At 53.8% G+C, this 56537-nt stretch carries 59 protein-coding genes and 2 tRNA genes (1 of these 61 running past the window's edge); 33 read left to right on the top strand and 28 right to left on the bottom strand.

The window, feature by feature from the left end; translation table 11 throughout:
* The 3 genes from dtpA to AC6HVW_RS12040 form a co-directional block, all read left to right on the top strand.
* Positions 1–1210, top strand: the 3' portion of a protein-coding gene (gene dtpA / locus AC6HVW_RS12050) for a dipeptide/tripeptide permease DtpA (RefSeq protein ID WP_071683630.1). 299 nt of this gene lie to the left of the window's left edge; 1210 of the gene's 1509 nt are visible here — the last part of the coding sequence; the start codon falls outside the window, past its left edge; it ends in the stop codon at positions 1208–1210.
* 294 nt (positions 1211–1504) lie between these two features.
* Complete coding sequence (locus AC6HVW_RS12045; protein WP_059200725.1) at positions 1505–1657, top strand: Hok/Gef family protein; 153 nt, start codon at positions 1505–1507, stop codon at positions 1655–1657.
* 389 nt (positions 1658–2046) lie between these two features.
* A complete protein-coding gene (locus AC6HVW_RS12040) occupies positions 2047–2199 on the top strand; it encodes a Hok/Gef family protein (protein ID WP_059200725.1) in 153 nt (50 codons plus the stop codon).
* A gap of 93 nt (positions 2200–2292) precedes the next feature.
* On the opposite strand, the gene AC6HVW_RS12035 is transcribed toward AC6HVW_RS12040, so the two are convergent.
* Positions 2293–2856, bottom strand: a complete 564-nt coding sequence (locus AC6HVW_RS12035) for a helix-turn-helix domain-containing protein (RefSeq protein ID WP_071683632.1) — start codon at positions 2854–2856, stop codon at positions 2293–2295.
* 111 nt (positions 2857–2967) lie between these two features.
* Here AC6HVW_RS12035 and AC6HVW_RS12030 point away from each other — a divergent pair, with 111 nt between their 5' ends.
* The gene (locus tag AC6HVW_RS12030) at positions 2968–4152 is read left to right on the top strand and encodes a benzoate/H(+) symporter BenE family transporter (RefSeq protein ID WP_071683633.1); all 1185 of its coding nucleotides are present in this window, start codon (positions 2968–2970) and stop codon (positions 4150–4152) included.
* Positions 4153–4158: 6 nt separating this feature from the next.
* Here AC6HVW_RS12030 and AC6HVW_RS12025 read toward each other — a convergent pair whose 3' ends face one another.
* Entirely contained in the window at positions 4159–5013 is an 855-nt protein-coding gene (locus AC6HVW_RS12025; RefSeq protein WP_081367113.1) for an aminoglycoside phosphotransferase family protein, read from the bottom strand.
* 123 nt (positions 5014–5136) lie between these two features.
* Between AC6HVW_RS12025 and AC6HVW_RS12020 the strand changes: the two genes are divergently transcribed.
* The gene (locus tag AC6HVW_RS12020; protein WP_071683715.1) at positions 5137–5514 is read left to right on the top strand and encodes a RidA family protein; all 378 of its coding nucleotides are present in this window, start codon (positions 5137–5139) and stop codon (positions 5512–5514) included.
* A gap of 11 nt (positions 5515–5525) precedes the next feature.
* Here the strand turns inward: AC6HVW_RS12020 and AC6HVW_RS12015 are convergent, their stop codons facing one another.
* Both AC6HVW_RS12015 and AC6HVW_RS12010 read right to left on the bottom strand, forming a co-directional pair.
* Complete coding sequence (locus tag AC6HVW_RS12015) at positions 5526–5906, bottom strand: nuclear transport factor 2 family protein (RefSeq protein ID WP_021804535.1); 381 nt, start codon at positions 5904–5906, stop codon at positions 5526–5528.
* 31 nt (positions 5907–5937) lie between these two features.
* Positions 5938–6249: a hypothetical protein gene (locus tag AC6HVW_RS12010; RefSeq protein ID WP_071683635.1), complete on the bottom strand. Its 312-nt coding sequence runs from the start codon at positions 6247–6249 to the stop codon at positions 5938–5940.
* 187 nt (positions 6250–6436) lie between these two features.
* On the opposite strand from AC6HVW_RS12010, the gene AC6HVW_RS12005 reads away from it, so the two are divergent.
* The 5 genes from AC6HVW_RS12005 (at position 6437) to gstA (ending at position 9684) form a co-directional block, all read left to right on the top strand.
* Entirely contained in the window at positions 6437–6706 is a 270-nt protein-coding gene (locus AC6HVW_RS12005; RefSeq protein ID WP_071683636.1) for a hypothetical protein, read from the top strand.
* 38 nt (positions 6707–6744) lie between these two features.
* Positions 6745–7410 (top strand): HD domain-containing protein, encoded by a 666-nt coding sequence (locus tag AC6HVW_RS12000; RefSeq protein ID WP_071683637.1) that lies wholly within the window; start codon positions 6745–6747, stop codon positions 7408–7410.
* Positions 7411–7481: 71 nt separating this feature from the next.
* The gene (locus AC6HVW_RS11995) at positions 7482–7745 is read left to right on the top strand and encodes a YjbD family protein (protein ID WP_021178074.1); all 264 of its coding nucleotides are present in this window, start codon (positions 7482–7484) and stop codon (positions 7743–7745) included.
* Positions 7746–8102: 357 nt separating this feature from the next.
* Positions 8103–8984, top strand: a complete 882-nt coding sequence (gene dapA, locus AC6HVW_RS11990; protein WP_497569442.1) for a 4-hydroxy-tetrahydrodipicolinate synthase — start codon at positions 8103–8105, stop codon at positions 8982–8984.
* 97 nt (positions 8985–9081) lie between these two features.
* Positions 9082–9684, top strand: coding sequence for a glutathione transferase GstA (gene gstA, locus AC6HVW_RS11985; RefSeq protein WP_071683639.1), 603 nt, complete (start codon positions 9082–9084; stop codon positions 9682–9684).
* Positions 9685–9738: 54 nt separating this feature from the next.
* On the opposite strand, the gene tyrS is transcribed toward gstA, so the two are convergent.
* The 4 genes from tyrS to anmK form a co-directional block, all read right to left on the bottom strand.
* Entirely contained in the window at positions 9739–11013 is a 1275-nt protein-coding gene (tyrS, locus tag AC6HVW_RS11980) for a tyrosine--tRNA ligase (protein ID WP_024529915.1), read from the bottom strand.
* Between the two features lie 141 nt (positions 11014–11154).
* Positions 11155–11808 (bottom strand): pyridoxamine 5'-phosphate oxidase, encoded by a 654-nt coding sequence (pdxH, locus tag AC6HVW_RS11975; protein ID WP_021804541.1) that lies wholly within the window; start codon positions 11806–11808, stop codon positions 11155–11157.
* Positions 11809–12037: 229 nt separating this feature from the next.
* Positions 12038–12355 carry an MliC family protein gene (locus AC6HVW_RS11970; RefSeq protein ID WP_071683640.1) on the bottom strand — a complete coding sequence of 106 codons (318 nt, stop codon included), beginning with the start codon at positions 12353–12355 and terminating at the stop codon, positions 12038–12040.
* A 44-nt stretch (positions 12356–12399) separates the two neighbouring features.
* Positions 12400–13521 carry an anhydro-N-acetylmuramic acid kinase gene (gene anmK, locus AC6HVW_RS11965; RefSeq protein ID WP_071683641.1) on the bottom strand — a complete coding sequence of 374 codons (1122 nt, stop codon included), beginning with the start codon at positions 13519–13521 and terminating at the stop codon, positions 12400–12402.
* 367 nt (positions 13522–13888) lie between these two features.
* Here anmK and AC6HVW_RS11960 point away from each other — a divergent pair, with 367 nt between their 5' ends.
* Positions 13889–14353, top strand: a complete 465-nt coding sequence (locus AC6HVW_RS11960; RefSeq protein WP_021178081.1) for an outer membrane lipoprotein — start codon at positions 13889–13891, stop codon at positions 14351–14353.
* An 88-nt stretch (positions 14354–14441) separates the two neighbouring features.
* Here AC6HVW_RS11960 and slyA read toward each other — a convergent pair whose 3' ends face one another.
* The gene (gene slyA / locus AC6HVW_RS11955; protein ID WP_021178082.1) at positions 14442–14876 is read right to left on the bottom strand and encodes a transcriptional regulator SlyA; all 435 of its coding nucleotides are present in this window, start codon (positions 14874–14876) and stop codon (positions 14442–14444) included.
* A gap of 180 nt (positions 14877–15056) precedes the next feature.
* Here slyA and AC6HVW_RS11950 point away from each other — a divergent pair, with 180 nt between their 5' ends.
* From AC6HVW_RS11950 to AC6HVW_RS11940, 3 genes are read left to right on the top strand one after another with little or no spacing between them, the layout of a single operon-like run.
* Complete coding sequence (locus AC6HVW_RS11950) at positions 15057–15293, top strand: DUF1656 domain-containing protein (RefSeq protein ID WP_024486868.1); 237 nt, start codon at positions 15057–15059, stop codon at positions 15291–15293.
* A 3-nt stretch (positions 15294–15296) separates the two neighbouring features.
* Positions 15297–16160 carry an efflux RND transporter periplasmic adaptor subunit gene (locus tag AC6HVW_RS11945; RefSeq protein WP_071683642.1) on the top strand — a complete coding sequence of 288 codons (864 nt, stop codon included), beginning with the start codon at positions 15297–15299 and terminating at the stop codon, positions 16158–16160.
* Positions 16161–16163: 3 nt separating this feature from the next.
* On the top strand, positions 16164–18191 hold the full coding sequence (locus AC6HVW_RS11940) for an FUSC family protein (protein WP_071683643.1): 2028 nt from the start codon (positions 16164–16166) through the stop codon (positions 18189–18191).
* 14 nt (positions 18192–18205) lie between these two features.
* Here the strand turns inward: AC6HVW_RS11940 and sodC are convergent, their stop codons facing one another.
* From sodC to AC6HVW_RS11920, 4 genes are all read right to left on the bottom strand, one after another.
* A complete protein-coding gene (gene sodC / locus AC6HVW_RS11935) occupies positions 18206–18730 on the bottom strand; it encodes a superoxide dismutase family protein (protein WP_021804545.1) in 525 nt (174 codons plus the stop codon).
* A 290-nt stretch (positions 18731–19020) separates the two neighbouring features.
* Entirely contained in the window at positions 19021–19917 is an 897-nt protein-coding gene (locus AC6HVW_RS11930) for an aldo/keto reductase (RefSeq protein ID WP_071683644.1), read from the bottom strand.
* Between the two features lie 108 nt (positions 19918–20025).
* Positions 20026–20265: a DUF1289 domain-containing protein gene (locus tag AC6HVW_RS11925; protein WP_021804547.1), complete on the bottom strand. Its 240-nt coding sequence runs from the start codon at positions 20263–20265 to the stop codon at positions 20026–20028.
* Between the two features lie 21 nt (positions 20266–20286).
* Entirely contained in the window at positions 20287–21216 is a 930-nt protein-coding gene (locus tag AC6HVW_RS11920; protein ID WP_473192056.1) for a LysR substrate-binding domain-containing protein, read from the bottom strand.
* Positions 21217–21354: 138 nt separating this feature from the next.
* Here AC6HVW_RS11920 and AC6HVW_RS11915 point away from each other — a divergent pair, with 138 nt between their 5' ends.
* From AC6HVW_RS11915 to rnt, 6 genes are all read left to right on the top strand, one after another.
* Positions 21355–21996, top strand: coding sequence for an NAD(P)-dependent oxidoreductase (locus AC6HVW_RS11915; protein WP_071683645.1), 642 nt, complete (start codon positions 21355–21357; stop codon positions 21994–21996).
* 121 nt (positions 21997–22117) lie between these two features.
* Positions 22118–23749, top strand: coding sequence for a phosphoethanolamine transferase EptA (eptA, locus tag AC6HVW_RS11910; protein ID WP_071683646.1), 1632 nt, complete (start codon positions 22118–22120; stop codon positions 23747–23749).
* A 161-nt stretch (positions 23750–23910) separates the two neighbouring features.
* Positions 23911–24516: a TetR/AcrR family transcriptional regulator gene (locus AC6HVW_RS11905; protein WP_037413224.1), complete on the top strand. Its 606-nt coding sequence runs from the start codon at positions 23911–23913 to the stop codon at positions 24514–24516.
* Positions 24517–24597: 81 nt separating this feature from the next.
* Complete coding sequence (locus AC6HVW_RS11900; RefSeq protein WP_021178092.1) at positions 24598–25695, top strand: alkene reductase; 1098 nt, start codon at positions 24598–24600, stop codon at positions 25693–25695.
* 310 nt (positions 25696–26005) lie between these two features.
* Complete coding sequence (gene gloA / locus AC6HVW_RS11895) at positions 26006–26413, top strand: lactoylglutathione lyase (RefSeq protein WP_071683647.1); 408 nt, start codon at positions 26006–26008, stop codon at positions 26411–26413.
* Positions 26414–26482: 69 nt separating this feature from the next.
* On the top strand, positions 26483–27163 hold the full coding sequence (gene rnt / locus AC6HVW_RS11890) for a ribonuclease T (protein ID WP_021178094.1): 681 nt from the start codon (positions 26483–26485) through the stop codon (positions 27161–27163).
* 84 nt (positions 27164–27247) lie between these two features.
* Here the strand turns inward: rnt and AC6HVW_RS11885 are convergent, their stop codons facing one another.
* Positions 27248–27595, bottom strand: coding sequence for a Grx4 family monothiol glutaredoxin (locus tag AC6HVW_RS11885; protein ID WP_172413932.1), 348 nt, complete (start codon positions 27593–27595; stop codon positions 27248–27250).
* Positions 27596–28004: 409 nt separating this feature from the next.
* On the opposite strand from AC6HVW_RS11885, the gene AC6HVW_RS11880 reads away from it, so the two are divergent.
* Together AC6HVW_RS11880 and sodB are read left to right on the top strand one after the other, a co-directional pair.
* Entirely contained in the window at positions 28005–28820 is an 816-nt protein-coding gene (locus tag AC6HVW_RS11880; protein WP_071683648.1) for a C40 family peptidase, read from the top strand.
* Between the two features lie 214 nt (positions 28821–29034).
* A complete protein-coding gene (sodB, locus tag AC6HVW_RS11875; RefSeq protein ID WP_021178097.1) occupies positions 29035–29613 on the top strand; it encodes a superoxide dismutase [Fe] in 579 nt (192 codons plus the stop codon).
* Positions 29614–29674: 61 nt separating this feature from the next.
* On the opposite strand, the gene cydH is transcribed toward sodB, so the two are convergent.
* Entirely contained in the window at positions 29675–29764 is a 90-nt protein-coding gene (gene cydH, locus AC6HVW_RS11870) for a cytochrome bd-I oxidase subunit CydH (RefSeq protein WP_158006235.1), read from the bottom strand.
* Positions 29765–30088: 324 nt separating this feature from the next.
* Between cydH and purR the strand changes: the two genes are divergently transcribed.
* Complete coding sequence (gene purR, locus AC6HVW_RS11865) at positions 30089–31114, top strand: HTH-type transcriptional repressor PurR (RefSeq protein WP_021804552.1); 1026 nt, start codon at positions 30089–30091, stop codon at positions 31112–31114.
* A gap of 32 nt (positions 31115–31146) precedes the next feature.
* Here the strand turns inward: purR and punR are convergent, their stop codons facing one another.
* A complete protein-coding gene (punR, locus tag AC6HVW_RS11860) occupies positions 31147–32067 on the bottom strand; it encodes a DNA-binding transcriptional activator PunR (protein ID WP_071683650.1) in 921 nt (306 codons plus the stop codon).
* Positions 32068–32192: 125 nt separating this feature from the next.
* Here punR and punC point away from each other — a divergent pair, with 125 nt between their 5' ends.
* Together punC and cfa are read left to right on the top strand one after the other, a co-directional pair.
* Complete coding sequence (punC, locus tag AC6HVW_RS11855) at positions 32193–33398, top strand: purine nucleoside transporter PunC (RefSeq protein ID WP_071683651.1); 1206 nt, start codon at positions 32193–32195, stop codon at positions 33396–33398.
* A gap of 340 nt (positions 33399–33738) precedes the next feature.
* Entirely contained in the window at positions 33739–34890 is a 1152-nt protein-coding gene (gene cfa / locus AC6HVW_RS11850) for a cyclopropane fatty acyl phospholipid synthase (protein ID WP_071683652.1), read from the top strand.
* 40 nt (positions 34891–34930) lie between these two features.
* Here cfa and AC6HVW_RS11845 read toward each other — a convergent pair whose 3' ends face one another.
* Together AC6HVW_RS11845 and AC6HVW_RS11840 are read right to left on the bottom strand one after the other, a co-directional pair.
* Positions 34931–35224, bottom strand: a complete 294-nt coding sequence (locus tag AC6HVW_RS11845) for an I78 family peptidase inhibitor (RefSeq protein ID WP_037374799.1) — start codon at positions 35222–35224, stop codon at positions 34931–34933.
* A 36-nt stretch (positions 35225–35260) separates the two neighbouring features.
* A complete protein-coding gene (locus AC6HVW_RS11840; protein WP_037374801.1) occupies positions 35261–35911 on the bottom strand; it encodes a riboflavin synthase in 651 nt (216 codons plus the stop codon).
* 333 nt (positions 35912–36244) lie between these two features.
* Here AC6HVW_RS11840 and AC6HVW_RS11835 point away from each other — a divergent pair, with 333 nt between their 5' ends.
* From AC6HVW_RS11835 to AC6HVW_RS11810, 6 genes are all read left to right on the top strand, one after another.
* Positions 36245–37621, top strand: a complete 1377-nt coding sequence (locus tag AC6HVW_RS11835; protein WP_071683653.1) for an MATE family efflux transporter — start codon at positions 36245–36247, stop codon at positions 37619–37621.
* 192 nt (positions 37622–37813) lie between these two features.
* A tRNA-Val gene (locus AC6HVW_RS11830) sits at positions 37814–37890 on the top strand.
* A gap of 21 nt (positions 37891–37911) precedes the next feature.
* Positions 37912–37988: transfer RNA gene (locus AC6HVW_RS11825), tRNA-Val, on the top strand.
* Between the two features lie 122 nt (positions 37989–38110).
* On the top strand, positions 38111–38416 hold the full coding sequence (locus AC6HVW_RS11820) for a cupin domain-containing protein (protein WP_071683654.1): 306 nt from the start codon (positions 38111–38113) through the stop codon (positions 38414–38416).
* Positions 38417–38845: 429 nt separating this feature from the next.
* Complete coding sequence (pykF, locus tag AC6HVW_RS11815; RefSeq protein WP_071683655.1) at positions 38846–40258, top strand: pyruvate kinase PykF; 1413 nt, start codon at positions 38846–38848, stop codon at positions 40256–40258.
* Positions 40259–40565: 307 nt separating this feature from the next.
* Positions 40566–40802 (top strand): major outer membrane lipoprotein, encoded by a 237-nt coding sequence (locus tag AC6HVW_RS11810; protein WP_005165631.1) that lies wholly within the window; start codon positions 40566–40568, stop codon positions 40800–40802.
* A gap of 149 nt (positions 40803–40951) precedes the next feature.
* On the opposite strand, the gene AC6HVW_RS11805 is transcribed toward AC6HVW_RS11810, so the two are convergent.
* From AC6HVW_RS11805 to sufA, 7 genes are all read right to left on the bottom strand, one after another.
* Positions 40952–41971, bottom strand: a complete 1020-nt coding sequence (locus AC6HVW_RS11805; RefSeq protein ID WP_071683656.1) for a L,D-transpeptidase family protein — start codon at positions 41969–41971, stop codon at positions 40952–40954.
* 281 nt (positions 41972–42252) lie between these two features.
* Positions 42253–42669, bottom strand: coding sequence for a cysteine desulfuration protein SufE (gene sufE / locus AC6HVW_RS11800; RefSeq protein ID WP_071683657.1), 417 nt, complete (start codon positions 42667–42669; stop codon positions 42253–42255).
* A gap of 17 nt (positions 42670–42686) precedes the next feature.
* Positions 42687–43907 carry a cysteine desulfurase SufS gene (gene sufS / locus AC6HVW_RS11795; RefSeq protein ID WP_071683658.1) on the bottom strand — a complete coding sequence of 407 codons (1221 nt, stop codon included), beginning with the start codon at positions 43905–43907 and terminating at the stop codon, positions 42687–42689.
* Positions 43904–45190: a Fe-S cluster assembly protein SufD gene (gene sufD, locus AC6HVW_RS11790; protein WP_497569441.1), complete on the bottom strand. Its 1287-nt coding sequence runs from the start codon at positions 45188–45190 to the stop codon at positions 43904–43906. Before sufD ends, sufS begins: the two co-directional genes overlap by 4 nt.
* Positions 45165–45911 carry a Fe-S cluster assembly ATPase SufC gene (sufC, locus tag AC6HVW_RS11785; protein ID WP_021804565.1) on the bottom strand — a complete coding sequence of 249 codons (747 nt, stop codon included), beginning with the start codon at positions 45909–45911 and terminating at the stop codon, positions 45165–45167. The genes sufD and sufC overlap by 26 nt, the downstream gene beginning before the upstream one ends.
* A gap of 43 nt (positions 45912–45954) precedes the next feature.
* Positions 45955–47454 (bottom strand): Fe-S cluster assembly protein SufB, encoded by a 1500-nt coding sequence (gene sufB / locus AC6HVW_RS11780; RefSeq protein ID WP_037374809.1) that lies wholly within the window; start codon positions 47452–47454, stop codon positions 45955–45957.
* Positions 47455–47468: 14 nt separating this feature from the next.
* Positions 47469–47840 (bottom strand): Fe-S cluster assembly scaffold SufA, encoded by a 372-nt coding sequence (gene sufA / locus AC6HVW_RS11775; protein ID WP_021178114.1) that lies wholly within the window; start codon positions 47838–47840, stop codon positions 47469–47471.
* 475 nt (positions 47841–48315) lie between these two features.
* Here sufA and AC6HVW_RS11770 point away from each other — a divergent pair, with 475 nt between their 5' ends.
* Positions 48316–48720: a hypothetical protein gene (locus AC6HVW_RS11770; RefSeq protein ID WP_071683660.1), complete on the top strand. Its 405-nt coding sequence runs from the start codon at positions 48316–48318 to the stop codon at positions 48718–48720.
* Between the two features lie 36 nt (positions 48721–48756).
* Here the strand turns inward: AC6HVW_RS11770 and menI are convergent, their stop codons facing one another.
* Entirely contained in the window at positions 48757–49173 is a 417-nt protein-coding gene (menI, locus tag AC6HVW_RS11765; RefSeq protein WP_021178115.1) for a 1,4-dihydroxy-2-naphthoyl-CoA hydrolase, read from the bottom strand.
* Positions 49170–52226, bottom strand: a complete 3057-nt coding sequence (gene ydiJ, locus AC6HVW_RS11760) for a D-2-hydroxyglutarate dehydrogenase YdiJ (RefSeq protein WP_071683661.1) — start codon at positions 52224–52226, stop codon at positions 49170–49172. Before ydiJ ends, menI begins: the two co-directional genes overlap by 4 nt.
* 340 nt (positions 52227–52566) lie before the next feature.
* Between ydiJ and ydiK the strand changes: the two genes are divergently transcribed.
* Positions 52567–53667 carry an AI-2E family transporter YdiK gene (gene ydiK / locus AC6HVW_RS11755; RefSeq protein WP_071683662.1) on the top strand — a complete coding sequence of 367 codons (1101 nt, stop codon included), beginning with the start codon at positions 52567–52569 and terminating at the stop codon, positions 53665–53667.
* A 419-nt stretch (positions 53668–54086) separates the two neighbouring features.
* Here ydiK and ppsA read toward each other — a convergent pair whose 3' ends face one another.
* Entirely contained in the window at positions 54087–56465 is a 2379-nt protein-coding gene (gene ppsA, locus AC6HVW_RS11750) for a phosphoenolpyruvate synthase (RefSeq protein WP_021804570.1), read from the bottom strand.
* Positions 56466–56537: the final 72 nt, after the last annotated feature.

Here is a 56537-nt window from a genome sequence, read left to right as displayed (position 1 = left end):
CGGTTACGCCATGGTGGCCTATTCTGGTCATGATATCTTCTGGGTTTATCTGGGGATGGCCACCATCGCCGTGGGTAGCGGTCTGTTTAAAGCCAACCCTTCTTCCCTGCTGTCTACCTGCTATGAGAAAGACGATCCGCGTTTGGACGGTGCATTTACCATGTACTATATGTCCGTCAACATCGGCTCATTCTTCTCCATGCTGGCAACCCCGTGGCTTGCGGCCAAGTATGGCTGGAGCGTCGCCTTCTCACTGAGTGTGGTGGGGATGTTGATCACCCTGGTCAACTTTATGATGTGCCACGGCTGGGTTAAACAATACGGTTCAAAACCTGACTTTAAGCCCCTGCAGGTTAAAAAACTGCTGATGGTGATCGTTGGTGTGGTAGCACTGATCGCGGTTTCCAGCTGGTTGCTGCACAACCAGATTATCGCGCGCTGGGCACTGGCTATCATCTCTGTGGGTATCGTCATCGTGTTCGCCAAGGAAACCTTCGCCTTGCACGGCGCAGCACGTCGTAAAATGATCGTGGCCTTCCTGCTGATGCTCGAAGCGGTGGTGTTCTTCGTGTTGTACAGCCAGATGCCAACCTCACTGAACTTCTTTGCTATCCACAACGTTGAGCACAATATTCTGGGGATCGCGTTTGAACCGGAGCAGTATCAGGCACTGAACCCGTTCTGGATCATGATGGCCAGCCCTATTCTCGCTGCGCTGTATAACAAGATGGGCGATCGTCTGCCGATGCCGCACAAGTTTGCCTTCGGCATGATCCTGTGTTCCGGGGCGTTCCTGGTGCTGCCGTGGGGCGCAAGCTTCGCCAACGACCAGGGCATCGTGTCCGTTAACTGGCTAATCTTGAGCTATGCGTTGCAGAGTATCGGTGAGCTGATGATCTCTGGTCTGGGTCTGGCCATGGTCGCCCAGTTGGTGCCACAGCGCCTGATGGGCTTTATCATGGGCTCATGGTTCCTGACCACCGCCGCCGCCGCTCTGATCGCCGGTAAGGTCGCAGGTCTGACCGCTGTCCCAAGCGACATCAACGATGCGCATGCTTCTTTGGCTATCTATAGCCACGTGTTTATGCAGATTGGTATCGCCACGGCGGTGATCGCCGTACTGATGATGCTGACCGCACCGAAGCTATACCGCATGACGCTGGATACCGCAGAAGATACGGCAGCAAAAGCGAAAGCTGCAACTCTCTAATCTCTGCTGTAACCTGACCTCAAAAAACGCCGGAGCCTAGCTTCGGCGTTTTTTTATGTTGCATAGAAAAATTGCGAAACGGTTCGCTATCTGAACAATCGAGTGCATTCAACAACGTGGCTATTGAGTAGACTGCAGGTGGGTGCTCTGGATCTTTCCGTCTGGAGCATTTGGTAAAGGATGGAAAGAGAAAAGCCCCGGACCGATTTACATCAATCCGAGGCCGATCTCACTCCTAAGCAAGGTGAGGTTAGCCTCTTAAAATCCCAAAATCAAGGGACAAGGAGGTTAAGAATGCCGCAAAAACTGCTGGTTTTATGCCTGATCGTTATCTGTGTGACGCTGATCGCATTCACCTGGATAACACGTGATTCGCTGTGTGAGTTACGCGTCAGGCAAGGAACAACGGAAATTGCTGCCATTCTGTCTTGCCTGAAACAGCGGTAAGGCGATCCCACGGATGGGGTTCGCCCCGTCCGTAACTTGCTGGGAGACGTTCCGTGAGCACCCTTTTTTGACCTTTCAACACGCCAAATCATCCCATACGCTTTTCCATATCACCTCCCCCGATCCCAGCATCAGCATCCGGCTTTGCAGTACGTGCATAGAAAAATTGCGAAACGCCTCCCTATCTAAACAATCGAGTGCATTCAACAGCATGGGTATTAAGTAGACTGCAGGTGGGTGCTCTGGATCTTTCCGTCTGGAGCATTTGGTAAAGGATGGAAAGAGAAAAGCCCCGGACCGATTTACATCAATCCGAGGCCGATCTCACTCCCTAACAAGGTGAGATTATCCTCTAAAATTCCCGAAATCAAGGGACAAGGAGGTTAAGAATGCCGCAAAAACTGCTGGTTTTATGCCTGATCGTTATCTGTGTGACGCTGATCGCATTCACCTGGATAACACGTGATTCGCTGTGTGAGTTACGTGTCAGGCAAGGAACAACGGAAATTGCCGCCATTCTGTCTTGCCTGAAACAGCGGTAAGGCGATCCCACGGATGGGGTTCGCCCCGTCCGTAACTTGCTGGGAGACGTTCCGTGAGCACCCTTTTTTGCACGTCAAAATTCACGGCTACGATTAAATCCGTGGGTAATGGATCAAGTCGTGAATGCGTACCGGCTCTGCGCTGGCATTATGATACGCATGTGGGCAATCCGCCTGAAAACGCATGGCTTCGCCGCTGGCAAGGCTGTACCACTCGCCATTAATCGCCAGTTCCAGTTGGCCACTAATGACAATGACATGTTCAATCACGCCCGGCTCATGAGCCGAGGATTCACTGAGCGCGCCAGGGGCTAAATCGATGACAAACATATCAAAACCCAATTGGTGGTCGAACGGGAAAAGCGGCACCACTCGCATGTCGGCATTGTCTTGATTGAAGATTGGCAACTCGCCATAACGATGCAGCATAGCCGCCGGTTGCAACGGCGCCGTTTCCAGAAAGGCAGAGAAAGCCACGTTAAACCCGGTAGCAATTTTCCATAAGGTCGCCACCGTTGGGCTGGACTCACCCCGTTCGATCTGCCCCAGCATCGCCTTGCTGACGCCCGTGTTTTCGGCAGCCTGATTAAGGCTCCAACCGCGTTGCGTACGTAATGACTTCAGCGTTTGCGCCAAATGGCTGGCAAGATCCTGCATAGCGGTTCTCCTGATAAACCTGCGGCGATTATAGCCCCTTGTGCGCTATAACGCACGATGCTATGCTCCATCAATTCGTACGTTATAACGCACACTGACTCGGGAGCGGTTATGCGTCCTGCACTCTCATTACGCGACATATCCTTTTCTGCCATCGTTGCCGGTTTTGTGGCCGTACTGGTCGGCTATACCAGTTCTGCGGCGATTATCTTTCAGGCCGCTGCCGCCGCGGGGGCCAGCCCGATACAAATTGGCGGTTGGCTGAGCATGCTTGGTCTAGGTATGGGTATCACTTCGTTGGGGCTCTCGCTCTATTACCGTACGCCAATCCTAACCGCCTGGTCGACGCCTGGTGCCGCATTGCTGGTCACCAGCTTGCCTGGAACCCCGCTCAATGAGGCCATCGGGGTATTTATTTTTGCCAGCGGGTTGATCCTGCTGTGTGGTGTCACCGGCCTGTTTGCCAGGTTGATGAATCATATCCCGCAGGCCATATCGGCAGCGATGCTGGCCGGAATATTGCTCCGCTTCGGGTTGGACGCCTTTGCTTCCTTGCAGATCAATTTTTCACTCAGCGCCGGCATGTGCCTGGTGTATCTGTTCACCCGCCGCTATCTGCCGCGTTACGGGATCGTTCTGACGTTGCTGGCCGGGCTGATCATCGCGGCGTTACAGGGTAACATTCATTTCACCCAACAAACGCTGTCCTTCGCCAAGCCGGAATTTATCGCTCCGCACTTCACGCTGTCGACGTTGCTGGGCATAGGTATTCCTTTCTTTGTCGTGACGATGGCCTCGCAGAACGCGCCAGGCATCGCCACTCTCAAGGCCGGCGGATATGACGTTCCCACTTCCCCCTTAATGAGTTGGACTGCCCTGACGGCTCTGGTGCTGGCCCCCTTTGGCGGCTTCACGGTGTGTATTGCCGCCATCACCGCCGCCATCTGTATGGGGCCGGACGTACATCCCGATCCCAAGCGCCGTTATATGGCTGCCGTGGCCGCCGGCGGCTTTTATCTGCTAGCTGGGGTGTTCGGCGGTACCATTGGCATGCTGTTCAGCGCGCTGCCGGTAACCTTGATCCATGCCATCGCCGGGCTGGCGTTATTAGGCACCATTGCCGGTAGTTTGCAACGCGCGCTCCAGGATGATAAACAGCGGGACGCTGCGGTGATCACTTTTCTGATCACCGCTTCCGGGCTGACGTTGTTAAACGTGGGGGCTGCCTTCTGGGGACTGATTGGCGGTGTACTGGCTTACGCTATTTTCTCATTACCACGGCGCAAAATGCCTTGAATCCCGCTATTGGCTCTCAACGATTGGCAGGATAAATCCGCTATCACCCTGCGGCAGCGCGATACCCAAGGCACGCGTTGCCAGTTCTGCTACACGAAAATCGATATCCGCTGGCTCACCATCTTCCAAAAACCAGGCCGCGGAAAGCCCCGCCCAGGCCAGGATCCACTGCAGCAGACGGTAACGTTCCAAACCAGCCAAGGAGCAAACCTGTTCAACGCGACGATGGAAGATATCGGGATCGGTGGCGACACCGTAATTGGGGTTGCAGAAGATATTGGCGTAATCAAATCCACGCTCGCCATACAGACGCTTGGGATCGATCACTAGCCAGCCGCGTTCGGCAAAATCCAGCACGTTGTCATGGTGAATATCCCCATGCAACACCCCTTGATCCCTTGGGCTGGTCAACAGTTCTGCCGCAGCGGTAGCACTCAGACGCAACATACCTCCATGAGCCTGCGCTGCGGGCCATAAGGCGTTAAACCACTGATGCAAGGGGATCAGTTCGGGATAAGGCTCATCTCGCGGCGCATGCAATTGGGCAATAACCTGGCACAGAATAGCGGTTGCCCGTTGGTCTTCACCGTTGCGTACCAGTTGTGCCAATGACAAAGGCCCCATAGCCCTTTCCAGCAAAATGCCGTCATCATGCCAGGCCAGCACCCGCGCAGCACCTTCTCCACGCCACCAGCACATCAGCAGGCCGCCAAATTTTTCTTCCTGTTCGCGGGCAATTTTCAGCATTGCGGGCATCATTTGATAGCGTACCGGCATCAACAGGCTGCTGTGAGTTTCAAACGCTGGCCCGTCTGGCTCAAGTTGCCAACGTTGCAGATAAGGAATAAATGCCTGGTTGATCACCCTTATGCACCCTTATTGCGTGAACGACTGCCTGGGATGATAGTATTATCAGGCAGCATCCTGCAAAACTTTCGGCTGCACGCGCTGATGAGTGCGTGCTCTTGGTCATCTCGTGGGGTCATCATGTCATTAAAACGTACCAACTATGCAAAATTACCTAAGCCGGGGGGGCCCTATGTGCACGCGGTACGCCACGCCGATACGCTGTACGTCTCTGGCCTGACCGCCTTTGCCACCGAAGCCCAGGGGCAAGCGGTACAAGACCAGGCTCGCGCCATACTGGAACAACTTGCGGCCGTGGCTGCCAGCGAGGGCACCAATCTTAAATCACTGATCAAGATCACCGTTTTTCTGACCGAAATAGCCGACCTGGCCACCATCCGTGACGTCCTGTTCGACTATCTGGACGGGGCGCTCCCTGCCAGTTCTCTGGTTGCCGTCAGCGCCCTGTTTTCGCCCGATCTCAACGTCGAGATCGAAGCCATTTTGGCACTGTAAATCAGGGGGCGCTATAACGCGCCCTCATCCAGTTCACAAGGCCCAATTTTGAACCAGGCCTTGGCAATCTTCCCTTGCTCAATCTCATAGATGGCAATAACGTCCATCTTCCCGCGTCCCTGTGGAAAATTGCGCGTGACCACCTCTTGGTCTATCACCAAATTCTCCACCACCATACGTTTGATACGCTCACCGTAAAGGCTAGGCTCTTGGAAGCGGGCAAGATGACGCTCACGAATTTCACCTTTACCACGGGCAAGCAGCGTATCCGGATGCTGATAATACAGCGCATCGTCGGCCCAGCAGGCCATAAAGGCGTCGATATCACGGGCATTGTAGGCATCAAGCTGCTGTTGCACGATCTCTTCTGGGCGTACTGTTTTGCTGTTCATCGTAATCCCCTGCATAACGTTGAATCCGAGGTTAAAGCTCGACGATTTCATCCACCTGATGGTGAAACACGTAAGGATCGGAGATCAGCGCGAAGGCTTCATCATCCGGATAAGTGACTGCAACTTGATAGGCTTCACCGGCAAAGCATTTGATGGCCTCCAGCGAGGTCCAATAAGTTGCCAGAAAGAAATGCGCATAGTCTCCCTGCACCTCTTGCCTGACAAAAGCCCCACGGTTGCCCGCAATCTCTTTAGCATGCTTGACGCCAGTGACATGCAAATGATCGGCAAATCCTTGCCGATGTTGTAGCGGCACGCAGCCGTGCCAGGTTCTAACAATCATCGCCACCCACTGAATATAAAACCGGAAATAGTGAATAAATAACCTATCATGTTTTTAGCCGATTTCAATCCGTCAACGCATGATTTTTAAACCGATGCAGAAAGTGACATGACAGCCCTTATCCGCTATGACGCTGTCGGGAATAATCTGCTAATTTAGCAACTGGACTGATTGATGATGAGTGACTATGCAGCAAAAGCCGGTTTTGCACGAAGCCAGACAGTTGAAACGCCTTAACGCCGCAACGCGGCGGCAGTCGCACATGTATAAGTGGATTGCCCTGGTGGCGTCGCTGGATGCATTGTTGGTGTTTTATTATGACCGGGATATGCGTAATGTTTCATTCTCAACCCTGGTGGCCCTGGTTTGCGGCTATCTGTGGATCCGCGATCGCAATAAAGCGCGCGGCTATCGGCGTGAGTACGACGACAAATACGGCAACTCTCGCCACGAGTAATCCCTCCTCACTTCCAGCCTATTGATAAGGATCGATTTGTGCATTCTCCAACTGTCTCCCCAGAGCTGCTACAACCCTTCTCTCCGTTTCAGGCATTAGCCCAAGAGTTACTGCCGCTGACGCTAGAGGGCGATGATGGCTCGCATGATGTGGCCCACCTGCACCGCGTTTGGAAAAATAGTCGCCAAATCAGTCAGGATGAAGGAGGAGACCAGCAAATTCTGTGTGCCGCCGTGTTACTGCATGACTGCGTTGCGGTAGAGAAAAACTCTCCTCAGCGCCATCTGGCCTCACGCATGGCAGCAGAAAAAGCCAGCATCGCGCTGGCAAGCCTTGGTTGGTCTGTTGACGATATCAACAAGACTGCGCACGCGATCGAAGCCCACAGCTTTTCTGCCGCTATTCCCCCACAAACGCTGGAGGCCAAAATCCTGCAGGATGCCGACAGACTGGATGCTATTGGCATGATCGGCGTTGCCCGTTGTTTCTACATCGGTGGCCGCATGCGTAGCGCCCTATACGATGCCGCCGACCCGCTGGCGCAACAGCGCCAGTATGATGACAAGCGATTCACTCTGGATCACTTCGAAACCAAGCTGTTCAAACTACAAGAAGGGTTTCAGACTGCGGCAGGCCGAAGGATGGCGGCATTACGCACGGAACGCATGCGTCGCTTTCTCAGCGAACTGCTGGAAGAAGTTTGATAACTACAGAGCAATATCTTTGCCATAAATGCTGTACACTGAAAGTCAACTTCACAACACAGGTTGCCAAAATGAAGAGACTAACGCTGAAAGAAATGACAGAAAGCGAACAACGTGAAGTAAAGACCGATCTGGACAGAGCAAGCAAAAACCTCGAGCGCCAGTTAACCAACTCCGAACATAATAAAATTAAAGACGAAGCCATCGATCGCATTATGGCCGCACGTGAAAAGATTGCCAAAGCGACCCGCGCAGAACGCAAAGCCAACCGGGCACAGCCAACAGGTGCCACCTTCAGTTGGACTGCCTCCATCAGCACGCGCCCACATCGTTGATCACAGACCCCGTTTCGGCGGGGTCTCTGTTTGATAAGCCAGATTCATCTACGCCCTGCCATTATTAATATCCCTATTATCATCTGGTTATCCATTGACAGTTAACCGTGACCTGTCCACTATCGGGTGACATTCACAGGTTATGAGATCGCCATGTCCCCTTTCATCCAACAGGCCACACCGCAGCAAACCGCGTTGACCGTGGGTGAAGCTTTGGCGTTTACTTCGAAGAAACAGCCGCTCATTTGACCGGGGCGCGCTGTCCCGTCAGATGAGCTGACTGGATGGTGTGCAACGCGATACCCCTCTCTGGTTTTTTCATCTGACTCCTAGTCGGTCACGCAGCAGGAGTTTTACATGGCTTCATTTTCCGGTATTTGGGTAGCACTGGTTACCCCATTCAATCATGACGACGTTGATTTCCCGGCAGTCAAAAGGCTGGCTCAGCATCTGATCGCCAAAGGCGTCGCTGGCGTGGTGGTCTGCGGCTCGACCGGCGAAGCCGCGGCCCTGAGCAAAGAAGAACAGTTGGCGGTGCTGGATGCCGTTTTCGAAGTGGTTCCAGCCCGCCAGGTGATCATGGGCCTTTCCGGTAATAACATGGCTAGCACCTTGCAGATGCAGCAGGCCATCAACCAGCGCGATATCGCCGGTGTGCTGATCCCCGCGCCATACTATATTCGCCCTTCGCAGGCGGGCCTGGTGGAGTATTTTACCCGCCTTGCCGATGCCTCTCGCGTGCCGGTGATTTTGTATAATGTGCCTTATCGCACCGGAGCAACCTTTGAGCTGGCAACGCTACGGCAACTCGCCCGTCACCCGCAAATCAAGGCGATCAAAGATTGTGGCGGCTGCCCTGAGGCCACCATGGCGCTGATCCACGACGGCGAGATCGACGTGCTGACCGGCGAAGACCATCTGATCCTGACCACGCTATGTCTGGGGGGCAGTGGCGCAATTTCCGCTGCGGCACACCTGCACCCGGAACGCTTTGTAGCTCTGGTGGAACAAGTCGCGCAAGGGGATCTGACCGCCGCACGCAACAATTTCTATACCCTGCTGCCGATGATCCAACAGATGTTCAGCTACCCTAACCCAGGCCCGGTTAAAGCGGCGCTGTCGCAGCAGGGGCTGATAAAAAACGAGCTTCGTTCCCCAATGCAAACCGCGCCACAGGCATTGCAGCAGCAGATCGCCGATTTACTGGCGCAGTTGCAACCTCTCGCCCTGGCGGAGTAATAAAATATTGTTCGCAAAACCGCTGTAATTTTTCCGGCCTAGGACTAGGATGGGAAGTTAAACCTGCCTGTCCTTCATCACCATCAAGGAGTTTTCGATGAAATTGTTCTATAAAGCTGGCGCCTGTTCCCTGTCCCCTCACATCGTATTACGTGAGGCCGGGTTGGATTTCACCGCAGAGAAAGTCGATTTAGCTCACAAGAAAACCGAAAGTGGTGCCGACTATCTGGCGATCAACCCGAAGGGGCAAGTCCCGGCGTTGGTACTTGACGATGGCAGCCTGCTGACCGAGGGCGTGGCGATTGTGCAATACCTGGCGGATCGCGTACCGGATCGTAACCTGATCCCGGCCGCTGGCACGCTTTCTCGCTATCATGCGATCGAATGGCTGAACTACGTGGCCACCGAGTTGCACAAAGGCTTCAGCCCGCTGTTTAACCCGAAGACGCCGGACGAATACAAAGCGATTGTCCGCGATAAACTGGCTAGCCAGTTCAGCTACCTGGATTCAGTGCTGGAGAAGCAGCATTACCTGTTGGGCCAGCGCTTCAGCGTGGCGGATGCGTATCTGTTCACCGTGTTGCGTTGGGCGAAGGCATTACAGTTTGATCTCACTAAGCACGCGCACCTGACGGCTTATTTCGATCGCGTAGCGGCTCGCCCAGCGGTGGCAGCTACGTTGAGTGCCGAGGGTCTATAAAGACTGAGTAAAAGAAAGGGGCCACATTGGGCCCCTTGTCAGTATCAAAACAGATTATTTCCAGTCAACCAGGCAGTAATGCTTTTTGCCGCGACGCAGAAGCGTGTAACGGCCAAACAGGCGATCGCTGTCGGTAAACAAATATTCCGGGTTGGACTGCTTCTCACCGTTGATGGTCACCGCGTTGGAACCGATCATGGTGCGAGCCTGCCCGCGAGAAGGAACCAGCTCTGCATTCACCAACGCCTGTTGCAGATCCGCATCGTTCTCCAGCTTGATGGTTGGCATGCCATCCTGCGCCAACTGCGCAAAGTCCGCCTCGGTCATTTCGTGCAGAGCACCAGAGAACAGGCTCTGGGTGATACGTTTCGCCGCGGCCAACCCCTCAGCGCCATGCACCATACCGGTCACTTCTTCTGCCAGCACATACTGAGCGCGCGGTGCTTTACCGCTGTTCTTGTCTTCTTCTTCCAGCGCATTAATCTCTTCAATGCTCAGGAAGGTGAAGAACTTCAGGAAGCGATAAACGTCCGCATCCGCGGTGTTGATCCAGAACTGGTAGAATTTGTACGGGCTGGTTTTTTCCGGAGCCAGCCATACTGCGCCGCCTTCGGTTTTGCCAAACTTGGTACCGTCTGACTTGGTGATCAACGGCACCGTCAGGCCGAACACCTGTTTCTGGTGCATGCGGCGAGTCAGGTCGATACCCGAGGTGATGTTGCCCCACTGGTCGGAACCACCGATCTGCAGCTCCACCTGATGGCGGTTATACAGCTCGGAGAAATCGAACCCCTGCAGCAGATTGTAGGAAAACTCGGTGAAGGAGATCCCGGAGTCATCACGGTTCAGGCGCTGCTTGACCGCTTCCTTATTGATCATCTGGTTTACAGAGAAGTGTTTACCGATGTCACGCAGGAAGGTCAGCACGTTCATGCCGCCAAACCAATCGTAGTTGTTGGCCGCAATGGCGCTGTTGCTGCCACAGTCGAAATCGAGGAACGGAGAAACCTGCTTGCGGATTTTCTCGACCCATTCGTTGACCGTTTCCGTGGTGTTGAGTTTGCGTTCGGCGGCTTTAAAGCTTGGGTCGCCGATCATACCGGTCGCGCCACCTACCAACGCTACCGGCGTATGGCCGGCCAGTTGGAAACGCTTCAGGCACAGCAGAGGCACCAGATGGCCCAAATGCAAGCTGTCAGCGGTCGGATCGAAGCCGCAATACAGTGCAATTGGCCCTTGCGCCAGTCGCTCTGCTAACGCTTCCTCGTCCGTCACTTGAGCCACCAGGCCCCGCTCTTGCAGTTGTTGAATCAGGTTGATGCTAGCCATCAATTTCTCCATGTATAAACGAATGCACCTTTGCCGGTACACGGCCTTCGCCCATTGGCGAAAATCACAAAATTCGGGGTAGCGCATAGAATAAAGCGCCAGCGGCATCAGTGCCAGCGCTTAAGGGGGATTTTCCGTCTATCAGGGTGCCAGTCGGTCAATTTTCCAGTCATTTCCCTCGCGTTGATACAGGAAACGGTCATGCAAGCGGTGCGCGCCCCCTTGCCAGAATTCAACGGAGTCGAATCTGACGCGGAAACCGCCCCAGAAACTGGGCAATGGCACTTCTCCTTGCTGGAACTTTTGCTTCAGCTCAAGGAACTTGCTTTCGAGGATGCCACGGGCAGAAATGCGCGTTGACTGTTGCGATACCCAAGCGCCGATCTGGCTGTCTTTGGGCCGACTGTTGAAATACTTCATCACTTCCAGCGTCGATAGCCGCTCAGCCTTGCCGAGGAAGATCACCTGGCGATCCAGCATATGCCACGGGAACAGCAGGCTGATATGCGGGTTTTGCGCCAGCTGCTGCGCTTTGCGGCTGCCCAGGTTGGTATAAAACACCAGACCCTGGTCATCGAAGTGCTTGAGCAACACGATACGTTGGAAAGGCTGTCCCTGCTCGTCCACGGTAGCGACGCACATGGCGGTAGGATCCGCCAGACGCGCCTCACAGGCCTGTTTGAGCCAGCGTTCGAACAAATCCAGGGGGTTGGCGGTCAGATCGTTACGGCGCAGCCCACCACGGGTATATTCACGGCGCAGATCCGCCACATCAAACTCATTATTATCAGTCATCTGGATTAGCAACCAAGCGGTAAATTCGTTGTCATATTCTGCGCCTGTAGCAGCAGGATCTCAATCATTCTGCTAGCAAATAGCTGCCCCGATAATGCAACAGATGAGAGTCATGCAGAACGCCGACACGCCGTAAATCCATCCATGGAGGCTCGTATCGCGCATCCTTGCGCTCAACGGTCGGCTAACCTGCACAACTCCCACCTGCCTCAGCTTCAGTGGAGCGGTATCAAGCGTGGTTAGCGTCTTGAGCCAGCACGCAGTCGCTCATGATCACTTTATCATTGCGCTCGACAAAGGCGTTTGGCCCTTTCGACCAGAAGGTGTATTTACCGTCGCTGTATTTGGCACCGGACGCCGCCAGCACCTGTTTCAGCTTCAGCTGTTCGCCGTCCATCAGGAAGCTGACCGTGCTCTCTTCACCATTGAGCTCCACGGTGAGCGGTGTCGTTCCGCATTGATAATGCAGCGTTTCGCTCTTTTGTGGAACCACGTAGCTGCAACCCGCCAACGCGAGAACCCCGGCAACCATCACTATTTTTTTCATCAGGTGCTCCTTAAGATATTAACCCTTTCTTTATCCTAACAGAGCTAGCGGTGGCCCAACGGCAAAACCGGATAAATCCCACCCAGTAGAGTTTCACAACTGGCACCGGTAACCGAAGGCAGATTTCCCGGCAGACCGGAAATGGTCCGGAATGCCAGCCAAGCGAAGGCCAACGCCTCCATGTCATCCCCACTGACGCCAAAGTGATCGGTGGTAACCACCTCGGTCCCCGGCAGTAAAGCGGACATTCGCGACATCAGCAGTGGGTTACGGGCACCACCACCGCAAACCAGCAGCCGCTCACAGCCCCCAGCCAGCATCACCTGCTCGCTAATGGTGGTGGCGGTCAGCTCCACTAGCGTGCTCATCACATCCACCGGTGTTAACCCCGGCAATGTCGCCAGCTGTTTTTCCAGCCAGCTGATATTGAAATATTCACGACCGGTACTTTTCGGTGCCGGTAAGGCGAAATAAGGATCGGCCAACATCTGCTGCAATAGCGGTAAGCAAACGCGCCCTTCCATCGCCCAAAGGCCGTCTTTATCAAAAGGTTTCGAGCGGTGGCGCCATACCCACGCATCCAGCAGCATATTCCCCGGCCCGGTATCAAAACCGCGCACCGGTGCGCCGGGCAGTAGCAGTGACAAATTAGCGATGCCGCCAATATTCAGCACCATGCGGCGCTCGGTTGGGTGAGCTAACAAAGCCTGATGAAACGCGGGAACCAAGGGTGCCCCTTGGCCACCATAGGCCATATCACGGCGGCGAAAATCCCCCACGGTAGTGATATTGGTCAATGCCGCCACCCGGTTATTGTCCCCTAGCTGCATCGAAAAGCGTGTCTCACCCTCCGGTTCATGCCACACCGTTTGGCCATGACAGCCAATGGCGGTGATTTCATGGGCCGGAATACCGGTCTGTTTTAACAACCCCAGCACCGCTTCACCGAACAGCGTGCCCAACTGGGCATCCAACCGTCCTACGGCAGAAAGCGTCGTTTGCTGCCCTTGACACATCCCCAGAATATCTTTTTTCAGTTGGATCGGCATTGGGTGGCTATAGCTTGCCTGTTGCGCCACCATACGTTCATCGATCGCGGCAAGCACCACGTCGATCCCATCCAGACTGGTGCCGGACATAACACCAATATAGCGGCCTGACTTCATCAGCACTATCCTTTACCCTTTCCAGGTTGCAACCGTTTTCACCCTTTAAATAGACCAGAATTGTGCGATTAACGCCATGAATTATGATGTCTTTTTTCAGCCTGTGAGCGAAGTTGTTTATTTTATGTCGAGCATTGGTTACATAACAAGCAATTCAAGGGAGGATAAAGCGCCGGTTATTTGTTTTCTGTTCTGTCACAAAGTTAAACCACCGTTTATTATTGGTTGAACAGAGAAAAGCTAAGCTGTATACAGAAGGCAACACATGGGTGATATCAAACCGATTCAACCATAATTGCTGTAATATTTATAGAACTTGGTTTGGGCCTATCTCCCAGATCTGGATTACCAACTGCAGGAGCTTTATATGATCAAGCGTCTTCTTGTTGTCGCTCTCGCCTCCGTCACACTGGCGGGCTGTGCAAACCAAACCGCGTCCGGTGATGTCTATTCCGCCTCTCAGGCCAAACAGGTACAAACAGTGACCTTTGGGACCTTGGTATCCGTACGCCCGGTGCAAATTCAGGGCGGTGAAGGCTCAAGCATGCTTGGCACTATCGGCGGCGCAGTCCTGGGTGGATTCCTGGGTAATACTATTGGTGGCGGCACTGGCCGTAGCCTGGCAACCGCAGCGGGTGCCGTAGCCGGTGGTGTGGTAGGCGACAGCGTCGGTAGCGCTGCTAGCCGTAGCAACGCCTGGGAGCTGGAAATCAAAACCGATAACAAAGAAAATATCGTGGTGGTACAGAAAGCCGGGTCAACTAAATTCAGCCCAGGTCAGCGCGTTCGTATGGCGCAAAATGGCAGTACCGTTACCGTTTCTCCACTGTAACGTCCTTGCCTGAATGCAAAACCGGAGGCCCCTGGGCCTCCGGTTTCTGTTTGTTGCTGTGCTTAACTGAATAATAAAGACGCTGGATTTATTGTTTTTCTTGCAGTTCGATGATGTTCTGTTCCAGCTTGCTAATCAGACCAACTAAAAGTCTTACTTCTTCTGCCGAGATACCGCTGAGAATTTCGCCTCTGGTCGACGTGATCACACTATCCACTTCACGAATAATCGGCTCTGCCGCCTCGGTCAATTTGATGCGCTTGGCACGTCGATCGTTAGCGCAAGTGTGCCGGGTGATCAACCCTTTTTCTTCCAGCTGATCCAAGGTACGTACCAAGGAAGGCTGCTCAATACCGATCGCTTTTGCCAATTGGATTTGCGACTGTTCAGGCGGTAATCGATTGATATTGTGCAATGTCACCCAATGCGTTTGTGTAAGCTCCAACGGCTTGAGCCGATGATCGATCAGCGCACGCCAAACACGAACTAATCGTGCTAAATCTGAACCTAACGTTGATTCCACTTCCCCCTCCTTATAGTTAGCATGCTAACATTACTCCCCAAAGTGTAGCCCATTTTGGTTAATTAACATTAAAAACACAAATGTATATAATCCAAATCGCAAAAATAGACACATTTTTATCGGTAATTGGTTATCCTCTATGCAATCATCCTTCATATTCACTTCATCGGGATTGCTAACGTGAATACGACCTGGCTCCATACTGCGTCACCACTGCCCGATCTGGTGCTGGGTGCATCGCTTTATTTCCCTCCTCTCTTTAAAGCTTTCTTACTCGGATTAGTCTTCTGGCTGCTGGTGCATCATTTGCTACGCGACTGGATGTACTCCGGTGATATCTGGCACCCTATGCTGATGGATCTGTCCATTTTCGTCATTACCGTCAGCGGTTCCCTGTGGCTCCTAGCGAGTTGGTAGCTCATGAAGCATAAGACATTAAAGTATTTTTCGACGGTTATTGTTTGCGCCATCGCGCTTTGTGCCGGCTGGTGGTTATGGAATTACTACATGCAATCCCCTTGGACACGCGACGGTAAAGTGCGGGCTGAGCTCGTCAACATTACCCCGGAAGTCTCTGGTAGATTAGAGAAGATTCTAGTTCATGATAACCAGTTCGTTACTGCGGGCAGCCTGATTTTCAGTATTGATCCAGTGCCTTATCAAATTGCGTTGGACAATGCCGAGGCGGCGCTGGCCAAAGCACAGGCAGATATGGCCAAGGCCGATCATGAAGCGTCCCGTCGCCGTAGCCTGCCCCGTAACGTCATATCCTCTGAAGATCTGGATGAGTCAAACCTGGCCGCCGCCTCCATGAAAGCCTCGTATAAGGCGGCTCAGGCCAATCTGGAACAGGCCAAATGGAACCTCAGTAAGACGCGGCTCTATGCCCCAACCGACGGTTACATCACCAACTTACAGGCCCGCGTCGGCAACTACGCCACCGCAGGAACGCCGTTGGTGGCGCTGGTAGACACCCATTCCTTCTATGTACTCGGTTATTTCGAAGAGACCAAGCTCAGGCATATCAGGGAGGGCCGCAAGGCGGATATCGTGTTGTATAACGGCAATATTCGGCTGCAAGGGGTGGTCGAAAGCATTGGCCGGGCCATTTACGACCAAAGCGCTGACAGCAGCAGTGATTTGTTGATGGATGTGAAACCCAATGTACCTTGGGTGCGCCTGGCACAACGGGTGCCGGTACGTATCAAGCTGATCGATATTCCGGCCGACCTGACTCTGGTAGCCGGTACCACCTGCACCATTTCAATTCATCAGCAGGACTAATGTGTGAACCTACCCTTTCTTGAATGGAAGCGTTCGCCCTGGGGTAAAGCCACCGCAGGGCAGTGGCGCTATGCGTTACGCAACACCCTGGCAATGTGCCTGGCGCTATGGGTCGCCTTCGTTTTACAGCTGGATGAACCCTATTGGGCGCTGACCTCCGCCGCCGTCGTCAGTTTCCCGACGGTTGGCGGCGTGATCAGCAAGAGCATTGGCCGCATTTTTGGCAGCCTGCTTGGTGCCATGGCGTCACTGCTGATTGCCGGTTGTCTGAACGATCCCTGGTTGTTCACCCTGTCGATTGCCAGTTGGTTGGGGCTGTGTACCTACATTTCCAACCACTACCAGAACAATGTCTCCTACGCCTTTGCTCTGGCTGGCTATACCGCCGCTATCATCGTGTTTGGCACGGTTAATATTACCGACACCCAGCAAATTTTTGATATCACCCAGGCACGCGTCTGTGAGGTGATCACCGGTATCCTGTGCGGCGGCCTGATGATGATGATCCTGCCAAGCACCTCGGATGGCGCAACGCTGCTGGTATCACTACGCCGCATGCACTTACGCCTGCTGGAACACGCCGCCATGCTGTGGCAACCGGAAATCAGCCTGCGGATGCGTACCTCCCACGAGGGCGTTATCGGCCAGATCCTCACCATGAACCTGCTGCGTATTCAGGCCTTCTGGAGCCATTACCGTCTGCGTCGGCAAAACAATATCCTCAACTACATGCTGCACCAGCAATTGCGCATCACCAGCGTCATCTCCAGCCTGCGCCGCATGTTGTTAAACTGGCCAGACCGTCCGGAGAATCTGGCGGCGGTGTTAGAGCAGCTGTTGAATGAATTACGCGATCCCACCACGGATAAATATCGGCTGGCGCATATTCTGGTCACCATCGCCCCTAAGGATCCGGCAGATTATCGCCATCGGGCCTTCTTCCTGCGCCTGCGCCACTTTTGCTGGCTCTATCTGCGCTGTACCCGTTGGTTGCAACGGCTGGAAAGCGCTACCCAGGTCAGCGATATCGAACCACCGCGGGTTACCTCACTAGCGCGCCATACCGACAGCGTTGAGGCTGCTTACAATGGGCTACGCACCTTCTTGTGTATCCTGATCGGTTGCGCTTATTGGATAACCACCCAGTGGGACGCCGGTAGCTCTGCGCTGACGCTGATCGCCATCAGTTGCGTGCTCTATTCCTCTACCCCTTCGCCGATCAAATCCATCACCACCTTACTGAAGGCCGTTTCCCTGCTGTTTGCCTTCTGCTTTGTGATGAAGTTTGGCCTGATGATCCAGATCGACGACTTCTGGGTGTTTTGCGCCTTCCTGTTCCCGACCCTGGTCACGATGCAGATGATGAAACTGCAAAATCCACCCTATGCCCCACTCTGGGGTCAATTGATCGTGTTTATGGGATCGTTTCTCGCCGTGACCAACCCGCCGAGCTACGATTATCAGGGGTATATCAATGACAGTCTCGCCAAGATTGCCGGCGTGCTGTTGGCCGGATTGGCGTTCCAAATCCTGCGGCCCAGTTCTGACAAACGTAAAAGCCGACGGATTATTCGCGCATTACGCCGTGATTTTATCGATCAGTTGAGTAAGAAACCGCAGCAAAGCGAAAGCCAGTTTGAGTCGCGTATCTATCACCGCATCAGTCAACTGAATCAAAGCCTGGATCAGGAAGCTCGCACCTGGCTATTACGTTGGGGAGTAGTGCTGCTGAACTGCAGCCACGTGGTCTGGCAACTGCGTGATTGGCAAACCCGATCAGATCCGCTGGCCGCCGTACGTGACGTCTGTATTCATTGTTTGAAGGGAGTCATGACTGAGAAAGGGGTGCAGCATGCGTCGTTGGACGCCACCTTGCAGGAATTGCAGCGTATGAGTAACGCGCTTGCCCAGCATCCAGAACAGGCAGCACGTGATTTGGCGGGCTTGATTTGGCGGCTGTACTGCTCACTGCAGCAGTTACAGCAGGCGATCATTCCACCGGAGGCGGTAACAGCGCCCACGCCAGGCTGACGCGGGCAGCTGATTTATTTGATTACGCCACAGGCGAAGCGATCGCCACCACCACCCAGCGGTTTGGGTTGATCGGAGTGGTTATCCCCCCCGGCGTGTACCATCAGCGCCTTGCCTTCGATTTCGCTGATTTTCTTCAAGCGCGGAGCCAGCACCTGAGTGTCAGCCATACCGTCCGCCGTGACATAGATTGCTGGCAAATCGCCTAAATGCCCGTTGGCATCATAAGGCCCGAGATGCTTGCCGGTTTTCTCAGGATCAAAGTGGCCACCCGCAGCCAGTGCGGCTACCGCCTTGCCCTCTTTCATACCCGGCTCACAGCTGCCTTTCTCATGAACGTGAAAACCGTGCACACCGGCAGGCAAGGCTTTCAGTTGCGGGGTGAACAACAGGCCGTAAGGCGTTTCGCTAATTGTGATTTTACCAATGTCCTGACCAATTCCCTGGCCGGTCACCAGATTCATTTCGACATCAACCGTTGCCGCCTGCGCAACGCCACAGGCCATCAAACCCAATGCCGCACACCAATAACGTTTCATCACTCAATCTCCATGCGATAGTTATAGTCCTTAGGGAGTATATACCGATTAAACCTTGCTACAGGGGAAACCGTCGTTAATCAGCGCTGCCACTGAGCCGGTTATAATATTTTGTGACCTTGCTCCCGTATTCCTTGGTTTTCTGCCCCCCTGCGTCGGCAAGTGTCATTAACATAAAGATACTGGCATTCTTAATGTTTTGGGCTGCAAGCTTACTGATAATATTTAGCCAAGGGGTGCAAGTGAAGTAGCGGCAAAGGCTGGCACGATGCCAGCCTTACCAGCTCAACTTAAGGTACGTCGTAACCCAGTGCCGCTTTACGAATGCGGAACCACTGCTGGCGGCTCAAGGTTAGCTCTTGCGCCTTCAGGGCCGAACGTACGCGTTCGATCTTGCCGGAGCCGATGATTGGCAGCGGTGCCGAAGGCAGACGCATCACCCAGGCATACACCACCTGCTCAATGGTTTCGGCACCAATCTCTTGCGCCACCGTTTGCAGTTCATCGCGTAACGGCTGGAACTCAGCATCGCTGAACAACCGCCCGCCACCCAGACAAGACCAGGCCATCGGTTTGATACGCAACTGCTGGCATTGATCCAAGGTGCCGTCGAGGATCGCAGGCTGATAGATCGGGGAAATTTCGACCTGGTTAGTCACCAGCGAGAACGGCAGACGCGACTGCAATAAGGAAAACTGTGCTGGCGTAAAGTTCGAAACACCGAAATGGCGCACCTTGCCGCTTTTATGCAGCGCCACAAAGGCTTCTGCTACCTCATCGGCCTCCATCAACGGATCGGGGCGATGGATCAACAATAAATCCAGGTAGTCCGTATGCAGGTGCGATAATGACTGCTCTGCGCTATGCACGATATGCTCGCGATCGGTGATGTAATGCCCGATAGGGTTACCCGGCTTGGCGGTGGTCGCGATGCCGCACTTCGACACCAGCTCCATCCCCTGGCGCACTGAGGGCTGTAACTTGATAGCCTCGCCAAAGGCCTGCTCGCAGGCATAGCCACCATATATATCCGCGTGGTCCGCCGTGGTCACCCCCAGCTCAACGTGTTGCTTGATAAACGTCAGCAACTGCTGCGGTGACATGCCCCACTCCATCAAACGCCAGTAGCCGCAAATCATGCGTGAGAACTCTGGCCCAAGGGGTGCCAGCTTAATACGATTCAGCATTGTTAAACCTCATGACAATAGTTAACGCCAGCATACACAAGCACCCAAGCCGCAGGAAACGCAAAAGTGGCCTTTACGTGCGGCAGATCGAGAAAATCAGCATTAAAGTTAAAACAGTGAGGGCTGCTCTGGCGGGATCTCTTCCGGCTGCTTGCCGGTACGCAGTGAGCGCAGGTAACGCTGGCGACACAGGCGCAGAACGTCCTTTTTCTGGACATCGTTCATTTGCATCCAGCCAAAGCGCTCCTCGCGGCTGCGCAGGCAACCACGACAATAGCCGCGCTCATCGGCCTGGCAAATGCCACGGCACGGGCTTGGGATGTCAAAGAACTCGAGTTGCTGCGCCACACGTCCTCCTGCGTTGTCATGCTAATTGAAGACGTCATCGGGGCCATTGGCAAGTGGCTTTTCCCCATGACGGCGAAAATATTCTCGCAAATAGTGCAACGCCTGGCGCGTTTTCTCCGGCAGAACCCGCTCCAGAGTCAACGCATGCAGCCGATATGGCGCTGGCCGCCACTGCGGCAACAGGGCGATTAATTCCCCCCGGCGCAGTTCATCACCAATTTCATACAGCGGTTGGCCGGAAATCCCCAGACCATTGCGGGTAAAGGCCCGGATCACGTTCATACTACCGCTGACAACCTGCCCCGCCGCCAGGCGTAGTTTGAATGTTTCGCCCGCATGGTGATGTAAATCGAGATGCAGCCCGTGACCGCTACCGGTGATCCAGCGGTGTTGCACCAGCTCCTGGGGCGTTTCCGGTACGCCATGCTGGCTAAGATAACGCGGCGCGGCGCAGAGCACCATGGGCCAGGCAGTCAGCGAGTGAGCGATGAGGTTGGTATCTGCCAGTTGTAGATTTACGCGCAGTGAGATATCTACCCGCTGCTCGATCATATCCACCACCTGGTCGTCTGCCAGAATACGCAGCGTCAGCTTTGGGTGCGCCAGCAGCAAGGGAGCCAGAGCCTCTGCCAAGGGGCCGCTACCGATCCCGACGGTGGTGGCAATACGTAGTTCGCCCACCAGCGTATCCCGCAGTTCCGCCAGCCGCTGCTCCGCGCGCTGTGCTTCCTGCAACATGGCTTCGCAACCGGGATAAAAGGCTTCCCCCGCATCGGTCAGTGCCAAGCGGCGAGTCGAGCGGTGCAATAACGGCACCCCCAGCGACTTTTCTAACGACCGCATATGCTGGCTGACCGCAGAGGGCGTCATCTCTAGCCGACGGGCCGCCGCAACAAAAGATCCCTCGGCCACCACGGTGGCGAATACCGCCATTCGATTCAGTTTATCCATGATTATGAAGTTTTACTTAATCAAGAAAGCATAAATATGGCACTAATCAGCCGCATTGTTAAGGCTTATAGTATTTCTACTGCGCCGCCACTGAGTGGTACGGCAACCCGCTAAAAAATATTTCACAGGAGAGACCTCATGAAAGTCGCCATTATTGGAGCAACCGGTTTTGTTGGCCGCCGCGTAGTCGATGAAGCTTTGGCCCGCGGCCTGCAAGTGACCGCCATCGCCCGTCAGAAAAAAGATCTGCCGGATAATGCCAATCTCACCGTCGCCCTGGGTGACGTGGCCGACGGCCCGTGGTTGGCACAACAGTTAGCTGGCCATGATGTCGTGATCAGCGCCTATAACCCAGGTTGGGCGGAAGCGGATCTGTATGAGAAAACCGCTAAAGGTGCCCAACAAATCCTGGCGGCGGTAAAACAATCCGCGGTTAAACGCCTGCTGTATGTTGGCGGTGCCGGTAGCCTGGAAGTCGCTCCGGGAGTTGAGCTGGTTGATACCCCGCAGTTCCCGGAAAATATTCGTCCAGGGGCCCTGGCGGTACGGGATTTACGTAATGCGTTGAAAACAGAAACCCAGTTGGATTGGACCTACCTTTCCCCTGCCGCGTTGCTGGAACCCGGCAAGCGTACCGGCCAGTTCCGTTTGGGCACGACACAATTGTTGATGAAGGGTGACGCGCCGGCCAATATTTCGGTAGAAGACCTCGCGGTTGCCATCATCGATGAGGTTGAAAAACCGCAGTTCATCAAGGCACAGTTTACCGCTGCCTATTAATCGGCCGGGTAGAGAATATTAAGCGGCTGCATCGTTGCAGCCGCTGCTTCGTCTAAGGTTATCTTAAGTTTCATCTGGTAAATTTCGGCGCATTACCTCATGGCAGGATCCAGATTTGGCAATGCGCTTACGTCAATCATTACAATGCAACAGCTTGGGTTTTATCCTGGCTTGTGCCCTTTTCTTCACGGTTTTCCAGAACCTGCTATTTATTCACCAGGCCTGGTCATATATCACCTTTGATAGCGTACATAGCGTCATTTTTGCGGCGACTATGCCAGTGGTTATTTTCTGTGCCCTGAATATTATCTTCAGCGTATTAACCATTCCGTTCCTGCGTAAACCCCTGGTTATTCTGTTACTGCTCGGCAGCGCGGCGGCCAACTATTTTATGTTCAGCTACGGCGTGGTGATTGATGGCAATATGATGCAGAACGCCTTCGAGACCAACCCGCAGGAAGCGACGGCATTGCTCACCCCTCGTATGGGGCTATGGCTACTGTTGCTGGGCATTTTGCCTGCCGTTTTCGTGTGCTTTGTGCGCATCAATAAAACCCGCCCTTGGTGGTACATGATTGGCCTGCGCGCGGCCAATGTGATGCTTTCCGTGGTGGTGATCCTGTTGGTTGCAGCGTTATTCTACAAAGATTACGCCTCGCTCATCCGCAACAATAAAAGCGTGGTGAAAATGCTCACCCCAAGCAATTTTGTGTCTGGCACCATCAAGTACGCTCAACACCGCTATTTCCACCAAAATCTGCCGCTGGTCAAGATTGGTGAAGATGCTCATTTAGGCCCGGTGATTAGCAGCCAGACCAAGAAGACCCTGGTCATACTGGTGGTCGGCGAAACCGCGCGGGCAGAGAATTTTTCGCTAGGTGGTTACTCACGGGAGACCAATCCCCGCTTGAAGCAGGACAATGTGGTTTATTTCAAAAATGCCAGTTCCTGCGGTACCGAAACGGCTATCTCCGTGCCCTGTATGTTCTCCAACATGCCACGCGGCGACTACGACGCCACCTTGGCCGCACACCAGGAAGGCATGCTGGACGTGATGGCTCATGCCGGAGTGAACCTGCTGTGGCGCGAAAATGACGGCGGTTGTAAGGGGGCCTGCGATCGCATTCCACATATCGACATGACCAAGCTGAAGCTTTCGCAGTATTGCGACGGCGATGTCTGCATGGATAATGTGCTGCTGCATAAACTGGACGATTATATCAACGGCCTGAAAGGGAACGGTGTGATCGTACTGCATCAGATGGGAAGCCACGGCCCGGCCTACTACCGCCGCAGTACGCCCGAATTACGTCAGTTCTCACCCACCTGTGACAGCAACCAGATCCAGGACTGTACCCACGAGCAACTGATGAATACCTACGACAATTCGCTACTGTACACCGACGCCATGCTGGACAGCACCATCAAGCTGTTGCAGCAATACAGCGGCAAATTCAATACGGCGATGGTCTATCTTTCCGATCACGGTGAATCGCTCGGGGAGAATGGCATGTACCTGCACGGTACGCCTTATATGTTCGCGCCTTCTCAGCAGACCCACGTGCCTTTCCTGATGTGGATGTCGGCCGATTATGAACGCAATTTCGGCATTAATCGCCAATGCCTGCAATCCTTGGCGGATAACGACAAGGTTTCACAGGATAATCTGTTCCACACCCTGTTGGGCATGTTAAACGTGCAGACACGGCAATATCAGCCCGACCTGGATATTCTGCAGCGCTGCCGCAGCTAGACTGACGCAGCATGCTGCGCACCGGCATGAGGTCTTGTGCAGCAACTCGATAGAATGTAAGTTAGTCGACGTTTTTACCGTCAGAACCGGGGATTTTTTCCCGTTTTTTTTTTATCTACGACTTGACCTAGACCAATCGGTCTATTATTCTCATTTTCATTATGACAAAACAGACGAATTGCAACGGGGATACCCGAGAACATCTGCTCGCTACCGGCGAAACGCTCAGCCTGCGCCTTGGTTTTACCGGCATGGGCCTCAGTGAGTTGCTCGCTACCGCTGGCGTGCCCAAGGGGTCGTTCTATCACTATTTTCGCTCGAAGGAAGCCTTCGGCGAAGCGATGTTGCAACGCTATTTTGCCCATTACGACGCTCAAATGCAGGCTCTGTTTGCCGACAGCCGCAGCGACGCGCGTAATCAGTTATTAAGTTATTACGCCCAGGCCATCAGCTTCCACTGCCGTAGTGAGTGCCATAACGCTTGCCTGGCAGTGAAACTCTCCGCAGAGGTCAGCGATCTTTCTGAGCCTATGCGCCATGCGTTGGAAGCTGGCACCAGCCGCGTAATCGGTCATCTGCAAGACGCGATCGAACGCGGCATCCGTGAAGGCTCACTGGCTGTCACCATGAGCCCAGCGGCCACGGCGGAAACGCTGTATTCGCTGTGGTTGGGCGCATCGTTGCGGGCTAAAATCCGCCACTCGGTCGCCCCACTGACCTGTGCGCTGGAAAGTATCGAATTGCTGTTGCGCCCAGCGCAGCCATAAACTCCCTTTTTTACCCGAAAGACATTGTAGCGATATTGTTTATCATTACTAGTCGACTGGTCTAATACTATAGGATGTACTATGAAGATTGAAAAGTTGTTCTCTCCGCTCAAAGTTGGCCACACCACCTTACCCAACCGTGTGTTCATGGCCCCGCTGACTCGCCTGCGCAGCATCGAGCCAGGTGACATCCCTACGCCGTTGATGGCGGAATATTATGCTCAACGTGCCAGCGCTGGCCTGCTGATCACCGAAGCCACCCAGATTTCTTTCCAGGCGAAAGGGTATGCCGGAGCTCCCGGTCTACATACCCCAGAACAAATCGCCGCGTGGAAAAAAATCACCCAGGCGGTACATGACAAACAGGGGCATATCGCTGTGCAACTTTGGCACGTAGGCCGCATCTCCCACTCAAGCTTGCAGCCGGGCCAGCAGGCTCCCGTCGCGCCTTCAGCGATCAATGCCGAAACCCGCACCACGGTACGTGATGAAACCGGTGCCTGGGTGCGTGTGCCAACTTCTACCCCACGCGCCTTGGAAACCAACGAAATCCCGGGGATCGTCAACGATTTCCGCCAGGCTGCTGCCAACTCGCGTGAAGCCGGATTTGACTATATTGAACTGCACGCCGCGCACGGTTACCTACTGCACCAATTTATGTCTCCGGCGTCCAACCAACGTACTGACCAATACGGTGGCAGCATTGAAAACCGTACCCGTCTGACGCTGGAAGTGGTCGATGCCAGCATTGCTGAAATCGGTGCCGATCGCGTTGGTATCCGTATCTCACCGTTGGGCCCGTTCAATGGCCTGGACAACGGCGAAGATCAGGAGGAAGCGGCGCTGTATCTGATCGAAGAGCTGAACAAGCGCGGTATCGCCTACCTGCATATTTCCGAGCCGGATTGGGCCGGTGGCAAGCCTTACTCCACCGCGTTCCGCGATGCAGTAAGAGCGCACTTCCAAGGCGTGATTATTGGCGCGGGTGCCTATACGGCTGAGAAAGCGGAAGAGCTGATCGCCCAAGGCTTTATTGATGCCGTCGCCTTTGGCCGCAGCTATATTGCCAACCCAGACCTGGTGGAACGCTTTAAACAGCAGGCTCCACTCAACGAGCAGCGTGCGGATTTCTTCTACGGCGGCGGTGCCGAGGGTTATACCGATTACCCGACACTGTAACGCTCAGCTAAACAGGGGCGCTAAATACCGCAACACACTAAGCCTCTGACATGTGGGGTCATACAGGTTAGCCGACCGTTGAGCGCATCGACGCGCGATACGAGCCTCCATGGATGGATCCACGGCGTGTCGGCGTTCTGTATGGCTCCCGCCTGCTGCACTATTATCCGCAGCTATTTTTGTTTGTGACAACGTAACCTACTCTATCACCAACCGCACGCGTTGAATTGCCTTATGCGACAAGGCTATACTGTCTGACGCTGTTCAAGTCACCTGCCGTCAGCCGCGGCATATCCAATCAGAGGAAATTATGCGCTTACTCCATACCATGCTCCGTGTCGGCGATCTGCAACGCTCCATCGACTTCTATACCAAGGTATTAGGCATGCGCTTACTGCGTACCAGCGAAAACACCGAGTACAAATACTCGCTGGCCTTCGTGGGTTATAGCGATGAAAGCGAAGGCTCGGTCATCGAACTGACCTATAACTGGGGCGTCGACAGCTACGACATGGGCTCCGCCTTTGGTCATCTGGCACTGGGCGTCGATGATGTAGCAGCCACCTGCGACACCATCCGTCAGGCCGGTGGCAAAGTCACCCGCGAAGCTGGCCCAGTCAAGGGCGGTACCACCGTGATTGCCTTCGTCGAAGATCCAGACGGCTACAAGATCGAACTGATCGAGAACAAGCATGCAGGTCACGGCCTCGGTAACTGAGGTTTCTCCAGGGCGCGCCATGCGCCCTGCTTTCTATCTCCGCTGCACCAAGACAAGAAATTTGTCATAATGCGCGCTGAATTCGCTAAAGATAAGAAACTGATGGCCGAAAAAAGTGATCTTAACGCCCTGAGTGGCCGTTTCCGTGGGTTTTATCCCGTTGTTATTGATGTGGAAACCGCCGGGTTTCATGCTCAGACCGATGCGCTGCTAGAGATTGCCGCCGTCACGCTGAAAATGGATGAAAATGGTTGGTTGCAGCAAGATGAAACGCTGCATTTTCATGTAGAGCCGTTTGAAGGGGCGAACCTGCAACCAGAAGCGCTGGCCTTCAACGGTATCGACCCACATAACCCACTGCGTGGTGCAGTGAGTGAATATGATGCGCTGCATGCGATTTTCAAAGCCGTGCGTAAAGGCATTAAGGATCAGGGCTGTAACCGGGCGATCATCGTGGCGCATAATGCCAACTTTGATCACAGTTTCCTGATGGCCGCCGCCGAGCGCGCCAGCCTGAAACGCAACCCGTTCCACCCGTTTGCCACCTTTGATACCGCTGCGCTTAGTGGGCTGGTATTAGGACAGACGGTGCTGGCCAAAGCCTGTATCGCCGCCGGTATGCCGTTTGATAGCAGCCAGGCACACTCAGCCCTGTATGATACCCAGCAAACCGCCCAGCTGTTCTGTGAACTGGTCAACCGCTGGAAACGTCTCGGTGGCTGGCCGATTGCCAACGTTGAATCGCAATAGCTTACAGGCAAACTGACAGACATAAAAAATCGGGCGGCACTGTTAAAGGTGCCGCCCGATTTTATTGGGTAAAACCCTGCGCCATTAAGGCTGCTGGTCTTCCTGATCTTTATACTTTTCGGCCGTTTCTTTGATCAACGGCTGCAGTTCACCACGCTGGTACATCTCGATGATGATATCGCAGCCGCCAACCAGTTCACCATCGACCCACAGCTGCGGGAAGGTTGGCCAGTTGGCGTACTTTGGCAGCTCGGCGCGGATGTCCGGGTTTTGCAGAATATCAACATAGGCAAAACGTTCGCCACAGGCTGAAAGCGCCTGCACGGCCTGAGCAGAGAAACCGCAGCTTGGCAATTTCGGTGAGCCTTTCATATACAGCAGGATCGGGTTGGCAGAAATTTGCTGCTGAATTTTTTCAATCGTCGTCATTATTGCTTCCTCAAGCCACATCATGGCTACAACATGCATCACACTGGTATTGTAGCGGCAGGACCGGTGCCAAGAAAACGCCATCTTTTGCAGGGACATTCTCTGATTGCCTCAGCAAAAGCGGCGGTCACACAGAACCGGTTAAAACATGGCCTCAGAATAACATTTTTAATCGGGACGTTTCACTATTATATTTGCGCTGCCCAATGCTGGCGAGCATTAAGCCAACCACATGATCTGTGTCGCTTTTTTAGACGGCAGACGTTTGATTTTGCAACAATAAAAATGCCATTAACGTTTTCTCACAATATGGATTAGTATTTATGAGATCCACGCTGTTTTATAGGGTGAATTTCGGGAATACTGTGACTCATTCGATTTCTGTTTCGGAGCCAAGGTTGGTAACGTCGATATGCGGTTAATTATTACACTTTTTGTGCTGCTATTTACGCAGCTCTTCTTCAATTTGGCGCACGCTGCGCCACAGGCACGTGTTTCTGCCGAGCAGCGCAAGAGTCACGTTAATGAAGCCCGGCCTGACGACCGCAAGAAAAAGAAAGCGGTGAAAGCCAATAAAAAAGTGAAGGCAGCCACCCCTCCGAAAACGCTAAAAACCAAACCAGCAACCTTAAAGACCGCAAAAAAAACCACCCGCGTTAAAACCAAAAGCCAAGCAACCAAAACAGCCAAGCTAAAAGTAACTCCGCCTAAAAAAGGCTATAAAAAAGGTTATGGTCGCCATCGTGAAGAAGGTAAAGCTACGGCAAAATTGGCTGGCCGCGAAAAGCCGTTGAAACTTTCCGCCGCTCACAAAAAACGCTACCAGCACGCCAAGCAAACAGCTATGGCCAAGCTGATGGGGCAAATGGGCAAACCCTACCGCTGGGGTGGGTCTTCACCTGGTACAGGCTTTGACTGCAGCGGCCTGATTTATTACGCGTACAAAGACGTGGTGAAAATCAAAATGCCGCGTACCGCCAACGAAATGTACCACCTGCGTGATGCAGCGCCGATCAAGCGTAATGAGCTGGAGAAAGGCGATCTGGTGTTCTTTCGCATCAACAACCGTGGCACCGCCGATCACGTTGGCGTCTATCTTGGTAACGGTAAGTTCATCCAGTCACCGCGCACCGGTGAAGAAATTCGCATCAGTCAGTTGGATAACGACTATTGGCAAAACCATTACATTGGTGCCCGCCGCGTAGTGACCCCTACCACCATCCGTTAACCTTTCACGGCTGAGCCAACTGCTCGGCCGTGCTCTCTATCACCCGCTGCAACTTTAAACAATCAGTCACTTGGCACACTTTGGATGTTCTTTTCCCTCCGAAAGTTGTTAAGATTAATAACCATAACAAAAGTGGTGCAATTGCGTTTTTCCGCCCTCGGCCCCTTAGGCCTGCAGCGTCGGAGAGGCGTATTGTCTATAAAAGGAGAAAGCAATGTCGTTTGAATTACCTGCATTACCATATGAGAAAAACGCTCTCGAACCGCACATTTCCGCAGAAACGCTGGAATACCACTATGGCAAGCACCATAACACCTACGTGGTTAACCTGAACAATCTGGTGAAAGGCAGCGAGTTCGAAGGCAAATCCCTGGTCGAGATCGTCAAGACCTCCACCGGCGGCGTGTTCAACAACGCCGCTCAGGTCTGGAACCACACCTTCTATTGGCACTGCTTATCACCGCAAGGTGGTGGCGAGCCAACGGGCGCAGTGGCAGAGGCCATCAATAAGTCATTCGGCTCCTTCGCCGCCTTTAAAGAGCAGTTCACCGATGCCGCCGTGAAAAACTTCGGCGCGGGCTGGACCTGGCTGGTGAAAAAAGCGGACGGTAGTCTGGCGATCGTCAGCACCTCAAATGCGGCAACCCCGCTGACCGGCGCAGACGTTCCGTTATTGACCGTTGACGTGTGGGAGCATGCTTACTATATCGACTACCGCAATGCGCGGCCAAAGTACCTGGAAAACTTCTGGGCGTTGGTTAACTGGGCGTTCGTGGCAGAAAACCTGGCTTAACGGCGGGTGACTAGCTAATAAGGCGCGGCATGAAGCTGCGCCTTTGTTTTTCTGCTACGGATCAGTTCAATGCGGCAATAAAACTGAACGCAATAATCATTGCCAAAGCACCCACGGTGGTGAGTAATGACATCTTCAAATTGGTATCCATATACAACTCCCTCTCAGATTGGCTTTTCCAGAGCATAAGCCACACAGTTTATACGTCAAATCATTTTCCCACAGTTCGTGATTAAAATCTTGTTATGCTTTCCCCGCTGATAATTACCGATTAGCTCTTCCACTTTTCTTCAATATGCGACAAAATCCGCAGTTCACAACTGCGTACCGATAAACTGCCCCTCCCTGTTCAAGCGATTTACGACTTCAGCACTAAAAACTCAGTTTTCGCTTATCTGGGGAAGGATCTACGCAGGCAAACGATTAACATCATACTTACATGCTGTAACATGTGGGTTTAGGAGTCATTTTTTACATGGCAACGATTAAAGATGTGGCCAAACGCGCTGGCGTTTCTACCACTACCGTTTCGCACGTTATCAATAAAACGCGTTTCGTCGCCGAAGATACCAAAACGGCCGTTTGGGCCGCCATCAAAGAGCTGCACTATTCACCTAGCGCGGTGGCCCGCAGCCTCAAGGTCAACCACACGAAATCGATCGGTTTGCTCGCCACCTCGAGCGAGGCCCCCTATTTTGCCGAAGTGATCGAAGCTGTGGAAAACAGCTGCTACAGCAAAGGCTATACCCTGATCTTGTGTAACTCGCACAATAATCTGGATAAACAGCAAGCCTATCTGGCAATGCTGGCGCAAAAACGCGTCGATGGCTTGCTGGTGATGTGCTCAGAATATCCAGATCAGCTACTGGGCATGCTGGAAGATTACCGTAATATTCCCATGGTGGTGATGGATTGGGGTACCGCGCGCGGAGACTTCACCGATACCATTATCGACAATGCCTTCGAGGGCGGTTACCTGGCAGGCCGCTACCTGATCGAACGTGGCCACCGTGACATCGGTGCCATTCCTGGTCAACTGGCGCGTAATACCGGTGGAGGTCGCCACCAGGGCTTTCTGAAAGCCATGAAGGAAGCCAACATCGAAGTGCGCGAAGAATGGATCGTGCAGGGGGATTTCGAGCCTGAATCTGGCTACAAAGCCATGCATCAGATCCTGTCGCAAAAGCATCGTCCAACCGCCGTTTTCTGTGGCGGCGATATTATGGCCATGGGGGCGATCTGCGCCGCCGATGAGCTGGGGTTGCGTGTACCGCAGGATATCTCGGTGATTGGCTACGACAACGTGCGTAATGCCCGCTACTTCACCCCGGCGCTGACCACCATTCACCAGCCGAAAGAGCGCCTGGGCGAGATGGCCTTTACCATGCTGTTGGATCGCATTATCAGCAAGCGTGAAGAATCGCAGGTGATTGAAGTACATCCAAAACTGATCGAGCGCCGCTCAGTCGCCGATGGTCCTTTTGTCGATTACCGCCGTTAACTCCTGTTGGGGCGCTGCAATACTGCGCCCGATTAACCACCCGGCTCCTCTTCACTGAGCCATTCCTGATTGAGCGTTTCGCTGTCGCCCAGATAGTCCAACAGCCAGGCCATGGCCGGAGACTGGGCGTTTTGCTGCCAGGTCAGGCAGCAGGCACTGGGCGGGAAAGGCTCATGCAGTGGCAACACTACCAATTCACCACTTTGTACCAACGGCAATACCCGATGCGCGGGTACCATGCCCACACACAGCCCGGCACGCAAACAATCTACCGCAGAAACCCAGTCCGGCACGGTCAATCGCCGCTGGTTATCCAGCGACCAGGTCACCCGCTTGGGTAAATTGCGCGAAGTATCTTCCAACAGCAACGAGGGATAAGGCCGTAGCTGTTCGTCGCGCAGCTTTCCTTGCAAGGCGGCGAGCGGATGTTTAGCATGTACTACACAGAGCCAATTCATAAAGCCCATATCGCGAAAGGCAAAACCGCCGCCCACCGGCACCGCACGCGTTGCACCAATGGCCATCTCAGCGCGGCCATCGACCAGCGCATCCCACACGCCGTTGAATACTTCCGGCTGCACCATCAGTTCTACGTCGGGGAAATGGCGATAAAAATCCAGCACCAGCTGGCGGCTGCGCTGGGGTTTGACGATCAGATCGACCGCAATCCGCAGTTGCCCGCGCCAACCGTTGGCCACCTGCTGACACTGTCGTCGGGTATCGAGCATTTTTTTGATAACAACTCGCGCCTCCTTAATAAACAGCGCCCCCGCCGGCGTGAGTTCCACATCGCGGTGACGGCGTTCAAACAGCGGCACCGCCAACCATTGCTCCAGTTGGCGCACCGTATAGCTCACAGCAGAAGGAACGCGGTGCAGCTCCTGTGCCGCCGCGCTGAAACTGCCGGTCCGCGCTACCGCATCTACCACATCGAGTGAATATTCAGACCACATATGTTTGCCTTCAAATTTTTTAACAGCACCTTGCAAATATTACCGTTTCACAAGCAGAGATCCAGCCGTATACACTTGCCGGCGCTTCAAAACCTGCGACAACATAATTTTAACGAGAAATAGCAATGCGAAATTTTGGATTTATGTTCTACCTGGCCGGCCTGAGTATGTTGGGCTATCTGGCTACCGATATGTACCTGCCCGCCTTTGGGGCAATGCAGCAGGATCTGCAAATCTCCGCTGGGGCAATCAGCGCCAGCCTGAGTATCTTCCTAGCAGGCTTTGCCTTTGCCCAGTTGCTGTGGGGGCCGCTGTCCGACCGTATTGGCCGTAAGCCCGTGTTATTGATTGGCCTAGCGCTGTTCGCCGTCGGCTGTCTCGGTATGCTTTGGGTCGAGAACGTGGCGCAACTATGGTCACTGCGCTTTATTCAAGCCATTGGCGTCTGTTCCGCCGCCGTCACCTGGCAGGCGATCGTGGTCGATCGCTACCGCGATGGCAAAGCCAACCGTGTTTTCGCCTCCATTATGCCGCTGGTCGCCCTCTCTCCGGCGCTGGCCCCACTGCTGGGTGCCTGGTTGCTCAACCATATGGGATGGCGGGCCATCTTCGCCGTGCTGTTGGGGATCACCGCCCTGCTGCTGATCCCCACCTTGCTGCTGAAAGATCGTAGCAGACTGGTACCTTCCGCCGATAAAAAGCCCAGCCTTGGCTTTATGCAGATCTTGAAATCCCCGGTGTTCAGCGGCAACGTGATGGTTTTTGCTGCCTGTTCTGCTGGCTTCTTCGCCTGGCTGACGGGTTCACCCTTTATCCTCGGCGATATGGGGTATAGCCCCAACGATATTGGCCTGAGCTATGTGCCGCAAACGCTGGCCTTCTTATTAGGGGGTTATAGCTGCCGTAGCGCCTTAAATCGCATCTCTGGCAAAACCTTGCTGCCGTGGTTACTGTTAGCTTACGGTGTCAGCATGGTGGCGTTGTATCTGATTGCCACGCTAAGTGAACCAACGTTGACCACTCTGCTGATCCCGTTCTGCTTTATGGCGTTAGTAAACGGTGCCAGCTATCCTATTTTAGTAGCCAATGCGTTGATGCCCTTCCCCAACAACAGTGGCAAAGCTGCTGCGCTGCAAAACACGCTGCAGTTGGGATTATGTTTTATCGCCAGCCTGTTGGTTTCGGCATTTATCGCCCAACCGCTGTTAGCCACGGCTACCGTAATGGTGGCTACCGTATTTTTGGCGGCCTTGGGATATCTGATCCAGCGTGGGAAAGGAACGGATGAAACGCAGGTGACACAGCAGGAGCATGCCGACTCCGTGTCATAATTATCTCTGTAAATAGTCACTTAATGAAAATTCTTGCCGAGCGCGATTTGCAGTTGAGTCTACGCCTCGGCAAGCCTATACTCAAAAACGACCTTTTAGAATAACAGTTATACTAAGTTCTTATTGCAGCAACTGCTGCGTACGTGGATGGCATCACACTTTATTTAAGGTTGCATTTACCCGCGTCCTTTGACGCAGGGAGTCTCTTAAATTTCCTCTGTTCAAGTCGAATTTCAGACACCACGGTGAATTTTTACCGTAGGTATACGTATGTCCCTGTAGAAATTGTCTACGCTAAATTCTGCAGGATCATAAGTCAGAAGAAGGTGATGGAGAAGCTATGAGTTCATCGTGTATAGAAGATCTGAGCATCCAGGACAACCATTGGTATCGTATCGCTCATGAAATGCTTAGCATGGCCGGCATTGAAATCAATGGTTCACGCCCTTTCGATATTCAGATCAATAATCCCAATTTCTTTAAACGCGTACTGCAAGACGGCTCTCTGGGGCTGGGCGAAAGCTATATGGACGGTTGGTGGGAGTGCGAACGGCTGGACATATTTTTTCAGCGGGTTGTCGCAGCTGGCCTGGAAAAGAAACTGCCCCACCACCTGAAGGATATCTTGCGTATTGCCGCCGCCCGCCTGACCAATCTGCAATCCCCAAAACGTGCCTGGATTGTTGGCAAAGAGCATTACGACCTGGGTAACGATTTGTTTACCCAGATGCTGGATCCCTATATGCAATATTCCTGCGGCTATTGGCAACAGGCCACGACGTTGGAAGAGGCACAAGAGGCCAAGCTACGGTTGATTTGCGAAAAACTGCACCTGCAGCCCGGTATGCGGGTATTGGATATCGGCTGTGGCTGGGGCGGTCTGTCTGCTTATGCGGCCAAGCACTACGGCGTTTCCATGGTGGGCGTCACCATCTCCGCCGAACAGCAGAAAATGGCGCAAGAGCGCTGTGCCGGGCTGGACGTGGAAATTCTGCTGCAGGATTACCGCGACCTCTACCAGCAGTTTGACCGCATCGTCTCGGTCGGCATGTTCGAACACGTTGGGCCGAAAAACTACCGAACCTATTTCGAGGTGGTGGAACGTAATTTAAAACCCGATGGCATTTTCCTGTTGCATACCATTGGTTCCAACGAGACCGATATGAACGTTGATCCGTGGATCAATAAATATATCTTCCCCAACGGTTGCCTGCCGTCGGTGAAACATATTGCCGAGGCCAGCGAAGGCCGTTTCGTCATGGAAGATTGGCATAATATCGGCGCAGATTACGATCGCACCCTGATGGCCTGGTATGAACGTTTCAAACAGAGCTGGCCACAGCTGGCATCGCGCTATTCCGAACGTTTTGAAAGGATGTTCAGTTATTACCTTAATGCCTGCGCAGGAGCGTTCCGCGCTCGCGATATTCAACTTTGGCAGGTGGTATTCAGCCCTAAAGGCGTCGAAGGCGGTCTGCGAGTTCCCCGCTAAAATCCTTTACCCCAACCCACAGGGTTGGGGTAAAGGGTTATTAACCGCAATAAACGCGAATGATTTTGTCTTCACTGTCACCCAGGAAGTTCAAGCGCTTTAGATTGAAGTCCATGGTTACCATAGAGTTATAAGGAATAGTTCGTACCTGCTGGGGAATATTGACCCCGTCCAACGCAGACAGCGGTTTACCCACATAATTCTGATACTGCGATGCACCACAGGTATCATCTTCAGCCTCGGCAGACTGTGAGTTCGCCTGTTCTGGGGAGCTTGAACAGGCGGTCAACGCCAACAGCGCCGCTAGCATCATCGTTTTCCCGTAAAACTTCACGTTTGGCTCCTATGTGTGGTTATTGGTGCAGGGTTATCAGACTTTGGGTACAGACGGCTTGGTGACAGCTAACGCAGCCTCACGATTAGCTAGCACACGCTCGACGGTATCCACCACCGCTTGAGTTTGCGGATCGATTTCGATATTGACCTTATCGCCCAGGCGCTTTTTACCCAGCGTGGTGCGCTCAAGGGTTTCCGGGATCAAATGCACACAGAAACGGTTATTGACCACCTCGCCTATGGTCAGGCTGATGCCATCGATGCCGATGAAACCCTTATGCAGCACATATTTCATCAAATCGATATTCGGCATACGCAGCCAGATCTGGCGATTATTTTCCGAGGTATAAATCTTGGTGACTTCCGCCGTACAGATAATATGCCCGGACATCAGGTGTCCGCCGATTTCATCGTTAAACTTGGCGGCTCTTTCCAGATTGACCACATCACCCAGTTTAAGATCGCCAAGATTGGTCAACCGCAGAGTCTCTTTGATCAAATCAAAGCTGACGCGATTGCCTGCGATCTCCGTGACGGTCAGACAGCAGCCGTTGTGGGCTACCGAGGCCCCCAACTCCAGCCCTGGTAACAGCTCATCAGGCATTTCAACAACGTGGGTACGGAAGTTGGGTTTTTCATCAATGGCAACCAGCGGGGCGGTGCCTTGTACGATACCGGTAAACATGTTGGCCTCTTCTTTATGACTATGTTCAACGCGCTGTAAGCAGTTTGCCCCAGTTACGGCAGAAAACCAAACGCACAGCGGCAAAAAAGCAGTGCTTGCCTAGTTTATATCCTGGGATTAGCGTCCTCAGCTAACTGCGCTGTAGTTTCAAGGCGACGAATAGAGACTCTTGGATTTCAAGCTACAGCTTGAAAGACGACGAGTATAACTATTTCTTTACAACCTTTGCTTAACCCCGACTAGCAGGTACAATCTTTTCGGCATATTCCGCAGTTTTTAGTTGTTGCTGATGCAGCGACACCCCTTCCCATAAATAATTAGAAAGGTGTATACGTGCAGAAGTACTTTATTGAGGCGCGTAGTTTATTGGCCCTCGCAATTCCGGTCATCATCGCGCAAATATCCCAAACCGCAATGGGCGTGGTCGATACCATCATGGCTGGCTCTTATAGCGCCACGGATATGGCCGCCGTTGCCGTCGGGACCTCTATCTGGCTGCCGACCATTCTGTTCGGCCACGGTTTACTGCTGGCCTTGACCCCGGTGATCGCCCAGCTCAACGGCGCGGGCCGCCGCGATCGTATCGCGTATCAGGTGCGCCAGGGCTTTTGGCTGGCATCGGGGGTTTCACTCCTCATTATCGCCGTGATTTATAACAGCCAGTTGGTGATCGACATGATGCACAACATCGATCCGCTGCTGGCTGAAAAGGCCGTTGGTTTCCTGCATGCCATTATGTGGGGAGCTCCCGGCTATTTGTTCTTCCAGGTCGTCCGTGGCCAGTGTGAAGGCTTATCCAAAACCAAGCCCGGCATGGTAATCGGTTTTTTGGGTCTGCTGATCAACATCCCGATCAACTACATAATGATTTTCGGCAAGTTTGGCATGCCGGAAATGGGCGGCGTCGGTTGTGGTGTCGCCACCGCCAGCGTGTATTGGATGATGTTCCTGATGATGCGCTGGTATGCCAAACGTGCATCCTCGCTGCGGGATATCAAGCTGGAGGAAGGCGCACGCCGTGGCCCTGACTGGCAGGCGTTAAAACGCCTGATCGGCATCGGTCTGCCGGTTGCCCTGGCCTTGTTCTTTGAGGTGACGCTGTTTGCCGTGGTGGCATTATTGGTTTCACCGCTCGGCATCGTTGCGGTTGCCGGACACCAGATTGCCCTGAACTTCAGCTCACTGATGTTTGTACTGCCACTGTCGCTCGGCGTTGGGGCCACCATTCGCGTTGGGCATCGTCTGGGCGAAGGCTCGGTAGAGGGCGCTCGGATTGCCGCCTATGCGGCAATTGCCGTCGGCATCGCCATGGCCAGTTGCTCGGCGTTGTTCACCGCCGCGTTCCGCGAGTCTATCGCCCTGCTGTATAACGATAACCCTGCGGTCGTGACCATGGCCTCCCATCTGATGCTGCTGGCGGCGATTTACCAGATATCCGATTCCATCCAGGTGATCGGTAGCGGTATTCTGCGGGGCTATAAAGATACCCGGGCGATCTTCTACATCACCTTTGTGGCCTATTGGGTTCTCGGATTGCCAAGCGGCTATCTGCTGGCGCTGACGGACTACATCGTGCCGGCGATGGGGCCAAGCGGATTCTGGTTCGGCTTTATTATCGGCCTGACCTTCGCCGCCATCATGATGGTATTGCGGATGCGTTGGTTACAGCGCCAACCCCCGGCGTTGATTTTGCAGCGTTCCACCCGTTAATAGCGTTCGCCGGTTTGTCCCAGGCAAACCGGCGAGTTCCTCGCCAGCCATTGCAGAAAAAACCGCCTTACTGCACATAAGCTCAGCAATCGCGTGAAATACCAAATAAAATTGCGTTTTTCCCCTTGCCAGCGGCCAGGTTGCTCGTTAATATTCGTCCCCGCTGTCAGCCATGACAGAGAGGAAAAAGATGCGTCTGTAGCTCAGTTGGTTAGAGCACCACCTTGACATGGTGGGGGTCGATGGTTCGAGTCCATTCAGACGCACCAAATTCCTGAAAGTAGCACAGTGCGTCCGTAGCTCAGTTGGTTAGAGCACCACCTTGACATGGTGGGGGTCGATGGTTCGAGTCCATTCGGACGCACCACTTCTTGTTTCGCTTCCCAGTATTATCTCTCGCCTAACGGCAACCCAATTTAACAGTAATACCGGACAGAGCGTCAGCCCGTCGCGTATCATCAGCGCAGTATCCTGATGGAGGTATTTTTGATGTCGGTTTTTAAATCACAGCTGCCGTTCGAACAACTCGACAATGGCCTCGCCCGCCGCCAAGGGCTAATGAGCGATGGGAGCACCGCCTGGGAAGTCAAGTTTGCCGCAGGCACCTTTGACCAACTGCAAAAACGTCCCTACCCCCAACACATCCGCGTCCTTTCTGGGATCTTTGAATTCACCGTCGGCAGTGACGTGCATACTCTGATGGCCCAGGAAACGTTGGCGATCCCTGCCGCTACCGTTTTTGGCTGTTTCTGTCTGGATGACGGAGTCCTGCTGGAAATCCAGCAAAATGTTTGAAAACGTGAACACAGTCACTTTATTTTTTTCGAAAACATAATCCGTTACAGTAATGCTAATTGCGCAACAAACCCGTAGGCAGGCGGCTTATTTGCGCCACATTTGCTGACTTTATGTACAAAACTGCCAACGACTGCGGTTTTTTGTTTTGTTTCCAGCCGCATAGCCTTATAATGCGCAACGTCTTTCAGTTGAATGGTTTCAGCCCTTGATCTGCGAAAACGCAATTACAAAAAATTCTCATCCTCGCTTTTTGCGCAGCCTACCCGCACCTGGGCATCGGCCGAATTTTTCCACCCCATTTCGACCAAGGTCACCTATCCTTAACTATGTTTTGCATTGCCAGGCACAACCCAAATCCCTTACCGATGGCCTAGCCGCTGGTACCGTTAGTTTTATAATCCATCACAACTTGCAGAAAAAATCGTCATGAAAAAGACCAAAATTGTTTGTACTATCGGCCCGAAAACCGAGTCGGAAGAAATGCTGACCAGCCTGCTGAACGCGGGCATGAACGTAATGCGCCTTAACTTCTCCCACGGCGATTATGAAGAACACGGTAACCGCATCAAGAACATGCGTGCGGTAATTGCCAAAACCGGTAAAAACGCCGGTATCCTGCTCGATACCAAAGGCCCGGAAATCCGTACCATGAAGCTGGAAGGCGGCGTTGATGCAACCCTGGTTGCTGGCCAGACCTTCACCTTCACTACTGACCAGAGCGTTATCGGCAACAAAGAGCGCGTTGCGGTGACCTACCCTGGCTTTGCTGCCGACCTGAAGATTGGCAACACCGTACTGGTGGATGATGGCCTGATCGGTATGGAAGTGACTGCGGTTACCGAAAGCGAAGTGATCTGTAAAGTACTGAACAGCGGCGATCTGGGCGAAAACAAAGGCGTTAACCTGCCGGGCGTATCCATTCAGCTGCCAGCGCTGGCCGAAAAAGACAAACGTGACCTGATCTTCGGTTGTGAGCAAGGCGTAGATTTCGTTGCGGCTTCCTTTATCCGTAAGCGTTCCGACGTGCTGGAAATCCGTGAGCACCTGAAAGCCCACGGCGGCGAAAACATTCAGATCATCTCCAAGATCGAAAACCAGGAAGGCCTGAACAACTTCGACGAGATCCTCGAAGCGTCTGACGGCATCATGGTAGCTCGTGGCGATCTGGGTGTTGAAATCCCGGTTGAAGAAGTGATCTTCGCGCAGAAGATGATGATCGAGAAGTGTAACCGCGCACGCAAAGTGGTTATCACCGCGACCCAGATGCTTGATTCAATGATCAAGAACCCGCGCCCTACCCGTGCAGAAGCCGGTGACGTTGCCAACGCCATCCTGGACGGTACCGATGCGGTGATGCTGTCTGGTGAAAGCGCCAAGGGTAAATACCCGCTGGAAGCCGTTACCATCATGGCAACCATCTGCGAACGTACCGATCGCGTGATGCCTAGCCGTATCGACACCCTGAACGACAACCGTAAACTGCGTATCACCGAAGCGGTGTGCCGCGGTGCGGTAGAAACTGCCGAAAAACTGGACGCGCCACTGATCGTGGTTGCTACCAGCGGCGGCAAATCAGCCAAATCCGTGCGTAAATACTTCCCTAACGCCGTGATCCTGGCGCTGACGACCAACGAAGTCACTGCCCGTCAGCTGATCCTGAGCAAAGGTATCACCACTCAGATGGTCAAAGAAATCGCTTCTACCGACGACTTCTACCGCATTGGTAAAGAAGTTGCTTTGGCGAGCGGCCTGGCACAGAAAGGCGACGTCGTGGTGATGGTTTCTGGTGCTCTGGTACCAAGCGGCACTACCAATACTGCCTCGGTTCACGTGCTGTAATAATAAACGTGACAACAAGTCTGTGACCCAAACGCCGCTAAGCGGCGTTTTTTTTATCTGCAATAACGCACTTTCAGAAAAACGCAACCATTAAAGCGGTTTATTTCGCCAATTTCATTTGAGAGTTGTCCCATAGAATCAGGCTGTTTTCCTTCGATTTTTTAACTATTTTGCAAAAGAAGATGCAAGTTTGAGCGAACGATCAAAATAAAGGGCCCTAATACAAAAAATTTATTCTCTTTCGAAAAAAGTTTGTGTAATACTTGTAACGCTACATGGAGATTAACTCAATCTAGAGGGTGTTATAATGAATCGTACTAAACTGGTACTGGGCGCGGTAATCCTGGCTTCTACTATGCTGGCTGGTTGCTCAAGCAACGCTAAAATCGATCAACTGTCTTCTGACGTTCAGACTCTGAACGCTAAAGTTGATCAGCTGAGCAACGACGTGAACGCAATCCGTTCTGACGTTCAAGCAGCTAAAGACGACGCAGCGCGCGCTAACCAGCGTCTGGACAACCAAGCACACGCTTACAAAAAGTAAGTTTGCTTCGGTTATTGAAAACGGTGCACATTGTGCACCGTTTTTTTTTGCCTATAAATAATCCCTGTACATCACCCCATCCAATACCTTAGGCACAAAAAAAAGGGCCAGGCTCAATGCCGGCCCCCATTACTTTCGCCCATCAGGGTTTAGTTCACCGAGCTAATCGGTGCACCAGTCTCACCAGAGGTATCAGCCCCCTCACCAGGGAGTGCTGTAGGCGGTGTAGTGACCTCGGAAGGGTCTTGCCCTACACTGACCAGCACTGGCATGCCAGAACGCCTTACGATGGCGCTGTCGAGCATTGCCTTATCGGTCTGTGGATCGGCAGCAAAGGCTTTCTGATTTTTAGAAAGCGCGATTGGCATGGTCTGCGGATCGTCACTGGCCACTCTGGACAATGGCTGATGCACTTCTACATAGCGTTTGCCGTCTGGCTCAACGGAGACTTTCAGCGGTTCATTGACGATTTGCACTCTGGTGCCTTGTGGCACCTGGTTGAACAGCGCTTCGATATCGTCCGGGCGCAGGCGGATACAGCCTGAGCTCACACGCATCCCGATACCAAAGTTGGCATTGGTACCGTGGATCAGGTATTCACCGTGCCCCATGGCCAGACGCATGGCAAACAGCCCCATCGGATTCTCAGGCCCGGCCGGTATTACCGCAGGCAAAGTCACGCCCTGTGACTGGTAGCGCTTGCGGATGTTGGCAGTGGGCGTCCAGGTTGGATTCGGGATCTTCTGGCTGACCGAGGTCACCTTCAGCGGCGTATTCATACCGGTCTGGCCAATACCGATCGGGTAGACGATCACCTTATCTTCCCCTTTCGGGTAATAGTACAAGCGCAGTTCCGCCAGATTGACCACAATTCCTTCACGTGGGGTATCCGGCAGCAGCATCTGTGTCGGGATCGTCAGCGCCGACCCCGGTTTAGGCAAATAGGGATCGGTACCCGGGTTGGCTTCCAGCATGCCCAATAGCCCAATCTTGTAGTCAGCCGCAATGGCTTCCAGCGAACGGCCATCGTTTGGCACGTTGTAAATCGTATTCTCACCAATCAGACGGCTGCCTGGCGGCGGCAATGGGTATTCGTTCGCACTGGCGGCCTGGGTGCCGGTCAGTACGGTGGCGAATAGCACGCCCATTAGAGTCAACGCACGTTTCATTCTGATCCCTATAGTTATTACGGTTCATTGCAAGGCTAGCGGTCACTGGCCAGCAGGTAAATAAGATAAATGCTCGTTCGATATTAGCAAGATCCGATTTAAAGGCAATAAATTGCAAAAAATCAACATGTTATAACGTAATCAAACGCAGGAATTGTCAATGACTCGTCAATGGGTAAGCGGCTGAAATATTTATGATTTATGGAAAAAAGGTGGGATTTGGCAGGAATTGTAAAGGCTCATTGACATAGCGTGCCATCAATAAGCCTTGGGATATCCTGTCAGGCGAGCTGGGCTGCTTTACTGCGAATAGCGCGGATCATCGCCTCCAAACCTTGAGAACGAGAAGGCGTCAGATGTTGGCTCAAGGCCAGTTCGCTGAAGAATGGGCGTATATCCAGATCGAGGATTTGCTGCGGCGTAAGCTCATGATAAACAATAAACACCACCGCCAGCAGCCCCTTGACGATAGCAGCATCGCTATCGCCATGAAACTCAACCTGCCCTTGCGCGTTGTTGCTCATCACGATCCAGACCTGGCTTTGACAACCGGAAATCAGGTTGGCCGCCTGCCGCTCACGTTCATCCAGCGGTGGCAACTGGCTACCTAGTTCGATCACATACAGGTACTTCTCTTCCCAGTTCAGGCAGCGGGAAAAATTACGCACCAATTTATCTTTGTCCGGCAAATGCGCCATGGGGCTCCCTTTAATGATTAGCCTAACAAGCTGTGGATGCGCTGCAAACCGGCGACCAGCCGGTCCACTTCCTGCCGGGTATTGTACAACGCCAGCGAGGCACGGCACATACTTGGTACCTGGTAGAACTCCATCAACGGCATGGCGCAGTGGTGCCCGGTGCGGATCGCAATGCCGTATTGATCCAGGAAACTGCCCACGTCGTAGGCATGATGTTCACCTAGATTAAAGGCAATCACGCCGTCACGCTGCGCAGGGCCATAAATCTTCAGCGTTGGCACCTGCTGCAATCCATCCAATGCGTAGCGCATTAGAGATTGCTCGTGATCGTGGATGTTTTCCAGCCCCAGAGCCTCGACATAGTCGATGGCAGCCCCCAGCCCCATCATACCCGCCGTATTAGGTGAACCGGCCTCAAAACGCCATGGCGGCGCTGCAAAGGTAGTACCTTGCGTCAGGCTGACCCTTTGGATCATCGCGCCGCCGCCTTCCCACGGTGGCATCTGTTCCAGCAACGACTGCTTGCCATACAGAATGCCGATACCGCTAGGCCCGTACAGCTTGTGGCCGGAGAACACATAGAAATCACAGTCTAGCGCCTGGACATCGATACGCTGATGCATTACCGCCTGAGCGCCGTCCACCAGCACTTTCAGCCCAGCAGCTTTGGCCACGGGAACGATCTCATGCAGTGGGTTGACGGTTCCCAACACGTTCGATACCTGGGTGATCGCCAACAGCTTGGTGGAGGCATCGATCAGGCCCGGCAGTTGTGCCAAATCCAAGGTACCGTCTGGCTGCAATGGCCAGACACGCAGCGTGATGCCTCGCTCCTGCGCCAGCATTTGCCACGGCACAATGTTGGCGTGGTGCTCCATCTCGGTGATGATGATGCTGTCGCCCGCCGTCAGCAGATGGCGGCCAAAGCTGTTAGCCACCAGATTGATGCCTTCGGTGGTGCCTTTGACGAACACGATTTCTTCCGCCGAGCCCGCATTGATAAAGCGCGCCACTTTCTCACGCACGCCCTCCATCTGCTGGGTAGCTTCGGCGCTCAACGTATGAATGCCGCGGTGAACCGCGGCATAACCGTGACAGTAGAAATCCAGTTCGCGATCAATCACGCTCTGCGGTTTCTGCGCGCTGGCAGCACTGTCCAGATAAGCCAACGGTTGCCCATTGACCTCCCGAGCCAGCAGGGGAAAATCACTACGTACCCGTTCTAGGGGATAACTCATGCCGCCTCCCGGGGTAAACGATCGGCGATACGAGCCAGCACCAACTCCCGTATGACCGGGTCGGAAATGCCCTCTGTCAGTTCAGCGGCAAAGGCAAAGATGATCACCTGCTGCGCCGCGTGCTTATCAATACCGCGCGATTGCAGATAGAACAGCTGTTCTTCATCGATCCGGCCCACGGTGGCACCGTGGCTGCATTTGACATCATCGGCGTAGATTTCCAGCTGCGGTTTGGTATCGACCTCCGCCACCTTGCCCAACAACAGGTTGTGGTTGTTCATCTGGCCGTCGGTTTTGATCGCGTGTTGCGCGACCTTGATCATGCCGTTAAACACTGCTTTGGCCCGATCGCTGACCACCGTTTTGTGCAGTTGGCGGCTTTCACAGTAGCCTTTGTTGTGTTCCAGATAGGTACGGGTATCGCATACCTCTTTACCTACCGGCAGCACCAGGCTGTTGATGACCAGATTGCTCCCCTCACCGTTTAACTGCGCACTGGTGTGGTGGCGTGTCAGCCCCGCCCCCAACAGGAAGCTATCGCTTTTAACACGCGCATCGCGGCCAACCAGCAGGTCGTTATGGGCAAAGTGGTAACTGGCCTGGCTCTCGAACGCCAGTTTGCAATGATGCAGCTCGGCATTATCACCCACCGTCACGGTCAAGCGCGCACCGGTGAAGTGGGCCGCAGCGCTGACGCTGGCATAGTGTTCGATGACCGAAGCTCGTGCACCACTCGCAATCTCGATATGGTGCCGGTGATGCAGCGTATTCACTTCTCCGGGCTGCTCGCGCCCGGAGCTGAGATGCAACAGATAGAGCGGTTTAACCGGAGCTTTGCCCGCCGCCAGGCTAATCACGCTGGTTTCCTGCGCCAGGCTTTCGGTCAAATGCAGAAAGATTTCTGGCTGGATCGGCTCCGGCAGCGCTATTGGCGCATCATAGGTCACCCTGTTCAACTGGTAGTCACCAAGATCCTCATCGCTCAATTGCGGACATAAGCGCCCATCGACAAACACCAAGCGATACGCATCAATCTTCAACGCTAACTGGTCACGCTGCTCCTCGCTAATCACGTGGTCTACGGGCTCCAGAAACTGCTGCTCCAGCAAACCTTCCAGCGGGGTATATTTCCAGTTTTCCTGCTTGCGAGTCGGCCAGCCTTGGCGCAAAACCTGCTGCCAATGGGCTAACGCATGCGCAGACTGCTCGCCGCCGCGCGCTTCGAACAGGCTGTACATCTGCTGTAGTGCCCGTGAATTACTGTTGGTCGGAAAGCCAGCCATAGCCCTGCTCCTCCAACTGTTTCACCAATGAGAAATCACCAGACTTCACGATGCGCCCCTGGGAAAGCACGTGAACGTAATCCGGTTTGATGTAATCAAGAATGCGCTGATAGTGGGTGACAATAATAAAGGCACGCTTGCCGTCACGCAGCGAATTGACGCCGTTGGCGACGATCTTCAGGGCATCGATATCCAGCCCGGAATCCGTTTCATCCAGAATGCACAGCTCCGGCTCCAGCGCGGCCATTTGCAGAATGTCGTTGCGTTTCTTCTCGCCGCCGGAAAAACCGACGTTGACCGAACGGGTCAACAAATCTGCTGGCATATTCAGCAACTCGATCTTCTGTTCGATAAAGTCGGCGAAGTCGAAGCGATCCAGCGCCTCTTGGCCACGGTAATTACGCACCGCATTCACCGAGGTCTGCAGGAAGAAATGGTTGCTGACGCCGGGGATCTCTACTGGATACTGGAACGCCAGGAATACGCCCTCACCGGCCCGATCCTCAGGAGCCAGCTCCAGCAGATCTTTGCCTTTAAACGTCACTTCCCCTGCGGTGACCTCATACTCTTCCCGGCCAGCCAGCGTGGCGGAAAGCGTGCTTTTGCCGGAGCCGTTGGGCCCCATAATGGCGTGCACTTCGCCCGGTTTGATGTCCAGGCTCAGCCCCTTGAGGATCTCATTACCTTCGGCGCTGACGTGCAAATTCTTGATACTTAACATGCTGTGTCCTCTAATCGCGCTGCTGCGCTATAAATACGGGTGCTTAACCGACGCTGTGTTCCAGGCTGATAGCCAGTAACTTCTGTGCCTCTACGGCAAACTCCAGCGGCAGCTCGGAGAACACGTCCTTGCAGAAACCATTGACGATCATCGAGATGGCATTATCTTCGCTGATGCCCCGTTGCAGGCAGTAGAACAGTTGGTCGTCACCGATTTTCGAGGTGGTAGCCTCATGCTCAAGCTGGGCGCTGTTATTGCGAGTTTCCACATAAGGGAAGGTATGCGCCCCGCTGTTGGGCCCGATCAGCATCGAATCGCACTGGGTAAAGTTACGGGCGTTTTCCGCTCCAGGCAGGATTTTCACCAGCCCACGATAGGTATTTTGGCTGTGTCCGGCGGAGATCCCTTTGGCAATAATGGTCGACTTGGTGTTTTTACCAATGTGGATCATCTTGGTGCCGGTATCCGCCTGTTGGTAGCCGCTGGTCAGCGCCACCGAGAAAAACTCACCGATCGAGTTGTCGCCCTGCAAGATCACGCTTGGGTATTTCCAAGTGATGGCTGAGCCGGTTTCAGACTGTGTCCAGGACATTTTGGACCCTGAGCCTTCACACAGCGCACGCTTGGTGACGAAGTTAAGAATACCGCCTTTGCTTTCGCCGCCGCCGGAGAACCAGTTTTGCACCGTGGAATACTTCACTTCGGCGTCTTTATGCAGGATCACTTCAACCACCGCCGCATGCAGCTGATAGCTGTCGCGTACCGGCGCTGAGCAGCCTTCGATGTAGCTGACATAACTGCCTTCATCGGCAATCAGAATGGTGCGTTCAAACTGGCCGGTTTTCGCGGCGTTAATACGGAAATAGGTGGAAAGCTCCATTGGGCAGCGTACGCCCTTCGGCACGTAAACAAAGGTGCCGTCGGAAGCCACCGCAGCGTTGAGTGCGGCAAAGAAGTTGTCGTTATGCGGCACCACTCGGCCCAGATACTTACGTACCAAGTCTGGATGGTCGTGAATGGCCTCACCGAACGAGCAGAAGATCACCCCGCTCTCCGCCAGCTTTTCACGGTAGGTGGTCGCGACGGAAACCGAGTCGAAAATGGCGTCTACCGCGACTTCGCTACCTTCACGCACCGGTACACCTAGCTGATTAAACGCCAGTTCAACTTCGCTGGTCAGGTAGCCGTTTTCCGAACTGGCACCAGGCTGCTGCTCCGCCCCAGGCTGAGAACCGCAGGAGTCATCACAGCTGCCGCAGGACGGCGCTGAATAGTAGCTGTAATCCTGATAGTTCAGCTTGTCATAGTTGGCTTTCAGCCAGTGTGGCTCTTCCATTTGCAGCCAGGCACGGTAAGCCTCCAGGCGGAATTCCAGCATCCACTCGGGTTCGTTACGCTTGGCCGAGATGGCGCGTACCACCTCTTCGTTGATACCTTTGGCCAACTCATCGGTGGCCAGTTGGGTAAAGAATCCTTCCTTGTAGCGACCTTCGCTGACCCAAGCCGGTACATCTTTCGCTGTTTCTACGTTGCTTCGTGTCATGTTGATTGCATCGCTTAAACGCCAAAGCTCTCACCGCACCCGCAGGCGTTCTGAGCTTTAGGGTTATTAAATTTGAACATCTGATTCAGCCCTTCCCGAACAAAATCTACCGTGGTGCCATCGATAAACGGCATCGCTTTGAGCGGCACGAACAGCTTGGCCCCGTCGCGTTCGAACAACAGATCGTCGCTGGCCGGTTCGCGGGTCAAATCCAGTACGTAGGCAAAGCCCGCACAGCCAGATTGTTTGACGCCGAGTTGCAGCCCTTTCACCTGAGCATCCTGCTGCATGAGTCTGATTATCTGCTTCACCGCGCTGTCGCTCAGCGAAATGCCTTGCCAGACGTTGTCTGCCAAGGAAAAAGTACCAACATCTTCCGTATGCATATGGCCTACCTCACATTCGTGTTTTACTACAGCCGATCTGGCTTACCGCCCATGTTAGTGATAATGATTATCACTTCAACCGTTTGTTTTGCGGGGGTATTTACCAAACGCCCGGATTTACGCTCGGCAACACGATAAATCGATGGCGCATCCAGGCAAAATAGACACGGGGATAATTTTTATCCCTCTGAATTCATTGCAATTCATCATATCTCGTACGGCTTATCCCGCTGCCCCGACAAGGTTATAGCGCCGGATAAGTCGTCTGTTTTAAACATTCATAGAAAATACCTATTTCTGCATTTTGTCTGTCTGAAAAATGCCTTTCCCTGCTTTAAGTCTAGTCGCTCGCGTGTTTTTAGCCCGTGGCGGTCAAAAGACCCACAACAGAAAAAAAACTGAGGGGAGCATTGATCATCGCCACAGCTGCAAATATGATAATGATTATCATTAAGCTTTAATTGGGCGTGGACCTATGGCTATCTCGATGAATGCGTGGCTGCTGGGCAAAATTGATGAATACAAGTTCAACATCCGTGATGCCACGGTGGATTTCTATATGGCGGAAGCGGCGCTACAGCGGCCGGAATGCAACATCAATCATCTGAAGCGTTACAACGGTGTCAGCCTTGGCATGGCGAATTTATGCCTGGAAAATGGCGATGACGAGAGTTATCTGCATGCGCTGAGCAAACTGCATAACCGGCTGATCGTCGAGATCAACAACCCACAGCGCTGTCAGCTGTTCCGCGTGCAGTGCTATCATTTTGCCCGGCATACGCTAACGCTGATTTGCCAGAAATATTCGATGGAAGGCGGCTGGGACAAGGCTACCGCTTTTCAGAAGGATTTTGTGAAACGGGTACCGTTCCAACTGTAACGTTTGCCCCGCAGGCGATAACCTGCGGGGTAGGTATTACTCCAATACTGCCGTGGTCAGCCGCGAGGTACAGCACAGGCGATCGCGATCGTCGAAGATCTCGATCTGCCAGACCTGATTGCGGCGGCCAGCGTGTAACGCACGACAAACCCCGCGCACCTGCCCTTTAAATACCGCGCGCAGGTGGTTGGCGTTAATCTCTAACCCCACCACCTTTTGTTCCCCTTCGGTGCACAGATACCCTGCCATTGAGCCCATCGACTCGGCCAGCACCACCGAAGCCCCACCGTGTAACAGGCCAAACGGCTGGGTAGTGCGGTGATCGACGGGCATCACCGCCTCTAAATAGTCATCTTCCAAGCGGGTAAACTGAATGCCCACATGGGCCACCATGCATCCTTCACCGCTTTGGTTGAGTTGTTCCAGCGTTGTTTCACGTTTCCACAGCTTCACGCAATCATCTCCAGAAGTGCCTGTAATGGATGCCGCACGCCATTGCCTTCAATGCGTTTTACCTGGCTGCGGCAAGAATAACCGGTCGCCAGACAGCGTTGCCTTGGCAAACGCTGTAGCGCCTGATGCCATGATAGCTCATAAATCCCCAGGGAATTTTGCAGATTCTTGGCTTCGTGACCGTAAGTGCCCGCCATGCCACAGCAACCCACGCTGACGTTTTCCAACTTGGCGCCAAAACGGGCAAAGATGGCAGCCCACTGCTGGGTACTCGCCGGTAATGCAGTAGTTTCGGTACAGTGGCCAAACAGATACCAGGCTTCCCCGGTGGCAGGCTGTTCCGCTCGTTCTGCCAGCAACTGTTGCAACCACTCATGAACCAGTTGCACCTGGAAATTACCCCGCTCGGCCCCGAGAATTTCTTGATACTCGTCGCGATAACACAGCACCAACGCCGGATCGACACCCACCATCGGCATCCCCAGTTTGGCTACCCGGTTAAGAAAGTCCGCTGTCTTGCGCGCCGTTTTGGCAAAGCGCGTCAGGAACCCTTTGATATGCTGTGCCTTGCCGTTCGGTGAGAAAGGCAACAGCACCGGCTTGTAGCCCAGCTTTTCCACCAGCCGTACAAAGTCTGCCACAACCTGGGCATCGTAATAACTGGTAAACGGATCCTGCACCACCAGCACATGCTGTTCGCGCTGGCTTTCGCTCAATGCTTCCAACTGTTCAAGCGTCATGCTGAACGCGCTATGGCCCGACAGTTGTTGGCGTAACGTTGGGCTGGATAGCAATGGTAAATCCACCATACCGATGCTGCTGCGGCTCAGTTCGCGCACCCATGGCTGCTTGAAGAAGAAGTTGAACACCTTTGGCGCTTTGGCCATCAACGGGGTATAGCTCTCGACGCCAGCGACCACGTAGTCACGCATCGGGCGCAGATAGCGGGTGTGGTAAAGCTGCAGGAAGCGCGAACGGAAGCCCGGCACGTCGATCTTGATCGGGCACTGGGTCGAACAGGCTTTACAGGCCAGGCAGCCAGACATCGCTTCTTTGACTTCATGGGAGAAGTCATATTCGCCCTTGCCTGCATGCCAGCTATTACGGGTTTTCTCAACCAGAGTGCGGAAGCTGAGGCGCTGCTGCGGCAACTGCTTTTCCAGTGCGACGGGGTCCACGCCCTGCTCTGCCAATAACCGTAACCATTCGCGCACCAGGGCCGCACGGCCTTTCGGCGAGTGGATCCGATTCGCGGTGATCTTCATCGATGGGCACATCGGGCTGTGGACATCAAAGTTGAAACACAGTCCGTTGCCGTTACACTCCATCGCGCCACGGAACGAGGTGCGGACATCGATGGGGATGCGGCGATCCAACGTGCCACGTTTCACCGCATCGACTTTCATCATCACGGCATCTACGCCCAGCGGCGGGCAGATTTTCCCCGGATTGAGGCGATTGAGCGGGTCAAACGCGGCCTTGATGCGGCGCAGTTCTTCATAGAGCTCCTCGCCGAAGAACGCCGGGCTATACTCCGCCCGGAAGCCCTTCCCGTGTTCTCCCCACAACAGGCCGCCATACTTGGCGGTTAACGCCACCACCTGGTCAGATATTTGCTTCATCAGCACTTCTTGCTGGGGATCGCACATATCTAAGGCCGGGCGCACATGCAGCACACCAGCATCAACGTGGCCGAACATACCGTAGCTCAGGTTATGGCTATCCAACAGTTGGCGGAACTCGGTGATATAGTCAGCCAGGTGCTGCGGCGGCACGCAGGTATCTTCAGCAAACGGGATGGGCTTGGCCTGCCCTTTGGCGTTACCCAGCAACCCAACCGCCTTTTTGCGCATATTGTAGATGCGCTCAATGCCGGTCAAATCGCCGCAAATCTGATAACCGATCACACCAGCCTGTTGCTCGGAGATCAGATCGTCCAGACGCTCGCACAGCGCTTCCATCTGGCCGTCGATCAGTTCCTTATCATCACCGGCAAACTCAACGATGTTCAACCCGAGCATCTCTTTATCGGGCACGTTGGTGATCAGTTCGCTGACCGAGTGCCAGACGATGTCTTCGCGGGCCAGATTCAGCACCTTGGAGTCGATGGTTTCCACCGACAGCGCCTTGGCTTCCACCATAAAGGGCGCATTGCGCAGGGCCGAATCGAAAGAGTCATATTTGACGTTTACCAGCCGCCGCACCTTCGGCAGCGGTGTGATATCCAGCCGCGCTTCGCTGATAAAGGCCAAGGTCCCTTCGGCACCGGTAAGAATGCGGGTCAGATCGAAGGTTTGCAGATCGTCGCTCAGCACGTGGCGCAGATCGTAGCCGGTGAGGAAGCGGTTAAGCTTGGGGAATTTTTCCAGGATCAGTGCGCGTTGCTCGCGGCAACGGTTCAGCACGGTGTGGTAGATCCGCCCCTCTGGCGTATCTTCCTGGGCAATCGTTTCCGCCAGCGGCGTCGGCATGGCGCGAGTGTCGATCATTTCGCCCCCCAGCAACACCGCCCTGAGCCCCAGCACGTGGTCTGAAGTTTTGCCGTATACCAGCGAGCCCTGGCCAGACGCGTCGGTATTGATCATGCCGCCCAGGGTCGCGCGGTTGCTGGTGGAAAGCTCCGGCGAGAAGAAATAGCCGAACGGCCGCAGATACTGGTTAAGCTGGTCTTTAATCACCCCGGCTTCTACCCGCACCCAACCCTGCTCGACGTTGATGTCCAGAATGCGGTTCATGTAGCGCGACATATCAACCACAATGCCGGTGTTAAGTGCCTGCCCATTGGTGCCGGTGCCGCCACCGCGCGGGCTGAAGGTGAGCGCCTTGAAGCGCTCCTCGTCGGCCAGCCGGGCGATAAGCGCCACATCGGCGGTTGAGCGAGGAAACACCACCGCATCGGGCAACAGTTGATAAATGCTGTTGTCCGTCGCCATCGTCAGCCGATCGGCATAGCTAGTGGCGGTATCGCCGTTGAATCCGCTCTGTTTTAACGCGGCCAAAAAGTCCAGCACCCGTTGAACGAGGCCGGATGCCTGAGAAATTTGTGGGATCATTCGCTTGTTTGACTCTGTCTGCTCTTAATTGCTTAATCGGGCCCGGAACTGGCCCTCCCCTGTCTTTTATTATCACGATAACCGCAAGGGCCGTTTCCCGCCCCTGCATCATCGCTATCTACCTCATAATGGCGGGTGTTTTGCCGCTTGTACATCCTGAATTTGGCATTATTTGGCGGGGAAAATGATAGCGCAGCCGATGGCTACGCTTTAAATAGTGAAAGGTGGTACCGAAAATGACGTTCCACGGCAAAATGTGCTACTGACTGTGAAAGTTGCCAAAAATGCTCCATGATAAAAGGGTACCAAGGAATTAACTCACTAGGATGAAAACGCATTCATGACACAACCGCAACGCCGCTACGATTTACCGACGATAATTTTTGGTGTGCTGTTTATCGCCATTATGATCGTCGCCAGTTTTTGGGTGATTCAACCCTTTATTCTGGGATTTGCCTGGGCATCGATGGTGGTGATCGCCACCTGGCCGGTATTGATTAAACTGCAGAGCCTACTTTGGGGCCGCCGGTCGCTGGCAGTGGTGGCGATGACTATCCTGCTGCTCTTGCTGTTTGTGCTGCCTATTGCCCTGCTGATCAGCAGCGTGGTGGATAACAGCGCGCCAATCGTAGCCTGGGTGAACTCGCCGGGCCAGCTCCACGTTCCACAGCTGGAGTGGCTGCGCTCCATTCCGGTGATTGGGCACAAAGTCTATAACAGCTATCATCTGTTGGTGAACACCGGTGGTAACGCTCTGGTGGCCAAAATTCAACCTTACTTCGGCCAGACCGCCACCTGGTTTGTCACCCAGGCAGCACATATTGGCCGTTTCCTGATCCACTGCTCGCTAATGTTACTGTTCAGCGCCTTGCTGTACGCCCGCGGTGAGCAGGTTGGCATGGCGATCCGCCATTTTGCCGTACGCCTTGCTTCCACTCGGGGCGACGCGGCCGTGTTACTGGCCGGGCAAGCGATCCGTGCAGTCGCGTTAGGCGTGGTGGTCACCGCATTGGTGCAGTCGATCCTGGGCGGCATTGGGCTGGCCGTTTCCGGGATTCCGGCGGCCACCTTGCTGACCGTAGTGATGTTCGTCTTTTGCCTCGCCCAACTGGGGCCATTGCTGGTCTTGATCCCGGCCATTATCTGGCTGTACTGGACCGGTGATACCACCTGGGGCACAGTGCTATTGGTGTGGAGCTGTGTGGTCGGAACTCTGGATAACTTCCTGCGCCCGGCGCTAATCCGCATGGGTGCCGACCTGCCGTTGATTCTGATCTTGTCAGGCGTTATCGGTGGCCTGCTGGCCTTCGGGATGATTGGCCTGTTTATCGGCCCAGTCGTGCTGGCGGTCTCCTATCGGTTGGTGAGCGCCTGGGTGAACGAAGCTCCGGAGCCCACCGCCGATCTTGAAGAAGTCGCTAAAGATTTAGAACAGTTGTGATCCCTACATCGCCTGCTCATTCATTGGGCAGGCGATTAATCAAAATATTCCCATTCCCCACCGCATCGTTCCCGATAATTATTCTGCTGACTCACCTGCTGCAATAATAGATGCCATTCAAGTACCTGTTCTCACAATGAACCATTACAAACCAGGCTGTTTGATTGGGACGATTCTTAATGACGCGCGCCAGATAACTGCCTAGTATGAAACTCTATCTTGCTGAAAATCATTGCTTTCCATGCATTGTTTGCCAGTCAAGTCAGCTAACAAGGTAACCTCGAATCACTGAATTGCTGTGTGTAGTCTTTGCCCGTCTTTTGATGGGCTTTTTTTTGTGCAAAATAACCCGCCAATATAAAAAAACCGCCAGGTTTAACCGGCGGTTTTATGTTTTCAATAGACGTTGTTATTCAGGTTTACTTTCTTTGTGACAAATTAACCCAGGTCTGCACCACGGTATCCGGGTTAAGCGACAGGCTATCAATCCCCTGATCCATCAGCCACTCGGCAAAGTCCGCATGGTCTGACGGGCCTTGTCCACAGATGCCGACATATTTGCCGTGACGCTTGGCCGCCTGGATCGCCATGGAAAGCAGCGCCTTGACCGCCTCATTGCGCTCGTCAAACAGCTCAGAGACCACTCCGGAATCGCGATCCAGCCCCAGCGTGAGCTGCGTCATATCGTTGGAACCGATAGAGAAACCATCAAAGTGCTCAAGGAACTGATCGGCCAGCAAGGCGTTGGAAGGGATCTCACACATCATAATCACTTTCAGCCCGTTCTCGCCGCGCTTCAACCCTTGACGCCCCAACTCTGCCACCACGGCCTCCGCCTGAGCCACGGTACGCACAAACGGCACCATCACCTCAACGTTGGTTAGGCCCATCTCATTACGTACCCTCTTCATCGCGGCACATTCCATGGCGAAGCAGTCTCGGAAGCTGTCCGCCACGTAACGACCCGCGCCACGGAAACCTAGCATCGGGTTTTCTTCGTGCGGCTCATATTTCTCGCCACCTACCAGGTTGGCGTATTCGTTAGATTTAAAATCGGAAAGGCGCACAATCACGCGCTTCGGCCAGAATGCCGCGCCCAACGTGGCGATCCCTTCAGTCAAACGACCGACATAGAACTCGACCGGATCGTCATAGCCCAACATCAGCGTTTTTATTTCTGCCTGCAGCTCTGGGGTTTGCTGGTCGAACTCCAACAGGGCACGCGGGTGTACGCCGATCATGCGGTTGATAATAAACTCCAACCGGGCCAGCCCTACGCCTTCATTTGGCAAGCGAGCGAAGTCGAACGCACGGTCAGGGTTTCCGACGTTCATCATAATCTTCAACGGAAGTTCCGGCAGTTCAGTGACTTCCGAGCTTTGCACGCTGAATTCCAGCATGTCGCTGTAGACAAAGCCGGTGTCGCCTTCGGCGCAGGAGACGGTGACTTTCTGCCCTTCTTTCAGCAGGTCCGTTGCGTGGCCACAGCCTACAACGGCAGGGATCCCCAGTTCACGGGCAATGATCGCTGCATGGCAGGTACGCCCACCACGGTTGGTTACGATCGCTGCCGCCTTCTTCATGATCGGTTCCCAATCCGGGTCGGTCATGTCGGTGACCAACACGTCGCCCGGCTCGATGCGATCCATTTCGCTGATATTGTGGATGACCTTCACCGGGCCTGCCCCAATACGATGGCCAATGGCTCGCCCTTCTACCAGCACGGTGCTGTTACCGTTCAGTTGGTAGCGTTCCATCACCTGCTCATTGGAGCGCACGGTTTCTGGCCGCGCCTGGACTATCAGCAGCTTGCCGGTGTGGCCGTCTTTGGCCCACTCGATATCCATCGGGCGGCCATAGTGTTTTTCGATTAACAACGCCTGATGTGCCAGTGCCTGGACTTCATCATCGGTCAAAGAGAAACGATTGCGTTGCTCTTCTGGCACATCTTCGATACGGACCTGCTTGCCGTGATCCTGTGAAGGTGCATACACCATGCGGATTTTTTTCGAGCCAAGGTTGCGGCGCACAATGGCCGGTTTGCCCTTCAGCAGCGTCGGTTTATGGACATAAAACTCATCCGGGTTGACCGCCCCTTGCACCACCATTTCCCCCAGACCGAACGCCGAGGTAATAAATACCACCTGATCAAAGCCGGACTCGGTATCAATGGTAAACATGACCCCAGAGGAAGCCAGGTCGGAGCGCACCATGCGCTGTACACCGGCGGAAAGTGCCACGCCACGGTGATCGTAACCCTGATGCACACGGTAAGAGATGGCCCGGTCGTTAAACAGAGAGGCGAAGACGTGTTTGATCGCCACCATCACCGCATCAATGCCCTGCACGTTGAGGAAGGTTTCCTGCTGGCCAGCAAACGAGGCGTCTGGCATATCTTCGGCCGTGGCGGAAGAACGCACGGCAAAGGAGGCTTCGCTTTCGCCCTCGGACAGTTGTTGGTACGCCAGGGTAATTTCACGTTCAAATTCCGCGTGGAAAGGCGTATCGATCACCCATTGGCGAATTTGTGCACCGGCCTTGGACAGTTGAGCAATATCGTCCACGTCAGTCTGATCCAGCAGCTGATAAATGCGCTGGTTAACCCCACTTTGCTCAAGAAAATCGTTAAATGCCTGGGCGGTGGTGGCGAAACCGTTGGGTACGGCCACGCCCAAATCGGAGAGATTGGTGATCATTTCACCGAGGGAGGCATTTTTGCCACCGACACGGTCAACGTCGTGCATGCCAAGCTGGTTGTACCAAAGCACATTACGCAAGTCTGGGCCATTGTTAGACATCGAGACAATCCTTATTGCTATCAGTAGGGTATTGACGGATTTTTGACTGGTACCGCAAAAACGGCACCCACC

The organism is Serratia sp. NCCP-200, assembly GCF_059697885.1.
The sequence above is the reverse complement of the archived record's forward strand: the minus strand, read 5'-3'. Positions and strand labels throughout refer to the sequence as shown.

What these genes read in the sequence shown, in the direction of transcription:
- AC6HVW_RS12045 (WP_059200725.1), top strand. Translation starts at nt 1,505, where the DNA reads ATGCCGCAAAAACTGCTGGTTTTATGCCTGATCGTTATCTGTGTGACG.
- AC6HVW_RS12040 (WP_059200725.1), top strand. Translation starts at nt 2,047, where the DNA reads ATGCCGCAAAAACTGCTGGTTTTATGCCTGATCGTTATCTGTGTGACG.
- AC6HVW_RS12035 (WP_071683632.1), bottom strand. Translation starts at nt 2,856, where the DNA reads ATGCAGGATCTTGCCAGCCATTTGGCGCAAACGCTGAAGTCATTACGT.
- AC6HVW_RS12030 (WP_071683633.1), top strand. Translation starts at nt 2,968, where the DNA reads ATGCGTCCTGCACTCTCATTACGCGACATATCCTTTTCTGCCATCGTT.
- AC6HVW_RS12015 (WP_021804535.1), bottom strand. Translation starts at nt 5,906, where the DNA reads ATGAACAGCAAAACAGTACGCCCAGAAGAGATCGTGCAACAGCAGCTT.
- AC6HVW_RS12010 (WP_071683635.1), bottom strand. Translation starts at nt 6,249, where the DNA reads ATGATTGTTAGAACCTGGCACGGCTGCGTGCCGCTACAACATCGGCAA.
- AC6HVW_RS12005 (WP_071683636.1), top strand. Translation starts at nt 6,437, where the DNA reads ATGCAGCAAAAGCCGGTTTTGCACGAAGCCAGACAGTTGAAACGCCTT.
- AC6HVW_RS11995 (WP_021178074.1), top strand. Translation starts at nt 7,482, where the DNA reads ATGAAGAGACTAACGCTGAAAGAAATGACAGAAAGCGAACAACGTGAA.
- dapA (WP_497569442.1), top strand. Translation starts at nt 8,103, where the DNA reads ATGGCTTCATTTTCCGGTATTTGGGTAGCACTGGTTACCCCATTCAAT.
- gstA (WP_071683639.1), top strand. Translation starts at nt 9,082, where the DNA reads ATGAAATTGTTCTATAAAGCTGGCGCCTGTTCCCTGTCCCCTCACATC.
- tyrS (WP_024529915.1), bottom strand. Translation starts at nt 11,013, where the DNA reads ATGGCTAGCATCAACCTGATTCAACAACTGCAAGAGCGGGGCCTGGTG.
- pdxH (WP_021804541.1), bottom strand. Translation starts at nt 11,808, where the DNA reads ATGACTGATAATAATGAGTTTGATGTGGCGGATCTGCGCCGTGAATAT.
- AC6HVW_RS11970 (WP_071683640.1), bottom strand. Translation starts at nt 12,355, where the DNA reads ATGAAAAAAATAGTGATGGTTGCCGGGGTTCTCGCGTTGGCGGGTTGC.
- anmK (WP_071683641.1), bottom strand. Translation starts at nt 13,521, where the DNA reads ATGAAGTCAGGCCGCTATATTGGTGTTATGTCCGGCACCAGTCTGGAT.
- AC6HVW_RS11960 (WP_021178081.1), top strand. Translation starts at nt 13,889, where the DNA reads ATGATCAAGCGTCTTCTTGTTGTCGCTCTCGCCTCCGTCACACTGGCG.
- AC6HVW_RS11945 (WP_071683642.1), top strand. Translation starts at nt 15,297, where the DNA reads ATGAAGCATAAGACATTAAAGTATTTTTCGACGGTTATTGTTTGCGCC.
- sodC (WP_021804545.1), bottom strand. Translation starts at nt 18,730, where the DNA reads ATGAAACGTTATTGGTGTGCGGCATTGGGTTTGATGGCCTGTGGCGTT.
- AC6HVW_RS11930 (WP_071683644.1), bottom strand. Translation starts at nt 19,917, where the DNA reads ATGCTGAATCGTATTAAGCTGGCACCCCTTGGGCCAGAGTTCTCACGC.
- AC6HVW_RS11920 (WP_473192056.1), bottom strand. Translation starts at nt 21,216, where the DNA reads ATGGATAAACTGAATCGAATGGCGGTATTCGCCACCGTGGTGGCCGAG.
- AC6HVW_RS11915 (WP_071683645.1), top strand. Translation starts at nt 21,355, where the DNA reads ATGAAAGTCGCCATTATTGGAGCAACCGGTTTTGTTGGCCGCCGCGTA.
- eptA (WP_071683646.1), top strand. Translation starts at nt 22,118, where the DNA reads ATGCGCTTACGTCAATCATTACAATGCAACAGCTTGGGTTTTATCCTG.
- AC6HVW_RS11905 (WP_037413224.1), top strand. Translation starts at nt 23,911, where the DNA reads ATGACAAAACAGACGAATTGCAACGGGGATACCCGAGAACATCTGCTC.
- AC6HVW_RS11900 (WP_021178092.1), top strand. Translation starts at nt 24,598, where the DNA reads ATGAAGATTGAAAAGTTGTTCTCTCCGCTCAAAGTTGGCCACACCACC.
- gloA (WP_071683647.1), top strand. Translation starts at nt 26,006, where the DNA reads ATGCGCTTACTCCATACCATGCTCCGTGTCGGCGATCTGCAACGCTCC.
- rnt (WP_021178094.1), top strand. Translation starts at nt 26,483, where the DNA reads ATGCGCGCTGAATTCGCTAAAGATAAGAAACTGATGGCCGAAAAAAGT.
- AC6HVW_RS11880 (WP_071683648.1), top strand. Translation starts at nt 28,005, where the DNA reads ATGCGGTTAATTATTACACTTTTTGTGCTGCTATTTACGCAGCTCTTC.
- sodB (WP_021178097.1), top strand. Translation starts at nt 29,035, where the DNA reads ATGTCGTTTGAATTACCTGCATTACCATATGAGAAAAACGCTCTCGAA.
- cydH (WP_158006235.1), bottom strand. Translation starts at nt 29,764, where the DNA reads ATGGATACCAATTTGAAGATGTCATTACTCACCACCGTGGGTGCTTTG.
- purR (WP_021804552.1), top strand. Translation starts at nt 30,089, where the DNA reads ATGGCAACGATTAAAGATGTGGCCAAACGCGCTGGCGTTTCTACCACT.
- punR (WP_071683650.1), bottom strand. Translation starts at nt 32,067, where the DNA reads ATGTGGTCTGAATATTCACTCGATGTGGTAGATGCGGTAGCGCGGACC.
- punC (WP_071683651.1), top strand. Translation starts at nt 32,193, where the DNA reads ATGCGAAATTTTGGATTTATGTTCTACCTGGCCGGCCTGAGTATGTTG.
- cfa (WP_071683652.1), top strand. Translation starts at nt 33,739, where the DNA reads ATGAGTTCATCGTGTATAGAAGATCTGAGCATCCAGGACAACCATTGG.
- AC6HVW_RS11840 (WP_037374801.1), bottom strand. Translation starts at nt 35,911, where the DNA reads ATGTTTACCGGTATCGTACAAGGCACCGCCCCGCTGGTTGCCATTGAT.
- AC6HVW_RS11820 (WP_071683654.1), top strand. Translation starts at nt 38,111, where the DNA reads ATGTCGGTTTTTAAATCACAGCTGCCGTTCGAACAACTCGACAATGGC.
- pykF (WP_071683655.1), top strand. Translation starts at nt 38,846, where the DNA reads ATGAAAAAGACCAAAATTGTTTGTACTATCGGCCCGAAAACCGAGTCG.
- AC6HVW_RS11810 (WP_005165631.1), top strand. Translation starts at nt 40,566, where the DNA reads ATGAATCGTACTAAACTGGTACTGGGCGCGGTAATCCTGGCTTCTACT.
- AC6HVW_RS11805 (WP_071683656.1), bottom strand. Translation starts at nt 41,971, where the DNA reads ATGAAACGTGCGTTGACTCTAATGGGCGTGCTATTCGCCACCGTACTG.
- sufE (WP_071683657.1), bottom strand. Translation starts at nt 42,669, where the DNA reads ATGGCGCATTTGCCGGACAAAGATAAATTGGTGCGTAATTTTTCCCGC.
- sufS (WP_071683658.1), bottom strand. Translation starts at nt 43,907, where the DNA reads ATGAGTTATCCCCTAGAACGGGTACGTAGTGATTTTCCCCTGCTGGCT.
- sufD (WP_497569441.1), bottom strand. Translation starts at nt 45,190, where the DNA reads ATGGCTGGCTTTCCGACCAACAGTAATTCACGGGCACTACAGCAGATG.
- sufC (WP_021804565.1), bottom strand. Translation starts at nt 45,911, where the DNA reads ATGTTAAGTATCAAGAATTTGCACGTCAGCGCCGAAGGTAATGAGATC.
- sufB (WP_037374809.1), bottom strand. Translation starts at nt 47,454, where the DNA reads ATGACACGAAGCAACGTAGAAACAGCGAAAGATGTACCGGCTTGGGTC.
- sufA (WP_021178114.1), bottom strand. Translation starts at nt 47,840, where the DNA reads ATGCATACGGAAGATGTTGGTACTTTTTCCTTGGCAGACAACGTCTGG.
- AC6HVW_RS11770 (WP_071683660.1), top strand. Translation starts at nt 48,316, where the DNA reads ATGGCTATCTCGATGAATGCGTGGCTGCTGGGCAAAATTGATGAATAC.
- ydiJ (WP_071683661.1), bottom strand. Translation starts at nt 52,226, where the DNA reads ATGATCCCACAAATTTCTCAGGCATCCGGCCTCGTTCAACGGGTGCTG.
- ydiK (WP_071683662.1), top strand. Translation starts at nt 52,567, where the DNA reads ATGACACAACCGCAACGCCGCTACGATTTACCGACGATAATTTTTGGT.
- ppsA (WP_021804570.1), bottom strand. Translation starts at nt 56,465, where the DNA reads ATGTCTAACAATGGCCCAGACTTGCGTAATGTGCTTTGGTACAACCAG.